The sequence below is a fragment of the Stenotrophomonas terrae genome (assembly GCF_001431465.1).
GTDB classification, from domain to species: domain Bacteria; phylum Pseudomonadota; class Gammaproteobacteria; order Xanthomonadales; family Xanthomonadaceae; genus Stenotrophomonas; species Stenotrophomonas terrae.
Map to the genome: position 1 here is coordinate 1 of NZ_LDJJ01000055.1, position 51,832 is coordinate 51,832.

A 51,832-nucleotide genomic window follows, 5' to 3' on the forward strand; every position below is an offset into this window, starting at 1 on the left:
ATGCGGGAGAGGGGCTAAAGACAAAAACTACCCCTCCCCAACCCTCCCCTTTGCTACGCAAAAGGGAGGGAGCGTAGTGCCGAGCCATGCTCGGCAGGGGCTTTCCCAATGAACCCTGCCAACCACCCGCGCATCCATCGCCGTAAAAGCCCACCACGCGACACAAGAACGGCCCAGAAACAACTGCATCCAAGCCAACCCTCGCTTCAAAACGGACCGCGCCGTCCTTCAACACAACGGTAAGCACTAAAGCGCTAGGCTGTACCCCTGTCTCCAGCCGGGCGAACCCTCGATGAAAATGATTCTGGCCGCGTCCATCCTGGCCGCGCTCACGGCCCCCGCCGCCAACGCCGCCGACACGCTGTACTCCGGCGGCCCGATCGTCACTGTCGATGACAAGCAGCCCAGCGCCGAAGCCATCGTGGTGCGCGATGGCCGCATCGCCTTTGTCGGCACCCACAAGGCGGCACGCCGCTTCAGCCCACAGGCGCAGCAAGTTGATCTTCAAGGCCGCACCCTGACGCCGGGTTTCATTGATGCGCATGGCCACGTTTCCGGCGTTGGCTTGCAGGCGCTGTCCGCCAACCTGCTGCCCGCCCCCGATGGCGAAGGCAATTCGATCCCCGCGCTGCAGAAGATCATGCGCGAGTTCCGCGCGCACCCCACTACGCCCGAGGGCTACAAGGTACTGATCGGTTTCGGCTACGACGATTCGCAGCTGGTCGAACAGCGGCACCCGACCCGCCAGGATCTGGATGCCATCGCCACCGATATTCCCGTCATTCTGATGCATCAATCCGGCCATCTCGGCGCCTACAACAGCAAGGCGCTGGAGTTGGCCGGCATCACCGCTGACACGCCCAATCCGCCGGGCGGCGTGATCCGCCGCGAACCGGGCAGCAACGTCCCCGATGGCGTGCTTGAAGAAAGCGCACACAACATGGCCCTGGCCAAGCTGATGCCGGCCATGACCCTCGAGCAGTCAATGGCCATGCTTGAGGCCGGGCAGGCCTTGTACATGAAATACGGCTACACCACCGCACAGGATGGCAAGACCGATGCCGGCACCTTGCAGCTGCTGCCCATGGCCGCCAAGGCCGGCAAGCTGAAGATCGACGTGGTGTCCTATCCCGATATCGAGGTGGCACTGCACAACCCGGCCATGCAGGGGCCGTTCTACGGCCTGAACTACACCGACCACTTCCGCATCGGTGGCGTGAAGATCAGCCTGGATGGCTCGCCGCAGGGCAAGACCGCGTGGCTGACCAAGCCCTACTACAAAGTGCCCGAGGGCGAGAAGCCGGACTATGCCGGTTATCCCGCGTTTCCAACCGCCAAGGTCGATGACCTGATCACCCAGGCCTGGGGACATGATTGGCAGGTGCTGGCGCATGCCAATGGCGATGCCGCCATCGACCAGCTGATCCATGCCGTGTCCGTCGCTGAAGCGAAGTACCCGGACAAGCATCTCGTCCCGGTGCTGATCCACGGCCAGACCCTGCGCAAGGACCAGGTGGGCGAACTGCGCCGTCTGGGCATTTTCCCGTCACTGTTCCCGATGCACACCTATTACTGGGGCGATTGGCACCGCGACTCGGTGTTGGGGCCGGAACGCGCCGAGAACATTTCGCCGACGCAGTGGGTACTGGACGCCGGCATGGTGTTCACCTCGCACCACGATGCGCCGGTGGTGTTCCCGGATTCGATGCGGGTGCTGGACGCAACGGTCAACCGCGTGACCCGCAGCGGCCGTGTGCTCGGCCCGGAGCAGCGCGTATCCCCGGAAATCGCACTGAAATCCATCACTTTGTGGGCGGCGCGGCAGTATGCCGAGGAGAGCAGCAAGGGCTCGATCGAAGTCGGCAAGCGCGCGGATCTGGCGGTATTGTCGGACAACCCGCTGAGCATCGAGCGCAGCCAGCTGCACACCATCAAGGTGCTGCAGACCATCAAGGACGGCGAAGTGGTCTACGAAGCAAAGCCGACACCTTGAGCAGCCTGGCTGGAGCGCGGGGCATGAAGCTTACCCCTCCTCAACCCTCCCCTTTGCTACGCAAAAGGGAGGGAGCGTAGTGCCGAGCCATGCTCGGCAGGGGCTTTACCCGTAACGCTTGACGTCTTGGCAGCGGCCCGAGCCGTGAGACCACGGCGATACCCGAAGTCGAAGGCGCATTGAGCTGGCCGAAGCAGCCACGGCAAGGCCTATCGGCTAACGGCTACCCTCTCCCCAACCCCTCTCCCGGCGGGAGAGGGGCTTCAAGCACCAGCCTGGGCTTTGAGCATCAGCCTAGGCAGCAAGCTTCAGCCTGCGCAGCTCGCACACAGACCATGCACTTCCAGCGTCTGCGCCTGCGGTTTGAAACCCAGTTCCTTGGCGCGGGCTTCCAACTGACGGACGATGTCGCGGTCCTCCAGCTCCACCGCGCTATGGCAGCGGTCGCAGATCAGGAACGGCACCGAGTGCTGGTTGCTGCTGGGGTGATGGCAGGCGACAAACGAGTTGACCGAGGCCAGCTTGTGCACGAAGCCATTGGCCATCAGGAAATCCAGCGCACGGTACACGGTGGGCGGGGCATCGGCACCCACGCCCTTGCCTTCGCGCACCCATTCGAGCAGCTCGTAGGCCTTGACCGGCTTGCCCGCCTCGGCGATGAGGCGCAGCACGTTGGCGCGGATCGGCGTCAGCCGCAAACCGCGCTCACGGCACACCCGCTCGACCACCGCAACAAAATCCGCCGCGTCTTCAACGTGGTGGTGCGGGGCGGTACAGGAGTGTGCGTCGGTCATGGCTACCTCGTCGGAATCAGGCCGTTGGGATCTTGATGAGTGCGGCGTCGATGCGTTTCAAGGCCTCGTCGCGGCCGGCCAGGTACACGGTATGGGAAATGTCAGGGCTCACCTGGGTGCCTGTGATGGCCACGCGCAGCGGCTGGGCAACCTTGCCCATGCCGATTTCCAGCTGCGCGGCCACGTCGTGCAGCGCCGCCGACACGCCTTCGGCAGTCCATTCAGCCGCGGCCAGCAGCTCGCGGGCCTTGCCCAGCGGAACCTCGGCGCCGGCTTTGAAGTGCTTGGCCACCGCAGCTTCGTCGTACTCGTTCAGCGGCGTGTACCAGACCACGGCCTTCTCGGCCATTTCCTTCAGGGTCTGCACGCGCTCACGCAGGGCGATGACCACGTCGACCGGTGCCGGGCCCTTGGCCAGGTCCAGGCCCAGCTTTTCCAGCTGGTAGACCAGGTGTGGCGCAATGGATTCGGGCGTCTCGGTCTTCAGGAAGTGCTGGTTGACCCAGCCCAACTTGGCCATGTCCAGGCGCGCGGCCTTGGAATTGCAGTTGGTGACGTCGAACAGGTCGATCAGTTCCTGGCGGGTGAAGATCTCCTGGTCGCCGTGCGACCAGCCCAGACGGGCCAGGTAGCTCAGCAGCGCCTCGGGCAGGTAACCGGCGTCCTTGTACTGCATGACATCGGCCGCGCCGGTGCGCTTGGACAGCTTGGCACCCTGCTCGTCCAGGATCATCGGCATATGGCCGAACTTCGGCACCGGCGCACCGATGGCCTGGTACAGGTTGATCTGGCGCGGAGTGTTGTTGATGTGGTCATCACCGCGGATGACCTCATTGATGTTCATGTCCCAATCGTCCACCACCACCGCGAAGTTGTAGGTGGGGTAGCCATCCGGACGGAAGATGACCATGTCATCCAGCTCGCTGTTGGCGATTTCGATGTTGCCCTTGATCAGGTCATCAAACAGCACCGTGCCGTCGAGCGGGTTCTTGAAGCGGATGACGCGGTTCGGGTCGTCCTTGTACGGCAGCTTGAGCTCGCGGGCGGCACCGTTGTAACGCGGCTTCTCCTGCTTGGCCATGGCGGCTTCGCGCATGGCGTCCAGCTCTTCCTTGGTTTCGTAGGCGTAGTAGGCCTTGCCGTCGGCAATCAGCTGCTCGGCCACTTCCTTGTAACGGGCAACGCGGTCGGTCTGGTAGATCGGGCCCTCGTCATAGCCCAGCCCCAGCCAATCCATCGCCTCGAGGATGGCATCGATGGCAGCCTGGGTTGAGCGCTCGCGGTCGGTATCTTCAATGCGCAACACGAACTCACCGCCACGGTGGCGCGCCTCCAGCCAGCAATACAGCGCGGTGCGGGCGCCACCAATATGCAGGTAGCCGGTGGGACTGGGGGCAAAGCGGGTACGGACGGTCATGACGGGCGCAGAAGTGGGAATCGGGGCATTTTACCTCTTCCCCCGCATTGACGTAGTTGAGGGGCTTTTAACACCGCCCTTCAAGTAGTTATGGACTTTCTTGTTGAAGACCATCAAGGGCGAACGGCGGAGAGGAAGATCAAAAGCTCCCCCTCATCCGCCCCTTTGGGGCACCTTCTCCCGCAGGCGGGAGAAGGGAGCAACAGCCTGCGATCTGAAGCTGTCAGCCCTTCTCCCGCAGGCGGGAGAAGGGAGCAAAACCCCGCGATCTGCAGCTGTAAGCCCCTCTCCCGCCTGCGGGAGAGGGGTTGGGGTGAGGGCGCCTCTTGTTTTGGCTTCGGCTTCGGCTTCGGCTTCGGCTCTGGTTTTGGTTTTGGCTTTGGCTTTGGCCCTTGCCCTTGCCCTTGCTCCAGCTTTTGACTTACCGGGTCCCCTTCCGCAGCGACGGAGCTGGCAGACAAGACCCCGCATGGGGCGACGCACAGGGACGTGCGTCGTTTTTCGACGAGACAGGGATGTCTCTTCGAAAAATCCTGCCAGCGGAGTGGACCCGCGTCGCGTAGCGGCGTGGGCGCGGAGGCAGGGTGTGTTTCTTTTGGTTACTTCTTCTTTGCACAAGCAAAGAAAAGTGACTCGCTCCCCGCAGGGGAGTGAAAGCTCTTGCTCTTGCTTGTCAACGGGACAACAAAGCGCCAGCAACAGCTAGAGCCAAAGCTCCCCTCATCCGCCCTTCGGGCACCTTCTCCCGCAGGCGGGAGAAGGGCTACATCCGGCCTTAGCTTGTTGTGCCTCCAAAAGCAGAAGGGCCGCAATGCGGCCCTTCCTTCAAGCAAACCCAGCTAACTCACTTCTCCAACAACGGCTTGCGCGGGAAACGCTCCTCGCGCATCGCAGCGTTGTAGACAAACGACGCCACAATCGCCGCCGCCTGCTTCAGATCCTCCGCCTCGGCGTGGTCCCAGGTATCCAGATGGCTGTGATGCACATTGCTGAAGTAGTCCAGACGATCCTGCACGAACTGGAAGCCCGGCAGACCCACCCGGTCATAACTGATGTGGTCCGTGCTGCCGGTGTTGCGCGACACCACCGTGGTTGCCCCCACATCGTTGAACGGCTTCAACCACGCCTCGAAGATCGGCATCGCCGCCATGTTTTCCTGCGCATAGATGCCACGGAACCGGCCCGAACCATTGTCCATGTTGAAGTAGACCTGGAACTTGTCGTAATCACGCATCTTCTGCAACGGCCCAGTCGGCTCACGCAGCGACGCCGGCAATGCCTTCTGCGCCGCATCGGTCGGCTCCGGGTAACGCGCGAAGTGCTGCGCCACATAGGCCTGCGAACCGATCAGACCCTGCTCCTCACCACTCCACAAACCTACCCGGATCGTGCGCTTGGGCTTGGCACCCACTGCCTTGAGGATACGCATCGCCTCCATCATCACCGCCACGCCCGCGGCGTTGTCGGCAGCACCGGTGCCGGTATGCCAGGAGTCCATATGCGCACCCAGCATCACGATCTCATCGGCCTTGCTGCTGCCACGGATCTCGGCCAGCGTGTTGTGGCCTGGCTGGTTGCTGTCATCGGTAAAGCGCGCATCAACATTGACCCGCAGCGTCACCGTCTGCTTGTCCTTGAGCGCCCGAACCAGCGGATTGAAGTGCTCGGCAATCATTGCCAGCTCGGGGATGCCCACCGACTCACCGGCCTTGCGCGAGCCACCACCGGCCACGCGGATGATGCCGTTGTCCCAACCGCTGATGCTGATCGCCGCCAACGCACCTTCATCGATGAAGAACGCATTGACCGCCTTGGTCAGCTCCTGGCGCTCGTTGAAATCCTTCAAGCGCTTTGCACGGTCTTCTTCGGCCGTCTTGGGAATGGTGAAGGTCTGCAGGCCTTCCAGCGAGGTCGCATCGTGACGGTGCGAATCGGACTCGGTGCCACGCTTGTATTCGCGCGCATCACCCAGCAGCAGGATCTTGCCGCGCAGCTTGCCCTTGTACTTCTCAAGGTCGGCCAGCTTCTTGATGTCGACCTGGATCAGCTCACCTTCGACCGCGCCATTGGTACCCGGCGTCCACGCCTTGGGCAGGGCATGCAGCGGCTGTACGCGCTGACCCAGCATCTCGACGCTGGCCGAGGTGAACTCCCAACCGCGACCGAAGTCCTCGAAGGCCTCGTCGTGCACGTTGGTCAGGCCCCACTCGTTGAACTTGCCGCGCGTCCAGGTATTGGCCTGGGCCATCGCCGGTGAATTGGTCAGTCGCGGACCGATGTTCTCGGTCAGATGGCTGAAGGTATCCATCACCTGCGAACGATGGAAAGCCTCCTGACGGATCTTGCCCACCATATCCAGATCCACCTGCTCGGCTGCCTGCGCCGTGGCGCTCACCGCCAAGCCCATGCACAACGCCAACAAACCCCGCTTGATCATGCTTCCCCCGGCCTTAGGCCCAATGACAACAAAGCCTCGAGTCTAGCCAGCAGACAGCCCCCGCCGAGTCGGCCAATGGTCATGGTTGGCCGCAAATGGCCTGCTCAATCCGCGAGAGTCACCACTGCATGCGCAAGCGCGGGCTGCAGCTGACTTTGCCAATCACGGTCATTGGCGACCTGCGCGCGTTTGCGGCTGGCCTCGAAGGCAGCAAAGTCCAACTCGGCGTACGCCCACAGCTGCCCGTCGCCGGTTTGCGCCAGCACGCCGTCGGCAGGAAAGCCCACGTCCATCGGCGCATAGATCGCCGCCTCGCCGGTGTTCACATCCAGTGCCGGGCTCCACTCCGCCAGCCCCGCCGTTACCGACTGCGCAACGAACATGCGGTTTTCCAGCGCGCGAGCCAGGCAGCCGATGCGCACGCGCATTGCCCCGGCAGCGGTATCGGTGCAACTGGGCACGATCAACAACCGCGCACCGGCCTCGTACTGGCGCCGCACCAGCAACGGGAACTCACTGTCGTAGCAGATCGCCACACCAACGCGGATGCCATCGACCTCGAAAACCTTCAACACCTCGCCTGGATCAATGATGCCGGTATGCTTCTCGAAACCGGTCAACTGCAGCTTGTCCTGCCACAAATGCTGGCCCTGCGGCGTCAACCAATCGCAGCGGTTGCGGTAGCGGCCATCACCGCCATCGAGCAGGAAGCTGCCGGCCACGACATGCATGTCCAGTTCCCGCGCCAAGCGCGCGAACAGCTCAAGCCAGCGCTGCCGATACTGCTGGATGGCGGCCAGCGATGCCGCCAGATCACTGAAGATCGGCCGACCAAAACTGGCCGCCAACTCCAGCGAAAGGTACTCCGGCAACACGGCGATACGCGCACCGGCCGCAGCCGCTTCCCCCAGCACCTGCGACTGGCGCGCGGCAAAATCCTCAAAACTCGCTGGCGAGCCCACGGGATAGCGGGCAACGGCGATCTTCATGCAACAGCCTCCAAACTACGTGTCCAGAAAGTCAGCGGATGGGTGACATTGCCCTGCCCCACCTCTCCCCAATTCAACTGCATAGTCAGGCCCGGCCGCCGCTGGTAACCGCGCTTATGCCAGAACGCTGCGTTGTCGCGATGCCCGCGTGGCCGACGCGGGTCGTCATCCGCACGGTCCACCGCACAGAATGCGGTCAGCGCAAAGCGCCCCAAGGCACGCGCATGTGCCTCACGCGCATCGAAGAACGCATGACCGATACCCTGCCCCCGATACTCGGGCAGCAGGACGGACTCACCAAAATAGAACACCTGCGCGGGATCAATGCCTGCCTGCACAAACGGCTTGTGGAAAGCAGCAGCGTCATCGAGCAATGGCAGCCCCGTCGAAGCCCCAACCACCGCATCACCCGCGCGTGCAATTACGCAGACCGCATCCGGCGTTACAGCGTAGGCGGCAAGGTAGTCACGTTCGTAATCAAGACTGCCCTGGTAGAGATAGGGCCAATCCTTGAACACACCGATACGCAAGCGCGCGATGTCGTCGAGATGTGGCAGCAGTTGCTGGCCAGACAGCGAGGTGATAGTGAGTGCTGAGTGCATGCACGGATTCTAGAGCTTGTGGCAGAGGGGTGCTCATCTTCAGCTTCTCCGGCACAGCCCTCCCCCCCCTGCTACACGCCCGAGCCCGCGTTTACACAAAGGCGCTCTGAGCAAAGCAAGCCAAGGGTCGCAAGCTGCTCACATTCGCCCCAGGAGGGGCTAAAGCTGCAATCGCGTTTATCGCGTTGGAGGACGTCGCCACCAGCCCACTGAATAACTGATCCGGCAGGATAAGCACTGCGACTGCAACAGCGGCAGCGGCTTCTGCTTCTGCGGCTTCTGCCTCTTCCGCTCTTGCTGTTGCTGTTGCTGTTGCTGTTGCTGTTGCTGTTGCTGTTTCTCTTGTCCTTGCCTTCAGCTTTTGACGTACCGGGTCCCCTTCCGCAGCGACGGAGCTGGCAGACAAGACCCCGCATGGGGCGACGCACAGGGATGTGCGTCGTTTTTCGACGAGACAAGGATGTCTCGTCGAAAAATCCTGCCAGCGGAGTGGACCCGCGCCGCGTAGCGGCGTGGGCGCGGAGGCAGGGTGTGCTTTCTTTTGGTTATCTTTTCTTTGCACAAGCAAAGAAAAGTAACTCGCTCCCCGCAGGGGAGTGAAAGCTGTTGCTGTTGCTGTCAACGAAAACGAAGCAAAGCCAAAACCAAAGCTAAAAGCCCCCCTCATCCGCCCTTCGGGCACCTTCTCCCGCAAGCGGGAGAAGGGAGGCGTCATGCAGTTTGGTATGCGTCTGCTGCCCGCCTTCGCGGGGCAGGCGCCTCGACACCTCAATCCTGCACGCTTCCCTCATCCCCCCTCCGGGCAACTTCCCCAAAGAAGAGGACTGCGGTCCCGCAAGCGAAGAAGGGAGCTGTCATGCATTTTGATGTGCGTCTTCTGCCCGCCTTCGCGGGGCAAGCACCACGAACACTCCAATCTGCCCGGCGAAAGAAAAATCGCTCCCCCGCAGATAGAGGAAGACCGTGCGCCGCCAGGCAAGCGACGGCCAAACGGTCACTCCCACCACCCATAAACCACCATACGCTCCACCGGCAACACCACAAACCACGACCGCCCATCTTGAGCCACGGCCGAATACCCCGCGCCATGCCCCGCCGGCAACGCATCAACCGCTACCGCCCCGCCCGCATCACCTCCAAAACCCGACGAATCAGTGGCCGCAAACGCCGAATACACCCAATTACCTGGCTCGAAGTAGCGCAAACCCTTGCGCCGGATCGCCAAGGCCGTCGACAACGACAAGCGCAGCGCCACAACCCCCTGCACCTGCTCCCCGGCAAACACACTGCCCAACAACGCCCGCTCCACCTGCCCCGGCGCCATACCGAAATGCAGCAGGCCGCAGGTCTCGATACCCGCCGGCAACAAGCGCTGCGCGCGGCGATGGATCAATGCACGATTCATCTCATTCCTCCTTACGAAAGAGGCGGGATGGCCTGCGCCACCCCGCCCCGTCATCGCAACCGACCAATCAACCCTGCTTGTTCACCGCACGACTGCTCAGCTCGTACCAGTCCACCTTGCGGGTGATCCACATGATCGCCGCCAGGATGCCGAACAACAGCAGCGAGCCCATCAGCAACGCGTTGTTCTCCGATATCAGCAAGACATACAGCACGCCGTACAGCATCGTCAGCATCGTGGCGAAGCCGACACCACGCTTCCAGCTATGCAACACACCGCTAAGATAGAATCCCTGTAAGCCGATACAGGCCGCCGCCGCGATCAGATACGCCTGCCAGAACGCAATCTGCTCGGACAAGCTCAGCAGCAACAAGAAGAAGATCGCCAACGCCAGGCCCACCAGCAGGTATTGCAGCGGATGGATCTTCAACTGCTTGATCAACTCGAACAACGCGAAACCAACGAAGGTCAGCAGCACGAACAAGATGCCGTACTTGCTGGCCCGGTCCACCTGCGTATAGGTGTCCACCGGATCCACCAGGGCCACGTTGAGGACCTCGACATTGCTACCGTCACTGCGGATCGCCAGAGCCAGCTGCGACTGCGCCGCCGACGCCAGCGATGACACCGCCCACTCCGCCTTGAAACCGCTGGCATCGATGCTGCGCTCGTTGGGCAGGAAGCTGCCGCCGAACAACGGGTGCTGCCAGGTCGAGGACAAGGAAACCCGGGTATCGTCACCCACCGGCGCAATCGCCAGCGAACGCGTGCCACCCAGCACGAACTCCAGCTCAACCTTGCTGCCCTCGCGCAGCACGCCCTGCATCGCATCCGGCAATGGCGACAGCGATGCATGCAGGCCCTTCGAAGTTCCCTCCAGTACGCCAGCGCCCGGCTTCAACTGGATCGCCCGGCCGTCGACGCGCAGGTTCGGCGTACCAACAAGGCCGCGCACGTCGGAGATGCCCATGGCCAGATACGGATTGCCATAGGTCCGCCCCGGCACTGCGGCATAGCTGGTCTCGGCAAACTCGGCCTGCAGCTTGGCCTGCCAGTTGTAGACCGGCACCTTGAACAGGCCCACGGTGCGCTCATCGGTGCGCATATTGCCCTGCACGTTCAAGCGTGTCGGCATCTGCAGGTCGTAGCCACTTTCGACACGCAGCTCGGTCCGGCGCGGCTTGTCGCCTTCGGGCGGAATGTCCACTTCACGCTGCTGCGTCCACGGCAGCACCCGCACCGGGCCGATCAGCGACTGCTCGCCGGCCCAGCTCTGCGACACCCGCTCGACCGCCTCGTCGCGGTAACGCTCACGCTCATTGATGGTGCTGCGGATCAGCACCAAGGGAATCAGCAGCAACAACACCAGCCCGCCGACAATGGCGAAGCGCAACAGCAGTTTCAGGGAAGTCATGTCCCGTCCTCGTGTGGAAACGGGACCAGCTTGGACGCGACCGGTGAGCGGGGTTTGTGCCGAGTTTGAAGTGAATGTGAAGTCAGCCCGCCGGCAACAGCAAGCTGGCCTCGGCGCCGCCTTCAGGGTGGTTGTGCAGCGCCGCTACGCCGCCATGCAGGCGTGCAACCTCGGCCACGAACGGCAGGCCCAGGCCGGAACTGCGCTGTCCGCTGCCGGGCCGCGCCAGTGAGTAGAAACGCTCGAAAACACGTTGCTGCGCGTATTCCGGCACGCCGGGGCCGTTGTCGCGCACCGCGATACGCCAGTTCGGCCCCTGCCGCTGCAACCCCACCACAATGCGGCCGCCGGGTGCGGAGAACGCGATCGCGTTGTCCAGCAGGTTGGACAGCGCCTGCCGCAGCAGGAAGGCATCGCCCTGCACCGTCGCCTGCGCCGGCAGCTCCAGATCCAGTTCGATCTGCCCTGCCTGCAGGCGTGGCGCGGCGTCCTCGGCCAGCGCGCGGCAGACCGCCACCAGATCCACCTCGCTGCGCCGTTGCAGCCAACCGTGCTGCTCCACCTCGGCGAGCCGCAGCAGCTGGTCGATGGTCTCGGTCAGGCGCCGCTCCTGCTGCACGATGTTGGCGGCGAAACGCTGCCGATCGGCTTCCGGCAGGGGCTCCTGCAGCAGCTCGGCGGCACCGCGTATCGCCGCCAGCGGGCTCTTCATTTCATGGGTCAGCGACTGCACGTACTGCTCGACGTAGGCCTTGCCTTCGAGCTTGCGGCGCATGGTTTCCAATGCCTGGCCAAGGTCGCCAATCTCATCGCGACGGCGCTTGGGCGGCGGCACCGGCTCACCGGCACTCACCGCCTTGGCATAGCGGCTGAGCCCGCCGATGCCGCGCGACAACCACCAGGTCATCAGCAGGCCGATCAATGCCGACAAGCCAATCAGCCAGCTGCCGCGGGCGATGATGGCGCGCTGGCTGGCGACGATGAAGGGATCGATGGTGTCGTTGGGCTGCGACAAGGTCAGCACGCCGATCAAAGTGCGTCCGTCGGCCGGGTCGTACATCGGCGCGGCCACGTGCATCACCGTATTGGTCTCGTCGCCGGGAATCTCCGGGCTGGAGCGCGCCCCGTATTCGCCGCGGAGCGTCTTGTAGACGTCATTCCAGCGTGAGTTGTCGCGGCCCACATCCTGACCGCGCGAGTCGTAGACCACGATGCCCTGCGCGTTGGTCACCGTCACCCGGTAATCGATGCTGCGCTTGGGGAAGCGCCACACCATCGCCTTGGGATCGCGGCGCTGGGCCGTGGCCAGGCGCGCGGCGAAATCGCCGTCGCCGATATGGCCGGCCTTCAGATCCGGCGCGGCCATCACCGCCAGCACATTGGCCGCGTCCACCAGGGTGGACTCCATGGCCTGGCGCACACCGGGTTTGACCTCGTTGACGAACACCCGCATCACGAAGAAGGCGGCGATGCCGACAATCAGGAAGAATCCCAGGAATATCTTCAGCCCCAGCCGCATCGGTCACACATCCAGGGCGTAACCGACGCCACGGTGGGTACGGATAGGCTCGCCCTGCGCACCGGCTGCACGCAGCTTTGCGCGCAGGGTTTTGACATGGGTATCGACGGTGCGGTCGGTGCTGTCGCTGGTGTGGTCCCAGCCGCGTTCCATCAGCTGCGCCCGGCTCAGGATGGCCCCGGGCCGTTGCAACAGCGCCGCCAGCAAGGCGTACTCGTAGCGGGTCAGCTCCAGCATCACCTCCTGGTAGCGGATGCGCCGGCCTTCCTGGTCAATGCCGAAGCGGCCCAGCTGCTTCCAGCCACTGCCTGCTGCCGCGGCCGGTGCGGCAGGCGCGGCCCGGCGCAGGCGCGCGCGCACCCGGGCGACCATCTCGCGCGGCGAGAACGGCTTGGTCACATAGTCGTCGGCACCCAGCTCCAGCCCCAGTACGCGGTCGAACTCATCGTTGCGGGCGGTCAGGAAGATCACCGGCACCTGGCTGAAGGTGCGCAGTTCACGGCAGACCTCGAAACCGCCCAGGTCGGGCAGGCCGACATCCAGCACCACCACATCGGCCCCGTCCTGGCGCAGCAGTGCCAGGGCCTCACGGCCCAGCGCACAATGGCTGGCGCTGTAGCCCTCGCTGCGCAGCGCATAAAGCAGGGTATCGGCGATGGCGGCCTCGTCTTCGACGACGAGTACCCGGGCAGGTTGGCTGGACATTGCATCAGCATAGCCGCCCTTGCCGCAGACACCAGCCCTGCCAGGGTGGCGGCGCCCGACAGGGGCCTGGAACCAGCGCCAGCGGGCAGCCGGTCACGCCACACTGCAATCAAAACGCGCACGCAACGCTGCAGCCCGTAAACTTCGCCGATGAATTATCGCCACGCCTTCCACGCCGGTAACCACGCCGACGTTCTCAAGCACATCGTCATGTTGGCGATGATCGACGCGCTCAAGCGCAAAGAATCGCCGTTCTTCGTGCTGGACACGCATGCCGGCCGCGGCCGCTACCTGCTGTCTGCCGAGGAAAGCCGCAAAACCGCCGAGATCGATGAAGGCGTGTTGCGGCTGATGAGCAGCCCGGCGCTGCCGGAAGTGGTGGAGCAGTACCTGCGCGCGGTGCAGGCCGACAATCCGGTGGGTGCGCTGATCTCCTACCCCGGCTCGCCGCTGCTGGCCGCCCGCGCCCTGCGCGAGCAGGACCGCATGGCCGCCTGCGAGCTGCAGAAGGACGAGGTCACCGCGCTCAAGGAGCTATTTGCCCACGACCGCCGGGTGCAGGTACACGCCGGTAACGGCTACGAAGCCATCCGCGCCTTCCTGCCCCCCAAGAGCGGCGAAACCAAGATTGGGCGGGCGCTGGTGCTGATCGACCCGCCCTATGAAGTGCAGGATGCCGAGTACCCGCAGATCATCTCAACCCTGCGTGAGATTTTGACGCGGATGCCTCAGGCACAGTGCGCGGTCTGGTACCCGATCAAGCAACGCCGTACCCTGCAGCCGTTTTTCCGCAAGGCCGCCTCGCTGCCGGCCAAGTCGGCGCTGATCGCCGAACTGATGGTGAGGTCCGATGACTCCCCCTTGCGTCTGAATGGTAGCGGGATGTTGCTGCTGAACCCGCCGTGGCAGTTCGAGCAGGTGCTGGCCCCGGCATTGCCGGTGCTGAAACAGCATTTGGGCGAGGCTGGCGCCTCGACCCGGCTGGAGTGGCTCAAGACGCCCGAATGACGGGCGCGACCGGCCGCCGACACCTGCGTTCGACCGCGTTCACAGAACTTAGCAGCTGCGGTGACAGAATCAGGCGACTTTGGAGGAAACGTAGTCATGGCCACTCGCAATCGCATGCCCCCGTGGCATGAAAATTTCAAGGCACCCAGCGGCCGTGAGCTGCTGATCCGGCCGATCCGCCCCGAAGACGGCGCACCGCTGCAAGGCGCGTTTGCCCTGTTCGGGCCGGAAGAGGTACGCGACAAGTTCCTGCAGTCGGTTGAATCACTGTCCGATGAGACGGCCCAGCGTTTGACCCACCCGAACCCGAAGACCGAAATCGCGCTGGTGGCGGCCGAGCCGCTGCCGCCCGGTGAAGCGGTAGTCGGCGCAGTGGCACGCGCCTCCATCATCCCGGGTACCCGCGATGCCGAATACGCGATCCTGGTCAGTGGCTTCCTCGCCGGCCAGGGCCTGGGCCGGCAATTGATGCGCAAACTGGTGAAGTGGGCGCGCGGCAAGTACCTGGACCGCCTGTATGGCGACATCGCCCAGGACAACGAGCCGATGCTGCAGCTGGCGGCCTCGCTGGGCTTCAAGCAGGTGCCCCACCCCGCTGCCGCCCCGGGATTGGTGCGGATGGTGCTGGAACTGGCCAACTAAGCGTCAGTTTTCCACTCAGCTCACGACAGGCGCCGACAAGGCGCCTGTTGCGTTTGCGGACCTGCGACGCCCTCGCCCGCAAGCCAGATCAAGCCCAACGAGGCGACGCGGGCGCATCTGGTAAAATTCGCGGTTCATGTCGCCTATTACCTACCCCAACCCGCCGCTGCCCCGTTCGGGCCAGCTCCGCGCCTGGTGGCGCGCCCCGGCTTCCAGCAGCGCCCTGGCCTGGCATGTCGCCTGCGCCGCGCAGGCGCATGACAAGCCGTTGCTGCTGGTTACCCGCGACAACCAGAGCGCGCATCAGCTGGTGGCTGACCTGCAGACCCTGCTGGGGGCGGACAGCCCGCTGCCGGTGGTGCCGTTCCCGGATTGGGAGACGTTGCCCTACGACCAGTTCAGCCCGCACCCGGACATCATTTCGCAGCGCCTTGCCGCCCTGCACCGCTTGCCGGCGCTGAAGCAAGGCATCGTGGTGCTGCCGGTGCAGACCCTGCTGCAGCGGCTGGCGCCGCTGAGCTACATCGTCGGCGGCAGCTTCGACCTGAAGGTAGGCCAGCGCCTGGACATGGACGCTGAAAAGCGCCGCCTGGAAAGCGCCGGCTACCGCAATGTCGCGCAGGTGATGGACCCGGGTGATTTCGCCGTGCGTGGCGGCCTGCTCGATGTCTACCCAATGGGTGCCGATGCGCCGCTGCGCATCGAGCTGCTGGACGAGGATATCGACTCGATCCGTGAGTTCGACCCGGAATCGCAGCGTTCACTTGAAAAAGTGACCGCAGTGAAGATGCTGCCCGGTCGCGAAGTACCAATGGACGAGGCCAGCCTCAACAAGGTGCTGGCTACGCTGCGCGAACGCTTCGATGTGGATACGCGGCGCAGCCCGCTTTACCAGGATCTGAAGGCCGGCCTGCTGCCTTCGGGCATCGAGTACATGCTGCCGCTGTTCTTCAACCAGACCGCGACCTTGTTCGACTACCTGCCCGCCGGTTTCATGACCGTGCTCGGCAGCGGCGTCGGCGAAGCCTCCGATGCGTTCTGGCTGCAGACCAACAGCCGCTACGAACAACGCCGCCACGATATCGAACGGCCGCTGCTGCCGCCGGAAGAGATCTACCAGTCGCCGGACAAGCTGCGCGAACAGTTCAACAAGCTGCCGCGGGTGGAAGTGTGTGCCGCCGATCATCCGCGCGCCGCGGAAGCGCAGCCGCTGGGCGACCAGCCGCTGCCGCCATTGCCGGTCGCGGCCAAGGATGCACCTGCCGCACAGGCGCTGAAGTCCTTCATCGAACACTACCCGGGCCGGGTGCTGATCGCAGCCGATTCGCCGGGACGGCGTGAAGCCTTGCTGGAGGTGCTGCAGGCGGCCGAGTTGCGGCCTGAGGTTGTGGCCAGCTTCAACGACTTCCTCCCTTCCCCCATTGGCGGAAGGTGGCCTGAAGGGTCGGATGGGAGTAAGGCTGCTGGCAAAAGCTCGAGCAAGAACGCCCTCTCCCCAGCCCCTCTCCCGAAGGGAGAGGGGCTCAGCCGGTTTGCCATTACCGTTGCGCCGCTGGATGACGGCTTTGCGCTCAGCGAGCCGGCGCTTGCCGTGCTTACCGAGCGCCAGCTGTTCCCCGAGCGGGCCGGTCAGGCGCGGCGTACGCGGCGCGCGGGGCGTGAGCCCGAGGCGATCATCCGCGACCTGGGTGAGCTGACCGAAGGTGCGCCCATCGTCCATGAAGATCATGGTGTCGGCCGCTACCGTGGTTTGATCGCGATGGATGTCGGCGGCATGCCCGGCGAATTCCTCGAGATCGAATATGCCAAGGGCGACCGCCTGTATGTGCCGGTCGCACAGCTGCACCTGATCAGCCGTTACTCCGGTGCCTCGCCGGAAACCGCGCCGCTGCACTCGCTCGGTGGCGAGCAATGGGCCAAGGCCAAGCGCAAGGCCGCCGAAAAGGTCCGCGACGTCGCCGCCGAGCTGCTGGAAATCCAGGCCCGCCGACGCGCCCGCGCCGGTTTGGCGCTGGAGATCGACCGCTCCATGTACGAACCCTTCGCCGCCGGTTTCCCGTTCGAGGAAACCGCCGACCAGCAGGCCGCGATCGAAGCCACCCTGCGCGACCTGCAGTCCAGCCAACCGATGGACCGCGTGGTCTGCGGTGACGTGGGCTTCGGCAAGACCGAGGTTGCACTGCGCGCCGCATTCGCTGCGGCCAGCGGCGGCAAGCAGGTTGCAGTGCTGGTGCCGACCACCTTGCTGGCCGAACAGCACTACCGCAACTTCCGCGACCGTTTCGCCGATTACCCGCTGCGGGTGGAAGTGCTGTCGCGCTTCAAGAGCACCAAGGAAATCAAGGCCGAGCTGGACAAGGTCGCCGAAGGCACCATCGATGTGATCATCGGCACCCACCGCCTGCTGCAGCCAGACGTGAAGTTCAAGGACCTGGGCCTGGTCATCGTCGATGAAGAGCAGCGTTTTGGCGTGCGCCAGAAGGAAGCGCTCAAGGCGATGCGCGCCAACGTGCATCTGCTCACGCTCACCGCCACGCCGATTCCGCGTACCTTGAACATGGCCATGGCCGGGCTGCGCGATCTGTCCATCATCGCCACCCCGCCGCCGAACCGGCTGGCGGTCAAGACCTTCATCACCGCCTGGGACAACGCGCAGCTGCGCGAAGCCTTCCAGCGTGAGTTGTCGCGTGGTGGCCAGCTGTACTTCCTGCACAACGATGTCGAAAGCATGGGCCGCATGCAGCGCGAGCTGTCCGAGCTGGTGCCCGAGGCCCGCATCGGCATGGCGCATGGGCAGATGCCCGAGCGCGAGCTGGAACGGGTGATGCTGGATTTCCAGAAGCAGCGTTTCAACGTGCTGCTGGCCAGTACCATCATCGAGTCGGGTATCGACATCCCCAACGCCAACACCATCATCATCAACCGTGCTGACCGCTTCGGTTTGGCGCAGCTGCATCAGCTGCGTGGCCGCGTCGGCCGCTCGCATCATCGTGCCTACGCCTACCTGCTGGTGCCGGACAAACGCTCGATCACCCCCGATGCGCAGAAACGCCTGGATGCCATCGCATCGATGGACGAGCTGGGTGCCGGCTTCACCCTGGCCACCCACGATCTGGAAATCCGCGGTGCCGGCGAACTGCTCGGCGAGGACCAGAGCGGGCAGATGGCCGAGATCGGCTTCAGCCTGTACACCGAGCTGCTGGAACGCGCGGTGCGCTCGATCAGGTCCGGCAAGCTGCCCGACCTGGATGCCGGTGAAGAACCGCGCGGTGCCGACGTCGAGCTGCATGTGCCGGCATTGATTCCGGAAGACTATCTGCCCGACGTGCACACCCGCCTGACCTTGTACAAGCGCATCAGCTCGGCGCGCGACAGCGAACGCCTGCGCGAGCTGCAGGTGGAAATGATCGATCGTTTCGGTCTGTTGCCGGATCCGGTCAAGCACCTGTTCGCCATCGCCGAGCTCAAGCTGCAAGCCAACGAGCTGGGCATCCGCAAGCTGGAGCTGGGCGAGAACGGTGGCCGCATCGTGTTCGACAGCAAGCCCAACATCGATCCGATGGTGGTGATCCAGCTGATCCAGAAGCAGCCCAAGCTCTACCAGATGGATGGCCCGGACAAACTGCGTATCAAGCATCCGTTGCCGGAAAGTGCCGACCGTTTCAACGCCGCACGCGCCTTGCTGACCACGTTGCATCCGGCAAACGCCTGAATAAATCAACTCGTAAAGATTGCGTGAAGATAAAAGGGCGTTGAAAATAACGCCCCCTCTCTTACGCTCCCAGCCGTTCCCCACACGGCTCGGCAATCATGTTGACCATCACCACGCCCGTGGGCCTGTCGCTTCCACCCGAGGACAGCTCCTGTGCCATCGACGTATTGGCAGCTGCGCTCGATCAGCGCGACAGCTACACCGACCACCATTGCGATCGCGTCTCCCAGCTTGCCCAGGCCATGGGCCAGCGCTGCGAACTGTCCGAGGAACGCATCGGCCACCTTGTGCTCGCCGCGCGCTTCCACGATGTCGGCAAGATCGGCATTCGCGACGAAGTGCTGCTCTACCCGGGCAAGCTCGACGACAACAAGATGGATGCCATGCGCTCGCATCCGGAACGCGGCGCGCGGCTGTTTGCCGCCACCGGCCGCAGCGATGCCAAAGCCGTGGCCACGCTGATCCGCCATCACCACGAAGCCTGGGATGGCAGCGGTTATCCGCATGGCCTGCAGGGCGAAGACATCCCGTTGGAATCACGCATCCTGACCATCGTCGATGGCTTCGATGCGATGACCTCGCAGCGCCCCTATCGCGATGCGATGGCCACCCAGCGCGCGGTTGAGATCCTCGCCAATGATCGCGGCCGGCTGATCGACCGCCGCTTGTTCAGCGAATTCATGGGCCTGCTGCGCGGCGATCCTGCGCCGGCGGCCTGAGCACTCGCATCACAGCACCGGCGACATCATCGCTATCGCGTTCTGCACCAGACGCGTGGTCAAGGGCCACGCCGTCACCTGGCTCAACAGTACCGGCTCGGATACCGACAAATACGCTTCCTGCCGCTGCACCAGCGCAGCAGTCACCGTGAGGTCGGCGATCAACAGATTGTTCTCGAAGTTCAGCTCAAGACTGCGACGGTCCATGTTGGCCGAGCCTATCAAGGCGATCTCGCCGTCCACGGTCAACGATTTTGCGTGCAGCAGGCCCAAGGGATATTCGTGGATCTCCGCCCCGGATTGCAGCAGATCGGCGTAAGTACTGCGGCTGCTCTGTCCCACCAGCCAGGAATCGTTGCGCTTGGGCAGGATCAGCCGCGTGCGCACGCCGCGCCGCGGTGCCGCACAGAGCGCACGTAGCAGCGCTTCGTCCGGCACGAAGTACGGTGTACTTATCACCAGCTCACTTCGCGCCGCATAGATGCAGGCCACAAACATGTCGGCCATCGCATTGGCGCGGGTAACCGGCCCGGTTTCAAATGCCATGGCCACACAGCCCCGTTCGAACTGCGGTGTTTGAACGGCATCGGCATGAACGTCCAGGCCCTGCTCGCCGGTTTCCGGAATCCAGCCACTGAGGAACAGCCGCTGGATCTGCGCCACCACCGGGCCCTCGCAGCGCAGCAGCAGATCAATCCACGGCGCGTAACGCGGCTTCACCCGGAACTCGGGATCGGCACAGTTCTGGCTGCCGCAATAGGCAATGCGGTTGTCGATGACCACGATCTTGCGGTGATCACGCAGGTCCATGCGGCTGAAAGCCATGTGCTGCAGCCGGGTCAGATCATCCAGGGTGCGCAATAGTTTGACCCCGGCCTGCTGCAGCTGCGTCCAGCGCGGGCTGCTACTGAATGCCCGCGAGCCCAGCGCATCCACCATCACCCTGCAGGCCACGCCGCGCCGTGCTGCAGCGGCAACCGCGTCGGCAACACGGCCGCCGACGCCATCATCCAACCAGATGTAGAACGCGATATGCACGCTCTCCTGCGCCTGCTCGATGTCCTGCAGCAGCTGTTCGATGGCCGCACGGCAATCCTCGGTGGGTGCATCGGCGCGCGGCTGTGCCGCGCCCAGCAACACGATCCGATTGCCCGGCTGTGGCGTGAAGCCATTGATCGACTGGGCCAGCGCAAACAAGGACACCGCCTGGCCAGCAACCTGCGTAACGCCACTGGCCTGCGCATCACCCAGCGCGGACAGGCTGCGTACGGTCTGCTGCAGCCGTCGTGCACGTGCCCGCCCAATGCTGGTTTCACCCAGCAGCAGGTACGCGAGCATGCCCAGCAAGGGCGCCAGCATGATCACCGCCACCCAGGCCGCACGTGATGCGGGGGTGCGATTGGACCGGGTCAGTGCCCGCGCAGCCACCAGCAGATGCGCGACGAACACCAACACGCTCATTGCCCATTGCAGCGGTGCCTGCGGCCAGCCCATCTCAAACAACATGCGCTCTCTCCAGTTACCCAGGTGACGATGTCTGCAGGTTCAATAGCATGCCGGCCGTCCAGCCGGGATCAGCGCGTCTGCCACGCCAACGGTGGATGAACCGTGCGCCGCGGCAAACTGGATCCGCCGCTTTTTTTCACATCTCACAAAGACGCCGCAGCGCCTGCTATGGCGGCAACGGCCGGATGCCCCGGCTGCGAGGAGAACATGATGCACACAATGCGTACAGCACGAATCCTGTTGACCACCGCACTACTGGCAGGCGGTACGTGCCTGGCGCAGGCTGCCCCGCCCGCCGACACCGCCCTGCCAAGCTATACCCAACTGGACAAGGACAAGGACGGCATCGTGACCATGGCCGAGATGGACGTCTATCCGCCTGGCGTCGCCGCGCGCCTGCATCACTGCGACACGAACAAGAACCATCAACTAAGTCAGCACGAATACGCCCAGTGCACGGCCAGCGCTCATGCACCCATGCCAGCCCACAGCATGCCCGGGCCGACACATCCGGTGCATTAAAGCCGTACCCAGGGTGTCTGCGCCAAGGCAGTCCTGAGCAGATCAAGCAAGGCCTGCGACTGCTGCAGCCGCTGTTCGCCGATAGCCGCCAACGGCCAAATGCCCGAGGCATTGAACGCCACCGCACCGCTGAACCGCGACAGCTCCGACAGCCGCACTTCAAGTGGCAACTGCGGCTGTCCCAGCACATCCAAACCCTCCATCAGCAGGCGCTCGGCACTGCCACGCAGCGCCGGGGCCTGCGGCCAATACACCTGCACTCCGTCCCACAACGCCAGGTTCCAGGTTGTGCCTTCGCTGATGCGTCCCTGCGCATCGACAAACAACGCATCGTCGAAACCCTGCTGCAAGGCCTGCCGGCGCAACTGGAACAACGGGAATGTGCCCACGTGCTTGATATGCGCCAACTCACGCTGATACGGCACCGGCAACACCGTGTGCGCCTGCGGCGGAATCTGTGCTGGCGCGCCGATGCCGATCAACACGTCTACCGGTACCGTGCGTAAAGGATTGCGGAAATCGAACTGCCGCGAGAACACCGTGATGCGTACCGAGGCGTCGCCCGCATCCAACTGCAGCAATGCCTGCCGCAACCACGTCAGTACCTGTGGCGCGTCGAGCTCAACGGCAAACAGCTCATGCGTACCCTGTTGCAGACGGGCCTGATGCAAAGCCCAGCCCTGCACCGCATGATCGCGGACCTGCAATGAAGTGAAGTGCCCGTAGTTGACCAGCGCGGCGCTCAATGCGCCGGCATCGGCGAGTTGACCGTTGCAGAACAGCACCGTCATGGCAGCGTCTGTGCCTGTGCCCACATCGCACGCAGTATCTGCGCTGCTGGCGCGCGCCTGGCCATCCATGCCGATTGCCCTGCCCAGGCCTGCATTGCTTCCAGCGTGTTGCTGGTAACGGCCTGGCGGCGCATGCCGGCAGTGAGCCCGCGCTGCACCGGATACGGCTGTGGCGGCGGCGCAGTTGCAGCTTCCGCTGCGCGTACATAGGCGGTTTCCAGCGCCCGCCCGAGCCGACCACTGAAGGCGCGGGTGGCACGCGTGGCTTCCGGTTCGGCCAAGGCCAACGCCTGCTTCCAGGCGGCGGGAATATCGGATTCATCGGCAGCCAGGAACGCGGTGCCCACCTGCACCGCGCTGGCGCCGAGCATCAACGCTGCAGCAACGCCGCGCCCGTCGGCTATGCCACCGGCGGCAATCACCGGTATCTGCAGGCGATCGACCAGACGTGGCAGCAGCGCGAACAAACCAACCGTTTGCCGTTCGGCCTGTGCCGCGTCGAATGCGCCACGGTGGCCACCGGCCTCCATACCCTGCGCAACCACCGCATCGGCGCCGGCCGCCTGCGCCTGCAGCGCCTCATCCAGGGTGGTGACACAGGCAAACCAGGCAATACCGGCCGCATGCAGGCTGTCCACCTGTGCGGGCGAGAACAGGCCCATGATGGTCGAGGCCACCGCCGGGCGCGCAGCAATCAGCGCGTCGAGCTGGGCCTGGAAATCCGCCGGGCCGGCATCGCCGGCGGCCAACGGCACCGGCGGCCCCCACTGTGCAAGAAAATCGCGGGTCGCCGCTTCGGCAGCGGGATCACGCCGTGGCGCCGGATCCGGCACCCATAGATTGACCTGTGCCGGGCCCTGCGACTGCTGGGCGAAGGCCTCCATCCATTGGCTGATCTGTTCGGGCGTGGACAGCACCGCGCCCATCGCGCCCATGCTGCCGGCATTGGCCACAGCGACCGACAATGGCAGCGGACAGGCGCCGGCCATCGGCGCCAACAGGATCGGCAGTTCAAGACCAAAGCGCTGACAGAACGCCTCGGTGCGGGCGGAGATGATCGCGTTGTGCATGGCGGTGACTGTGCCGCCGGGGCCGGCCCCAACTCAAGCAAGCGAGAGGGCGTAGCGACGCACCAGCTGGCAGTCCAACTCTTGGTTGAAAGTGGAGGTCACATACTGGCCGTCATCGGCAGTGAAATCCACCTGCAAAAGCGAGCGGCCGATGCCGACGCCCGCTTCTTCCAGCGCAGGCGCCATTGCGGCGCCCGCGCGGGTGAACTTGCCGCAGGCCGCACAAACGGCGTTCTGCGGCAAGCAGCGCTTCACCCAAGCGCGATCAACGGAACGGCAGGCCGCCCTTGCCACCCATGGCGCCGAGCATGCCCTTCATGTTGCGCATCATGCCCTTCATGCCGCCACCGGCCAGCTTGCCCATCATCTTTTCCATCTGCATGTACTGCTTCATCAGCTTGTTGACGTCGGCCGGCTGGGTGCCGGAGCCGCGCGCGATGCGGGCACGACGCGAACCATTGAGCAGGCCCGGGTTGCGCCGCTCCTTCTTGGTCATCGAGCCGATGATGGCGATCATGCGCGGCACTTCCTTGCTCTGGCTGACCTGCGCCTTGAGGTGCTCGGGGATCTGCCCCAGGCCCGGCAGTTTGTCCATCAGGCCACCGATGCCGCCCATGTTCTGCATCTGTTCCAGCTGGTCGCGCATGTCGTTCAGATCGAACTTCTTGCCCTTGGCGACCTTCTCGGCCAGCTTCTGCGCCTTGTCCTTGTCGACCTGCTGCTCGACCTGCTCCACCAGCGACAGCACGTCGCCCATGTCCAGGATGCGGCTGGCAACGCGCTCGGGGTGGAACACGTCCAGGCCGTCGACCTTTTCACCGGTACCGGTGAACTTGATCGGCTTGCCGGTGATGTAGCGCACGCTCAGCGCGGCACCGCCACGAGCGTCGCCATCGGTCTTGGTCAGCACCACGCCGGTCAGCGGCAACGCCTCACCGAAGGCCTTGGCGGTGTTGGCCGCGTCCTGGCCGGTCATGGCGTCGACCACGAACAGGGTTTCGGCCGGGTTGACCGCAGCGTGCAGGGCCTTGATCTCGGCCATCATCGCTTCGTCGATGGCCAGGCGGCCGGCGGTATCGACCAGCAGCACGTCGACGAACGACTTGCGCGCGTCATCGATGGCAGCGCGCACGATGTCGACCGGCTTCTGCTCCGGGCTGGACGGGAAGAACAGCACGTCGACCTGCTCGGCCAGGGTCTTCAACTGCTCGATGGCGGCCGGACGGTAAACGTCGGCGGAGACCACCATCACCTTCTTCTTGCGCTTTTCCTTCAGGTGCTTGGCCAGCTTGCCCACCGTGGTGGTCTTGCCCGCACCCTGCAGACCCGCCATCAGGATGATGGCCGGCGCCGGCACATTGAGGTTCAGGTCGGTGGCCTGCGAGCCCATCACCGCAGTCAGCTCGTCGCGCACGACCTTGATCAGGGCCTGGCCCGGGGTCAGCGATTTGAGGACTTCCTGGCCGACCGCGCGGACCTTGATCTTCTCGATCAGCGCCTGCACCACCGGCAGGGCGACATCGGCCTCGAGCAGGGCGATGCGCACCTCGCGGGTGGCCTCGCGGATGTTTTCCTCAGTCAGGCGGCCGCGCCCACGCAGGCGCTCGATGGTGCCGGAAAGGCGCTGGGTCAGTGACTCGAACATGCGGCGGAACCTGCGGAAATCGTGGAAACAGAGATGGCAAGTATAGCGGCCAGTCGCCATCGCCGCCGGTTCACGTCGCCAGCGGCGGGCCCGTATGCGAAACTGCATCGATGACAATCGTTCTCATCGCCGCCCTACTCTATCTGGTGTCCACCGCCCTGCTGGTCCGCGGGCTGGCTGGGGACGGCAGCCCACCGCCGCGTAACTGGCTGCCAACGGCCATCGGCGCGGTGCTGCTGCACGCCGGCTACCACCTGCTGGTGGCGCTGAAAACCGCCGGCGGGCCGGACATGCACTTCTTCGCGGCATTGTCCCTGGTCGGCCTGGGCATGGCGGCGTTGACCACCGTGGTCGGCGCACGCGGGCGGATGTCGGCGCTGGGCGTAGTGGTATTCCCGATGGCGGCGATCCTGCTGTTGGCCTACCACGGCTACGGCCATGCGCCGAGCAAGCTGCTCGGCTGGCGCCTGGCCACCCACGCCTGGCTTGCCCTGCTGGCCTACGCCACGCTGAGCGTGGCGGCCCTGCTGGCGATCATGCTGTGGCTGCAGGAGCGGGCCTTGCGCCGCCGCGACTTCCGCCCCTGGTTGCGCGCCCTGCCGCCGCTGGCCGATCTTGAGACCCTGCTGTTCCGCACCATCACGGTCGGCTTCTGCCTGCTGACCCTGACCCTGCTGACCGGCGTGCTGTTTGTCGACAACCTGCTGGCGCAGAAGCTGGTGCACAAGACCGTGCTCAGCGTGCTGTCGTGGATCGTCTTCGGCACTTTGTTGATTGGCCGCCGCCGTTACGGCTGGCGCGGCAGCAAGGCCGTGCACTGGACCCTGACCGCGATGGCATTGCTGTTGCTGGCCTTCTTCGGCAGCCAGTTCGTGATCGAGCTGGTGCTGGGCCGCGGCTGAGCCTGTAGTGCCGAGCCATGCTCGGCAGGGGGCATTACCAACAAAACCGACTGTAGGAGCGGCGTAAGCCGCGAAGCCGGTAATCGATCCGATCCGAAGATGGATGCAGTTTCATTGCTGCGGGCTTCGCGGCTTACGCCGCTCCTACAAATGCCAGCATAGAATGCCGGCGAATTGAGACATTGCTGGGAACGCCTCTGCCGAGCATGGCTCGGCACTACAGTTGAAGCCCCACCACCGCCCCTCACTCCATCGCTGCTTCCAGGGCCTGCGACAGCCGCTCCACTGCGATCACTTCCATTCCCTTCACCGCGCCGGCCTTGGGTGCATTGGCCTTGGGCACGATCGCGCGCTTGAAACCATGCGTTGCGGCCTCGCGCAGGCGGTCCTCGCCGTTCGGTACCGGCCGGATCTCGCCGGACAAACCCACTTCGCCAAAGGCTATGGTCTTCTCTGCCAAGGGCCGGTCCTGCAGCGAGGACAGCACCGCCAGCAGCACCGGCAGATCCACCGCGGTCTCCTGCACGCGGATACCGCCGACCACATTGACGAACACGTCCTGGTCGCCGACCAGAACACCGCCATGGCGGTGCAGCACCGCCAGCAGCATCGCCAAGCGGTTCTGCTCCAGGCCCACCGCCACCCGCCGTGGATTGGACAGCGGCGAGGAATCGACCAGCGCCTGCACTTCCACCAACAACGGGCGGGTGCCTTCGCGGGTCACCATCACGCAGCTGCCGGGCTGGCGGGTGCTGCCACCGGACAGGAAGATCGCGGATGGATTGGGGACTTCCTTCAAACCCTTTTCGCCCATCGCGAACACGCCCAGCTCATTGACCGCGCCGAAGCGGTTCTTGAACGCGCGCAGGATGCGGAAGCGGCTGCCGCTTTCACCTTCGAAATAAAGCACCGCATCGACCATGTGCTCCAGCACGCGCGGGCCGGCGATACCGCCCTCCTTGGTGACGTGGCCGACCAGGAACACGGCGGTGCCGGTTTCCTTGGCAAAGCGCACCAGCCGCGCCGCGCTCTCGCGCACCTGGCTGACCGAGCCCGGCGCGGCGGTCAGCGCTTCGGTCCACAGCGTCTGTACCGAGTCGGCGACGATCAACTTGGGCTTTGACTTCATCGCATGCTGCAGGATGTTTTCCACACCGGTTTCGGCCAGTGCATTGATGCCTTCCAGTGGCAGATCCAGGCGCACCGCGCGGCCGGCCACCTGCGAAAGCGACTCCTCACCGGTGACGTACAGCACCGGCAGCGTGCCGGCCATCTTGGCCACGGCCTGCAGCAGCAAGGTTGATTTGCCGATGCCCGGATCACCACCGACCAGCACCACCGCACCCTCCACCAGACCGCCGCCCAGCACCCGGTCGAACTCGCCGATGCCGGTGGACACGCGCAGATGTTCGGTCTGCTGCACGTCCTTAAGTGCGGTGATCTGGGGCGCTTCCACCTTGCCGGCCCAACCGCTGCGGCGCGACGCCGGCGCCTTTGCGGCGGCCGCGGTTTCCAGCACGATCTCACTGAGCACGTTCCAAACGCCGCACTCGGTACACTGCCCCTGCCACTTGCTGTACTCGGCGCCGCATTCACTGCAGACGTAGGCGCTGCGGGTCTTGGCCATGGAAATTCCTATCTGCGTTAGCGACGCAGGATAGCCCACCGATGTCGCAAAGGCTGCGACAACTAAAGTCCCTGCCACCGCTGCCGCTATGCAAGCGGGGCTTTGCCCCGTCTCGACGTTCCAGGAATTCGCATGATTGGCAGTTACAACCAGAGCCTCGTTGTCGTCTCGTTGCTGGTGGCGATACTTGCCGCCTACACCGCTCTGGACATGTCCGCGCGCGTGGCCAACAGCCAGAGTCGGCGTGCGGCGCGCATCTGGCTGGTGGGCGGCGCAGCCGCCATGGGACTGGGCATCTGGTCGATGCACTTCATCGGCATGCTCGCCTTCAAGCTGCCAATCCCGGTGGGCTACGACCTGCTGCTCACCGGCTGCTCGCTGGCGGCCTCCGTCGCGGCGTCCATGTATGCGCTGTGGCTGGTGTCACGGCAGCGCCTGTCGGCCGGGCGCCTGCTGGCCGGCGCGGTGCTGATGGGCCTGGGCATCGCCGCCATGCACTACATCGGCATGGCGGCAATGCGGATGCAGCCGGGGATCGACTACGACCCATGGTGGTTCAGCGCCTCGCTGCTGATCGCCATCGGTGCTTCGGCTGCCGCATTGTGGATAGCGCAGCGCCTACGCCATCAGCAGAAACGGCTGATGCCAATGCGTCTGCTGGCTTCGCTGGTGATGGGCGTGGCCATTGTCGGCATGCATTACACCGGCATGGCCGCCGCGCGTTTTCCTGCCGGTGCCATGTGCGGCGCCATCAGCGATGGCGGGCTGGATACCCACCTGCTTGCCGGCCTGGTCATCGTCACCACCATCGCCACCCTGACAGTCGCGCTGCTGGCCTCGGTTTTCGACGGACAGATGCGCCTGCGCACCGGCCTGTTGGCCCATTCACTGGCCAACGCCAACGAAAAACTGGTGCAGGCCGCCCTGCATGATCCGTTGACCCAACTGCCCAATCGCGTCCTGCTGCAGGACCGTATCGAGCGTGCCATCGAAAAGGCTGCGCGCCGTGAATTCGGGCTGGCGCTGATGTTCTGCGACCTGGACGGCTTCAAGAACGTCAACGATGCCTACGGCCACCAGCTCGGCGACCGCCTGCTGGTGCAGTTCAGCAGGCGGGTCAATGCGCTGCTGCGCAGCCAGGACACCTTTGCCCGGCTCGGCGGCGACGAATTCGTGATCGTGATGGCCATCGATTCACCCGATGACGCTGCCTTGATGGCCGAGCAGATCAGTACCGCCATCAACGAGCCATTCCTGATCGACAACGCCGAGCTGCTGGTCAGCACCAGCATCGGCATCGCCCTGTACCCCGAGGATGCCAGCAGCGAACGCGAGCTGATGGCGCATGCCGATGCGGCGATGTACCACGTCAAGCAGAGTGGGCGGAACGGCCATGCGTTCTTCACCTCGACCATGCAGGCCGGCACCCGCCAGCGCCTGCGCCTGCTGCAGGACCTGCGCCGCGCCATCGTCCGCAACGAACTGCTGCTGCACTACCAGCCCAAGTTCCCGGCCGGTGGAAGCCGTGCCAACGGTGCGGAAGCGCTGCTGCGCTGGAACCACCCGGAGTTGGGCATGCTGTCACCGGATGTGTTCATTCCCATCGCCGAGCGCAGTGGCCTGATCATCCCCATCGGCGAATGGGTGCTGGATGCTGCCTGCGCTCAGCTGCGCGCCTGGCACGATGCCGGCAATGCGGACTGGTCGATGGCGGTCAATCTGTCGCCGCTGCAGTTCGCCTCGCCAACCCTGGTGGAGAGCGTACGCGGTGCACTGCAGCGGCACGCCCTGGACCCTCGCCAGCTGACCCTGGAAGTAACCGAAAGCACCGCGATGAAGGATGTGGACGCCAGCCTGCAGATGCTCGAAGCCCTGACCGCGATGGGCGTGCGCATTGCCATCGATGACTTCGGCACCGGCTATTCCAGCCTGCTCTACCTCAAGCGCATGCCGGCCACCGAGCTGAAGATAGACCGCGCCTTTGTACGCGATCTTGAACACAACGCCGAAGACGCGGCGATTGTGTCTTCGATCATCGCGCTGGGGCGTTCGCTGCAGTTGCAGGTGGTAGCCGAAGGCGTGGAAACCGAGGCCCAACGCGAGTTCCTCGGCGCGCTGGGTTGCGATGTACTGCAGGGCTACCACCTCGGCCGGCCAATGGCAGCAGCCGAGTTCGTCAGCTGCAACAGCTGAAGCGCACGCCTTTTTTTGTAGGAGCGGCGTAAGCCGCGAAGCTGGTGGATCACCAGATCCCGGGGCAATGATCTCGGAATGGTCATCGGCTTCGCGGCTTACGCCGCTCCTACGAATGTCATCGGCCGATGCAGTGCCGGGAAGGCTTCTGCCGAGCATGGCTCGGCACTACACAAAAGAATCGGCAAGGGCTTTCCCAAAATTTCGTCAGCGGGTTGTAGGAGCGGCGTCAGCCGCGAAGCTGGTGGATCAACAGATCCCTGGGAAACGATCACGGAACGGACGTCAGCTTCGCGGCTTACGCCGCTCCTACAAATGTCGTCGGCCTATGCATTGCGGGGAAAGCTTCTGCCGAGCATGGCTCGGCACTACATAAAAGAAAAACAAAGGCCGCCTTGCGGCGGCCTTTGCTGTACATCAAGCGATCAAACCGCTCAGTGCATCATGTGGTGATTCATGTTCCACATGACCCACAGTGTGCCCAGCACGATGATGCCGATCACCACCAGGGTGAACATGCCGGCATTGACGTTCCAGCGGGCAGCCGAGGAGCGGTCCAGGTGCAGGAAGAACACCAGGTGCACCAGCAACTGCAGGATGCCTGCAACCACCACCACCGCACCGGTGGCGAAGGTCGACATGCCACCGCTCATCACCACCCAGAACGGGATGATGGTGAGCACCGCGGCCAGCACGAAGCCGATCAGGTAAGACTTGACGCTGCCGTGGCTTTCGCCAGCGGCACCGTGTGCATGATTGTCATGTGCGGACATTACATCGCTCCCGACAGATAAACGACAGAGAACACGCCAATCCAGACCAGATCCAGGAAGTGCCAGAACAGGCTCAGGCACGCCATGCGGGTCTTGTTGCGCGGGGTCAGGCCATCCTGCTTGAGCTGGATGAACATCACCGCCAACCACAGCAGACCGGCGGTCACGTGCAGACCGTGGGTACCGACCAGGGCGAAGAACGCCGACAGGAAGGCACTCTTGTCCGGGCCGTGGCCGTTATGGATCAGGTGGTTGAACTCCCAGATTTCCATGCCCATGAAGCCGGCACCCAGCAGCCAGGTGATGGCCAGCCAGAAGAACATCAGGCCCTTCTTGGACTGGTGCATGGCGATCATGCCCAGCCCGAAGGTCAGCGAGGACACCAGCAGCAGCGCGGTTTCCCATGCCACGAACGGCAGTTCGAACAGGTCCTTCGGACCCGGGCCACCATTGGTGCCACCGGACAACACAACGTAGGTCACGAACAGGGTGGCGAAGATGAGCAGATCGCTCATCAGGTACACCCAGAAACCGAAGACGGTGTTCTCGCTGGTGTCGTGATGCTCGTGATGATCATCGCCATGGCCCGCCGCGTGAGCGGCGGTACCGTGGGTCATCGTGTGGGCGTTCGTGCTCATGCCTTCACCTCGGTCTTCACCAAGCCCTGAGCTTCCAGGTGCTTACGGTGCTCGTTCTCGATACGTTCCACTTCAGCAGCCGGCACCCAGTAATCCACGTCCTTGTCGAAGGTACGGTAGATGAAGGTGGCGATCATGCCGACCAGGCCGATGATGGCCAGCAACCAGATGTGCCAGACCATCGCAAAACCCAGCACCAGGCTGAACGCGCCGATGACAACGCCGGTGCCGGTGTTCTTCGGCATGTGGATGTCGCTGTACTTGGCCGGCTTCTGCCAGGCTTCGCCGCGCTGCTTGCGGTGCCAGAATTCGTCCAGCTCCTCACCCTTGGGCAGGGTGGCGAAGTTGTAGAACTGCACCGGGGAAGCGGTTTCCCACTCCAAGGTACGGGCATCCCACGGATCGCCGGTGAGGTCGACATTCTTCTTGCGGTCGCGGATGGACACGGCGATCTGGATCACCTGGCACAGGATGCCCACGGCGATGATCGCAGCACCGATGGCGGCAACGATGAAGAACGGCTGGTAGTCCATGTTCGGGTAGCTCTGCATACGACGCGTAGCACCCATGAAGCCCAGTGCGTACAGCGGCATGAAGGCCACGTAGAAGCCGATGAACCAGCCCCAGAACGCGCGCTTGCCCCAGGTTTCATTCAAGGTGAAGCCGAACATCTTCGGCCACCAGTAAGTGATACCAGCAAACATGCCGAACACCACGCCGCCGATGATGACGTTGTGGAAGTGGGCAATCAGGAACAGCGAGTTGTGCAGCACGAAGTCGATGGCCGGGATCGCCAGCATCACGCCGGTCATGCCGCCGATGGTGAAGGTGACCATGAAGCCGATGGTCCACAACACCGGCGAGGTGAAGTGCACGCGGCCGCGGTACATCGTGAACAGCCAGTTGAAGATCTTCACGCCGGTCGGGATCGAGATGATCATCGTCGTGATGCCGAAGAAGGCATTGACGTTGGCACCCGAGCCCATGGTGAAGAAGTGGTGCAACCACACCAGGAACGACAGCACACCGATCGCACAGGTGGCGTAGACCATGCCCTTGTAGCCGAACAGGGTCTTGCGCGAGAACGTGGCGATCACTTCAGAGAACACACCAAATGCCGGCAGCACCAGGATGTAGACCTCCGGGTGACCCCAGATCCAGATCAGGTTGATGTACAGCATGGCGTTGCCGCCACCATCGTTGGTGAAGAAGTGCGTACCCAGGTAACGATCCAGGGTCAGCAGCACCAGGGTGATGGTCAGCACCGGGAACGCAGCGATGATCAGCAGGTTGGTGACCAGGGCGGTCCAGCTGAACACCGGCATGTGCATCAGCTTCATGCCCGGGCTACGCATCTTGAGGATGGTGATGAAGAAGTTGATACCGCTCAGCGTGGTACCCAGGCCGGAGACCTGCAGCGCCCAGATGTAGTAATCCATACCTACGCTTGGACTGTATTCCAACCCTGACAAGGGCGGGAACGCCAGCCAACCGGTCGCGGCGAACTCACCGATCCACAGCGAGATCATCATCAGGCCACAGCCTGCGACGAACAGCCAGAAGCTCAGCGAGTTCAGGAACGGGAAGGCAACGTCGCGCGCACCAATCTGCAGCGGCACCACCAGGTTCATCAAACCGGTGATCAGCGGCATGGCCACGAAGAAGATCATGATCACGCCGTGGGCGGTGAAGATCTGATCGTAGTGGTGGGGCGGCAGATAGCCTTCGGCGCCACCGGCGGCAACCGCCTGCTGGGCACGCATCATGATCGCGTCGGAGAAGCCGCGCAGCAGCATCACGAACGCCACGATCAGGTACATCGCGCCGATCTTCTTGTGGTCCACCGAGGTGAACCACTCCTTCCACAGGTAGCCCCACAGCTTGAACTTGGTGACCGCGGCTACAACAGCCAGGCCGCCCAGCATCGCGCCGATGAGGGTGGAGAGCACGATGGGATCGTGCGGCAGTGAATCAAGAGAGAGTTTTCCAAGCATCGTCATTCTCCCGAGGTGCCGTGGCCGGCATGTGCGGCTTCGGCGGGCTCGTTGGCATTGTGACCGGCGTGGCCGTCAGCCTCGGCGGCAGCAGCAGGAGCAGCGTGGCTCATCGCCGCGTGGTCCATTGCGTCATGGCCCATGGCAGCATGGTCCATGGCTTCAGCCTGCATCGCCCCGTGGCCTGCGCCCTCGTGCGACATCTTCTTGCCATCGTGCTTCATGCCGAAGTGGTGGTTCTCACCGGCGTGCTTGGCAATGATGGCGTCGAACAGGCCTTTTTCGGTGCTGCCGTAATAGGTCACCGGGTACCAGTCGTGGTTCTTCTCGGCGCCCAGTTCGGCGAAGGACTTCTGGTCCAGCACCTTGGCGTCGCCGCGAACCTTGGCCAACCAGGCCTGGTATTCCTCGTTGCTCACCGCATGCGCGGTGAAATGCATCTTGCTGAAGCCGGCGCCGCTGTAATGCGAGGACAGGCCTTCATAGCTGCCAGCTTCGTTGGCAACCAGATGCAGCTTGGTCTCCATGCCGGCCATCGAGTAGATCATGCTGCCCAGATGCGGAATGAAGAACGCGTTCATCACCGTATCGGCGGTGATCTTGAAGTTCAGCGGAGCGTCGACCGGGAAGGTCAGCTCGTTGACCACGGCGATGTTCTCTTCCGGGTAGACGAACAGCCACTTCCAGTCCAGCGAGATCGCTTCGATCACCACCGGCTTGGTATCGGACTCCAGCGGCTTGTACGGATCCAGCGCATGCGAAGAACGCCAGGTCAGCACAGCCAGGACCAGGATGATCATGCACGGGATCGACCAGACCACCACTTCGATGGCGGTGGAGTGAGACCAGTTGGGCTCGTAACGGGCCTTGGTGTTGGATGCGCGGTACTTCCACGCGAACACCAGCGTCAGCACGATCACCGGAATGACCACCAGCAGCATCAGCACCGTACAGGTGATCAGCAGCGTGAGTTCGTCCCGGGCGATCTGGCCCTTGGGGTCAAACAAGGCCCAGTCGCAGCCCGTCATCATGACGGCCATAGCGACAATAAGGCCCGGACGCAAAAAGCGTCCAAGAGTTTTCAACGGAATCATCGGTCGATCCAATTGCGAGGGAGAGCCGTACCTGGCAAGCCGCTACATGCGAACGCAAACAAGCGCCCGGGGATTGCCCACCGGGGAGACATGTAGGGGGTTGTCAGATTTCAGCGCAGTAATTTTAGGCCTTCACGCACTACTTAAGAAAGGTATTGACAATGATTTCGCGCAGTAAAAGCCGTCATCGGCATGCGACACGTTGTCGCACCTGCGCGCACCTGCAGCGCGCGGCGGCATCTTCGATGCGACTTTGCTGAATACCACTATTTGACAACAGCAACGCGTTCAGCCCCGGTAGCCCGGGTAAGCGCAGCGCACCCGGGAACTCCATCAGCCGATGAGCGAACAACTAACACTGTTGCGGCCATCGTCGGCTCGCAAGCCAGCGGCAGCACCCGGGTGCGCTGCGCTTACCCGGGCTACGAATCACCGGTCTGCTGGGTTTACGGTGCTGCCAGGCCTCGGCGCAGGCAACCTGCGCCGAACCCCTTCACCCCTTCATCCACTGGCTGACACGTTCAGCCAGCATGATCACGGTTGGATTGGTCGCCACCGAGGGCACATCCGGGAAGCTGGACGCATCGGCAACCCGCAGATTGGCGACCCCGCACACCCGCCCCTGGTAGTCGGTAACCGCGTGCGGGTCATCATCGCCGCCCATCGGCGCGGTCGAGGTGGGGTGATGGTAGATGTCCAATGACGTCGGCAATGCCGCTTCCAGCGCCGCTGCCGTCTTCACGGCCGGCCCCGGCACCAGCTCCTGGGCGATGATTTCCGCCAACGGCCCCTGCCCGGCGATGCGCCGGATCATCTGGATACCCTCGACCATCAGCTCCCGGTCTTCCGCTGCGCCAAGTATGTTCAGGTTGATGAGCGGCGCCGTCGCCGGATTGCGATCACGCAGCTTCAGCTGGCCGATCGAGCGCGGCCGGGTGAGCGCCAAGGCCAGCATGAAGATGGCGCCGGTCGGCGAACTGGCCGGATCACCGTAGTGCACCGCGCTGACATGGAAGTCGCCATCGCCCGGGCCACCCTGCGACGAGCGCGCCCACAGGATCGCCCCCACCGGCGGCACTGGCAGCCCCAGCCGATCCGCATGCGCCGCCCACACCGTATAAAAGAACGGATGCTCCTGCAGCCGCTGCCCCACCGGCAGATCGGCCACCACCGCAATCCCCTGCGCGCGCAGATCAGCGGCAGGACCGATACCCGAGCGCAGCAGGATGGCCGGCGTGCCATAGGCGCCTGCCGATAGCACGATCTCGGCGCCGGCAATGCGTTCACCATTGGCCAGGACTACCGCCCTCGCCCGCCCAGCGCTCACCTCGACCCGATCAACCAGGGTGTCGGCAAGAATGTGCAGGTTCGGCCGTGCCCGCACCGCGTCCGACAGATAGGTCATGCCGGTATTGAGCCGCTGGCCCATCCGGTTGTTCATCGGATACGGACCCGCACCGAACGGGCGGTCGCTGTTGAAGTCCTCCACCCGGCCAAACCCCGCTTCCTGCGCCGACGCGACAAAGGCGCGCTGCATGTCGGATATCTCGTCCTCCTGCAGCTGGTGGATCGGCCACGGCCCTGCACGCCCATGGAAGCGCTCGGCACCATGCACGGTGCGCTCACTCTTCTGGAAGAACGGCAAGGTCTCGGCCGGGGTCCAATGCGGCAGACCGGCGGCGGTCCAGCGTTCGAAGTCGGCTGCCGGTGCACGCATCGCCACACCCGCATTCACCGCCGACGAGCCACCGAGCACCTTGCCGCGCGGCGTCGGGATCACCTTGCCAGCCCAACCTAGCTCGGCGCTATAGCCCCAATCATGGGCCGGGTCACCGCCGATGATGCTCTGCAGGCGAATCGCGTCCGGGTACTTGTCCGGCCTATAGGCCGAACCGGCCTCGATCAGCAACACCCGCCGCCACGCATCCTCGCTCAGCCGCCGCGCCAGCACCGCACCGGCCGAACCACCACCGACGATGACGACATCAAAGCCCCGCTCCCCCGCCAGGGAGCGCGCAACCGCGCCAGCGGGCAGCGCCACCGCGGCACCCGCCAGCCCGGCCGCCGCCAGGAACTGACGCCGATCCATGCCGGTCGGCGTTTCATTGAATGTGTTGCCCATGGAGAAAGCTCCCGTTGACGCGCAACAGCGCGGCGGCCTCATCAACGGCGCATGCCAATGCCGCGCTGCTTATGAGAGACGCTCATGATCGGCAGCGCGTTTGGCGGGTAGAAGATGGGGACCGGTCCCGTCACCACGAACACTATGTCCGGAATGTTTTCCTTCGAATCACTCAGCGGCCTGGTCGCGTTCTCGGTCACCGTGAACAGCGGCAGCTTCGCCGCAGCGGGCCGCAAACTGGGCCTGTCGGCCTCGGCAGTAGGCAAGGCCGTGGACCGGCTGGAACTGAAACTGGGCGCCCGCCTGTTCAACCGCAGTACCCGTGCACTCGCCCTTACCAACGAAGGTGAGGTGGTCTTCCGCTACGCGGCGAAGATCCTGAATGATCTGCAGGATGCCCAGAACGAGCTTGCGCAGATCCAGGCCAGCCCGCGCGGCCGGCTCAAGATAAGTGTACCCAGCATCATCGGGCGCCGGATCGTTCTGCCGGCACTGCCTGAATTCCACGCGCAGTTCCCGGACGTGGTGATCGACCTCAGCCTCAACGACCTCAAGGTTGATGTGATTGAAGAACGCTACGACCTGGTGCTACGCCTGGGCGAGCTGGAGGACTCCAGCCTGCAGGCGCGCCGCATCGGCGCCCACAGCTTCACAACCTGCGCCTCGCCGGACTACCTCGCCCGCCACGGCACACCACAAACCGTGCTGGAGCTGCAGCAGCACCACTGTATCCACTACCGTTTTCCGACCACCGGCCGCCAGGAGACCTGGGCTTTCCTGGGCGCAGCCTCCACCCCACCGATCAAGCCCAGCATCGTCCTCGACGACGGCGAAGCCCTGGCCAGCGCGGCACTGGCCGGCCTGGGTATCATCCAGGCGCCCGCCTATCTGGTGAAGGACGATATCGCCAACGGCCGCCTGCAAGCCCTGCTCGGCGGCCACCCCCAGCAACGCGGCAGCATCTGGCTGCTATGGCCGGCAAGGAATGCCCAGGCCCCACGACTGAGAGCGTTCATAGAATTCATCGCTGAACGGGTAGCTGCGCAGCTTGCATGATGCGCCAGCACAGCCATGGCATTGCGGGGGCAGCCGAACGCCGCGCAAAGAAAAGGCCCGCACAAGGCGGGCCTGATCTTGGTGCCGGAAATAGGAATCGAACCTACGACCTACGCATTGATCGGGGCGGGAAAGGTGCCAGCCAGGAATCATTTCTAGAACGTTGGGTCCGTGACCGGAAGCAAGCCCAAGTCGTTCATGTCCATTTCGACTTCATTGGCTCTTTGGATGTGATCCTTGTTTGCCAGGTCAAATGCGTCGTCAACAGAAACCACGATGGAACCATCTGCTGCGGGCAGCACAGATGCGGCCAAAGGCAGCTGTTCTGCGCTCACCTTTTTGGGCACATATGCCATCCACCCCACGCACTTTCGATGCGGGAAAGTGGCGTATTTGGTTTTGTAGTATTGAAATTCCCCCTCTACCTTGTCGTATACATCGGCAAATGCAAACGAGGTCTCCCGTTCTCCTTCCAACACCGCAAGCATGATGTCGGCAACCATTTGAGTGGGATTGGCTTCAACCATGTCTGGGCGATAGACCGAAATGGTCATGTACCCCATTCCAGGCATGAAATCTATCTCGATCAAGCCTGGTTTGCGCTTTGTTCCGTTGTCATTGACCACCGCAGCAGTAAGTGATTCCGACCCCATAAGTTTGGCTCGCTCCTGCAGTCTGGGCAGGACGGCGGCCTCATCTCCAAACGGAATCAGACTCTGTTTGGGAGTGTTTTCACCGCAATACCATTCGTTGTTGCCGGGAATGCGCCGAAGTATTGATAACAGGTGGTGATAGGAGCTGCGAAAGTCGGTCGCTTTTCGCATGCCGATGTCGAAGCGGAGGATCGTAAAAATCATGCTTGAACAACCTGCAGGATGTATGGGGTGTGGAAGCAAGCGAAGGCAACGTCCGGCTGCGGGCCATCCGCTTCTGGCCACCTTCGCATTCCGCCAATGCAAGTTCCCGGAGCGCGTTGGGCTGGAAGCGCTTGCCCCCAAGGCGCACCGGCAGGCATCGCCAGATGCCACAAACAAAAAGGCCGACTATTACTAGTCGGCCTTTTTGCAGAACTGGTGCCGGAAATAGGAATCGAACCTACGACCTACGCATTACGAATGCGCCGCTCTACCAACTGAGCTATTCCGGCGAAGGCGCGAATTGTAGGCAAAGCAGGCACCTCCGGTCAATGCGCCCTCCACATTTGACCGCCTCAAGCCTTCATAAGCTGCCTTTGGCGTTGCTGGCAGATGCGACTTGAACCAACAACCCAAGCCACGGGAGCGCGAGCGCGCCGGCTTGCGATCCCGCCACCTAGGCCCTACCGCCCCACCCGCCGCGCCGCCGCCAGCCGATAGGCCTGCAACCGCGTATGCAGCATGGGGTCGCCGGCGAAGCCCATGCCTGCTGGCAGCAGCGCCGGGTCGAAGGCCAGCTTGCGCTGGCTTGCCTGGTGCGGGTGCAGCCGTTCCAGCCAGATATGGCCGAGCGCGAAGGATGGCGCGGCCGGGTCCCAGGCGCGGGTGATGTCGGCCGGGTCTTCGCCCTCAGGCACCGGGGTGAACAGCAGCACAAATACCACCTTGCGCTTGGAGAGCTCGCCGCGCATGCGCCTGTCCAGGTAGTCCGTCCCTTCCGGCGGGGTACGCGCCACATAAGGCCGGGTCGCACGCACGCTGAGCCGGCCGATGCGCGCATGCCCGTCCGGGGCGATCAGTCGATAGGCGTGCAGCATGTGGTAATCCAAGGCGCTGAAACTGCTGCTGACAGCACCCGCACGCAATGCCTCGAAATGCGCCACGGCCGGACTGCTCGCCATCTGCGCGGCCAACAGCGCTGGCGAACGTTCGCGCTGGTTCACTGCATTCAAGAATGCAAGAAACGCTTCCGGGTTGCTTGCCGGGAAGCCTTCCAGCGAATGCCCTACCAACACCATCGCCGCCTTGTTGCCGATCCGCAGCGCCAAGCCACGCGGCTCCGCTGCGGGGCTGCGCTGATCGATATGCGGGTTGCCGCCGGAGCTTGAGAAACGCGCCAGTACACGCAGGTCCTCGCCACCGAATACCGCTGCCATGCAGAACCGCGATGCGGTGGAAGTCGCACGGAAGTGCCCTTCCACCAGCAGACCACGCGAATGGTTGACCCTGCCTCCACCGGCTATCTTTGCGCCGGTTTGCAGAGCGCCGACCAACGCCTGCGACAAGCCTGTCGCCATTGCCGTGTCCTCCTGCCATAACGCCGTGGCAGCAAACAGCAGCGCGCGGACGTGGGGTGCATATCAGTGCTCGCCCAATCCCGGTCGCAGCGCAATGTGTTTGTATTCCAGGAAATCTTCAAGCGCGGCCAAGCCATTGAGTCGTCCCAAGCCGGACTGCTTGAAGCCGCCCTCCTCGGTGCCGTCGAATACCCGCGCCCAGTCATTGATCCAGACCGAACCGGCATCGAGCGCCTCGGCCACACGCAAGGCGCGATCAACGTCCCGCGTCCACACGCTGGCGGCCAGGCCGTACTCGTTGTCGTTGGCTAGGCGGACCACCTGCGCCTCATCAGTGAAGCGCTGCAGGGTCAGCACCGGGCCGAAGGTTTCCTGCTGGATGATGTCCAGCGCATTGTCGAAGACCTCCAGCAAGGCCGGGCGGAAGAACGCGCCCTTGCGCAGCGGCCCGCTGGTGATGGGGCCACCGCGCTCCACCACCACCGCGCCAGCACTGATCGCAGCCTCCACCACCGCATCCACCCGCGCCACGTTTGCACGATCAATCAAAGGACCCATATCACTGCTCGGGTCCGCTGCCGGCCCCACCTTGACCGCGTGCAGCCGCGCGCCCATGCCGTCGCGTACTGCGTCGTAGATGGAGTCATGCACCAGCAGGCGCGAGCCGGTCATGCAGAACTGCCCACTGAATACAGTCAACGCTTTCTCGATCACCGGCAGTGCCTGCTGCAGGTCTGCGTCCTCAAACAGGATCATCGGCGTCTTGCCGCCCAGTTCCATGCCAAAGCGTTTGAGGTGTTTTGCACCGGTACTGCTGATGGCGCGCCCGGTGCGCGTGGAGCCGGTGAAGCTCACCACCGGCACATCCGGCGTATCCACCAGATAGCTGGAACCCTCCGGTCCGCTCTCGAAGAACAGATTTATCACCCCGCGCGGCAAGGAAGGGGCTTCGCCCATGATCCGGGCCATCATGCTGGCGGTCTGCGCCACCTGCGCAGGCAGTTTGATCACCGTGGTACAGCCGGCAGCCAATGCCGGCGCCAGCGAACGGATGGTAAGCACCACCGGCGAGTTCCATGGCGCAATCACCGCCGCCACGCCCATCGGTTGGCGCAATATCATCGACATACGGCCTGGTTTTGGCCGCAATGCACGGCCCGCTTCCAGCAACGCCGTTGCCGCCGAATAGCGCAGCTTGCTGGGCACCATGTCCAGCTCGAACGCGGCCTCTGCTGCCACCTTGCCGTTCTCCAACGACAGGATTTCCAGCAGGCTATCGCGGTTGCGCTCAAATGCCTGCGCCATCTGCTCCAACACCCGCGCGCGCAGTTCGTGATCGTGCGCCCACAGGGTCTGCTGGAAGGCCTGCGAGGCAGCCGATACGGCGGCCATCGCTGCGGCGCGGCCATTGTCCGGATAGCTGCCAATCACCTCGTAGGTAGCCGGATTTATCGAATCCTTGAGTACGCCATCAAAGCGCGGAATGCCGTTGATCCAGTTGGCGGCACGACGCGCTTGAATAGGTGACTTTGTTGCACCACTCATGGAACCTCCTTGATCATTGCTTACTGATGCGGCAAGCGCGAGCGGCGGTAGTGCAGCCAATGACGCATTATTTTGGCCACCAGGGCCTCAACCAGCGGCGCGCTGATATTGACCACGATCGGCACCACGATCAGGGTTGTTCCCAATGCGCGCAGCGGCAGCGGCCAGTGCCTGAAATCGATGGCAGAAGCGCGCAACAGCATCAGCACCAGCAGCACCGTCGGGTACACCGCCAGCCACACCATCGCCGTACGCCGCAGGCGGGCATACAGCAGCTCATGCTTCTTCACCTGTCCGCATCCCGCATCCACTGACTGATGCGCTCGGCCAACATGATCACGGTGGGATTGGTTGCCACGCAGGGCACGTCCGGGAACAGCGACGCATCAGCCACACGCAGGTGATCAATGCCGCGCACGCGCCCCTGGTAGTCGGCAACGGCGTGCACATCATCGGCGCCACCCATCGGTGCCGTCGAGGTCGGGTGGTGGTAGATATCCAGCGCCGATGGCAGTGCCGCTTCCAGTGCGTCATAGCCGGTGGACAAGGCACCCGGCACCATCTCTTCGGCGATCAGCCCAGCCAACGGTCCGGTGCGGGCAATACGGCGGATCAACTCGATGCCCTCCACCATCAACTGCCGGTCCTGCGCTTCGCTCAATAGATTGAGTTCGATCAGCGGCGCGGCGTCTGGCTCGCGTGAGCGCAGCTTCACCGTTCCCAGCGAGCGCGGCCGTGTCAGCGCCAAGGCCAGCATGAAGATGGCACCGGTAGGCGAAGTTTCCGGGTCACCGTAGTGCACAGCCGACACATGGAAGTCGCCCACGTTTGCGGCCGCCTTCGACGATTGCGTCCACAGGATCGCGCCGACCGGCGGCACCGGCAGGCCGAGCCGGTCCGGGCGTGCGGCCCAGGTGGTGTAGAAGAATGGATGCTCCTGCAGGCGCGTGCCAACCGGCAGGTCGGCCACGACATTTATTCCAAGCGCCTGCACTTCTGCTGCCGGGCCTATGCCCGAGCGCAGCAGGATGGCGGGCGTGCCATAGGCACCGGCGCACAGCACGATGTTGTTGCCCTCGATGCGCTGTCCGTCAGCCAGTACCACCGCCACCGCAGTGCCGGCCTCGAATGCAACCCGGTCAACCAAGGTCTCGCTGCGTATCGTCAGATTGGGGCGCTGCCGCACATCCAGGGACAGATAGGTCATGCCGGTATTCAGGCGCTGCCCCATTCGATTGTTCATCGGGTATGGGCCCACCCCGAACGGCTTGTCGCTGTTGAAATCGCTGACGTTTGCGAAGCCAGCCTGCATCGCTGAAGCAACGAAGGCACGCTGCATGTCGGACACTTCATCGTCCTGCAGGTAGTGGATCGGCCACGGTCCGCTACGCCCATGGAAAGCATCGTCACCGTGTACGGTGCGCTCGCTGCGCTGGAAAAACGGCAATACATCTTGTGCCGTCCAGTGTTCCAGGCCGGCTGCGGTCCAGCGCTCGAAGTCGCCCGCCGGTGCGCGCATCGCTACGCCGGCATTGACCGCGGAACAGCCACCCAATACCTTGCCGCGCGGCACCGGAATCGTCGTGCCGTAACGGGTGGGTTCGGAGATATAGCCCCAGTCGTGTGCCGCATCACCGCCGATGATGTGCTGCAGGCGTACCGCATCCGGGTAGGCATCCGGCAAGTAAGTCTGCCCCGCCTCGATCAACAGCACGCGCCGGAATGGCTCCTCGCTGAGCCGGCTCGCCATCACCGCGCCAGCCGAACCACCACCGACGATCACCACGTCGTACGCCGGCACTTCGACTCCCGGCTGTACACGCGCACTGTCACTCTGCACGCGCGTGCCTGTACCCGCGTATTTTTGCTGGGTAGCCATGTCGAGCCGCTCCTGTAGCAGAACTTCCAAACACCTTGCCGCCGCCACCAATCACGTCAGCACAACGGCGCCATGACAGTCATCGTCGGCTTCTGCTGGCGGCGATGGAATCCACGCAAGCTTCATGACAGTCAGGAAAAAATGTCGTCAGTCCTCTCGTCACTCGAATCTTTGAACGGCCTGATCGCTTTTGCGGCCGCCGTACAGGCTGGCAGCTTCTCTGCTGCTGGTCGGCAACTGGGGCTGTCCGCATCGGCGGTAGGCAAAGCGGTTGAACGCCTGGAGTTGCGCCTGAGTACACGGCTGCTCAATCGCACAACCCGCTCCTTGGCACTCACCAGCGAAGGCGAAGTGCTTTACCACTATGCCGACAAGGTGCTGAAGGATCTGCACGAAGCAGAGCGCGAACTGAGCATGCGCCAGCACAACCCCCGTGGGAGACTGAGGGTCAGTGCAGCACCGACACTTGCACGCAGGGCGCTGCTGCCATTGCTGCACGATTTCCATGCACGCTATCCCGAAGTGATCGTCAACATCAGCCTCGATGCGGCACACCTTGATATCGTCGAAGAAGGGTTCGATCTGGCCTTATGGACAGGTGAACTGGAAGACTCCAGCCTGCAGGCCAGGCTGCTGGGGTCGTATGCCTTGATCACCTGCGCCGCACCGACTTACTTCGCTGAGCACGGCATACCCGCCTCGCCTGACGAACTGGCTGACCACCACTGCCTGCACTATCGCCACCCGGACAACGAACGATTGGAACCGTGGCGCTACAAGGACAAGCTGATCCACAAACCAGCCTGCGCCAACAAAGCCCTGAATGATGCCGAAGCGCTCGTCAGTGCGGCGTTGGCCGGACTGGGCATCGTCCAGGTACCGGACTATATGGTACGCAACGAGCTTGCCGATGGCCGCCTTCTGGAGATATTGAAAGAGCATGCAACGGCCACCCGCGACGTCTTTCTGGTGTGGCCGCCACAGTCCGCGCAGATACCAAGGGTGCGCGTCTTCATTGATTTCCTCGTTGCCCAGCTGGGGCCCCAACTGAGCCAGGGGACTCCGTCATGAATCAATAAAGCCGGCCTTGTGGGCCGGCTTCAGAAGTTTGTCATTGCGCGCTGAGGCTCAGTCGACAAGGCGCAGACGCAGTTCCTTGGGCAGCGCGAACACCATCGACTCCGGCTCACCGCCGGTTTCGTGCACATCACCGGCGCCCAGTTCACGCAGACGCGCAATAACGCCATCCACCAGCACCTGCGGCGCCGAGGCACCCGCGGTCAGGCCGATGTGCTTCTTGCCGACCACCCACTGCGGGTCGATCTCGTGCGCGCCATCAATCAGATACGACTCCACGCCCTCACGCCGCGCAAGCTCGCTGAGCCGGTTGGAGTTGGAGCTGTTTGGCGAGCCCACCACCAGCACCAGATCGCACTGCGTGGCCAGGTCACGCACCGCATCCTGGCGGTTCTGCGTGGCGTAGCAGATGTCGTCGTTCTTCGGCCCCTGGATCTTGGGGAAGTGCAGGCGCAGCGCTTCGATCACCGCGCGCGTGTCATCCACCGACAAGGTGGTCTGGGTGGTGTAGGCGAAGTTTTCCGGCTGCGATACCTGCAGCGCCGCCACGTCTTCCACGCTCTCCACCAGGTAGATATGGCCTTTGCCCTTCTCCCGGTTCCACTGGCCCATGGTGCCTTCCACTTCCGGGTGACCTTCGTGGCCGATCAACACCACATCGCGGCCAGCACGGCAGTGGCGTGCCACTTCCAGATGGACCTTGGTCACCAGCGGGCAGGTGGCATCGAATACCTTCAGACCACGGCGATCCGCTTCCAGGCGCACGGCCTGCGAAACGCCATGTGCGCTGAAGATGACGGTATTCCCGTCCGGCACTTCGTCGAGTTCTTCAACGAAGATCGCGCCGCGTGCCTTCAGGTCGTCAACCACGAAGCGGTTGTGCACCACTTCATGGCGCACGTAGATCGGCGCGCCCAGGGTTTCGATGGCGCGTTTGACGATCTCGATGGCACGGTCGACACCGGCACAGAAACCACGGGGATTGGCGAGCAGTACATCCATCTTCAACGACTCCGACCGCTGACGGTCGCAAATGCGGGAACAGGTGCCGGCATCATCCGGCTTTCTTCTCGGCCTTGCCATCGAGCAGGCCCATCAGGGCGATACCGATGGCGCCGACCACGATCGCCGAATCGGCGATGTTGAACGACGGCCAGTAGTGATCACCGACATACCACTGGATGAAGTCGACAACATGACCGTGGATCTGGCGATCAATGACGTTGCCGATGGCACCGCCAATCACCAGTGCGTACGGCAGCGCACTGCGCCAGTTGGCACGCGGCGTGCGCGACAGCCAGAACGCCATCAGGCCACTGATTGCCAGCGCCAGCAAGGTGAAGAACCACAGCTGCCAGCCGCCGGCATCGCTGAGGAAGCTGAATGCCGCACCCGTGTTATAGGTGCGGTACCAGTTCCAGAAACCCTCGATCACGGGCACCGGGGTGAATTCAGGCAGGCTGGACAGCACCCAGGCCTTGCTCCACTGGTCCAAGCCGATCACGGCCACGGATACCAGCAGGTAGATCAACGCATTGGGTTTAACTGTTTTGGACTGCATGCAAACACCCGTAAAGATTGATCATCGAAGGAGCAGGAACGAAGCGGTTGCCCCACTCGTTCCTGATGTCTCCCCACTTGTTGCTGGCCCTTAGAACCAGCGACGGTCTTCGCCAGCACCGTCGATATTGCTGACGCAGCGGCCGCACAGCTCCGGATGCGCCGCCACCGAGCCGACATCGGCGCGGTAATGCCAGCAACGCACGCACTTGGCCTTGTCGGTTGGCTGCGCGCTGACAAACACCTCGTCAGTGGTTGCCGGGCGCACGCTGACGTCGCCACTGATGAACAGGAAGCGCAGTTCCTCGGCCAGCGGCTGCCAGCGCGCGGCCTGCTCTTCATTGGCGGCAACGGTGATCTCCGCTTCCAGCGCGGCACCGATGGCGCCATTGGCACGCATCGGCTCCAGCACCTTGGAGACCTGCTCGCGCAGTGCCAGCAACTGGTCGAAATCAGCGGCGTTGAGCTGCGCGTCGGCCGGCAACGGCGCCAGGCCGTCGTACCAGGTGGTGAACAGCACGTTCTCGGCACGCTTGCCCGGCAGGTAACCCCACAGCTCTTCGGCGGTGAAGGTCAGGATCGGTGCCACCCAGCGCACGAACGCCTCGGCGATATGGAACATCGCCGTCTGCGCCGAACGACGGCCGCGCGAATCTTCCTGCATCGTGTACAGGCGGTCCTTGGTCACGTCCAGGTACAACGAGCCCAGGTCGACGCTGCAGAAATTCAGCAGCAGCTGCACGATCTCGGCCATGTTGTAGTTGGCGTAGGCAGCCTTGATCTTCTCCTGCAGCTCGAACGCGCGATGCACGATCCAGCGGTCCAGGGCCACCATGTCCTGCAGCGGAACAAGGTGCTGGACCGGATCGAAACCGTCCAGGTTGCCGAGCAGGAAGCGCGCGGTATTGCGCAGGCGGCGGTAAGCGTCAGCATTGCGCTTGAGGATTTCCTGCGACAGCGACATCTCGTTGCTGTAGTCGGCCGAGGCGATCCACAGGCGCAGGATGTCGGCGCCCAGAGTGCGCATGATTTCCTGCGGCTCGATGCCGTTGCCCAGCGACTTGGACATCTTGCGGCCGTGCTCGTCCACAGTGAAGCCGTGGGTCAGGCACTGCTTGTACGGCGCATGCTTGTCGATGGCCACGCCGGTCAGCAGCGAGGACTGGAACCAGCCGCGGTGCTGGTCCGAACCTTCCAGGTACAGATCGGCCGGCTTGCCGAAGCCACGCGCCAGCAGCACGCCTTCGTGGGTGACGCCGGAGTCGAACCAGACATCGAGGATGTCGGTGACCTTCTCGTACTGCGCGGCTTCATCGCCGAGCAGCTCGGTGGCGTCCAGCGAATACCACACGTCGATGCCGCCCTGCTCCACGCGGTCGGCCACCTGTCGCATCAGCTCGACGCTGCGCGGGTGCGGCTCACCGGTTTCGCGATGGGTGAACAATGCAATCGGCACGCCCCAGGTGCGCTGGCGGCTGATGCACCAGTCCGGGCGACCGTCGACCATGCTGTTGATGCGCGCCTTGCCCCAGCTCGGGAACCAGCCCACGTTGTCGATGGCAGCCATCGCGTCGTTGCGCAGATTGGCCTTGTCCATCGAGATGAACCACTGCGGGGTAGCGCGGAACACCACCGGCGTCTTGTGCCGCCAGCAATGCGGGTAGCTGTGCTGGATTTCAAAGAAGGCCAGCAGCGCACCGCTTTCACGCAGCACCTCGACGATCAGCGGCTGTGCTTTCCACAGGTGCTGACCGGCCAGCTCGACCGTGCCCGCCGGCGGCGTCGACGGCAGGTAGACGCCACGGCCATCGATCGGGTTGATCTGGCCGGCGTTGTAGTTGTCCATCAGCCCGTACTGCTGGCTGACCGCGAAATCTTCCTGGCCGTGGCCAGGCGCGGTGTGCACCGCACCGGTACCGTCGGTATCGGAAACATGCTCGCCATTGAGCAGCGGCAGGTCGCGGTTGGCATAGAACGGGTGCGCCAGCAGCTGGTTTTCCAGCGCCGAGCCCTTGGCATGGCCATGCACGACCAGCTCGGCCACGCCATAGCGGCCCAGCGAGCGTTCGGCCAGCGCCGAGGCCAGCACCAGCCAGCGCGGCTGGCCGTTGTGGGCCGGGCCTTCGACCAGCGCGTATTCGATATCCGCACCCAGCGACACCGCCAGCGAGGCCGGCAGCGTCCACGGCGTGGTGGTCCAGATCGGCACCGCCACTTCCACACCGGCCGGCAGGTCCACGCCGAAGCTGGCCGCCAGTGCCTTGGAGTCACGCGCGGCATAGGCCACGTCGATGGCCGGCGAGGTCTTGTCCTGGTATTCGATTTCAGCCTCGGCCAGCGCCGAGCCGCAGTCGAAGCACCAATGCACCGGCTTGGCGCCGCGCACCAGGTGGCCGTTGGCGACGATCTTGGCCAGCGCACGGATTTCATTGGCCTCGAAGTCGAAGCTCAGCGTCTTGTACGGGTTTTCCCAATCGCCGATCACACCCAAGCGCTTGAAATCAGCGCGCTGCAGATTGATCTGCTCTTCGGCGTACTCGCGGCACTTCTGCCGGAACTGCTCGGCATCGAGCTTGACACCAACCTTGCCCCACTTCTTTTCGACCGCGATTTCGATCGGCAGGCCATGGCAATCCCAGCCCGGCACGTAGGGCGCATCGAAGCCGTCGATGTAACGCGACTTGACGATGATGTCCTTGAGGATCTTGTTGACCGCGTGACCCAGGTGGATCTGGCCGTTGGCATACGGCGGGCCGTCGTGCAGCACGAACAGCGGGCGGCCCTTCGCGTTTTCACGAAGCTGCGCGTAAATGCCCTGCTCTTCCCAACGTGCCAGGATGCCCGGCTCACGCTTGGGCAGGTCGCCGCGCATCGGGAATTCCGTTGCGGGCAGATGGAGGGTGGCTTTGTAATCCTGGCTCACGCGGTAGCTCGCAATCTGTGTTCGTTGAGGATGCGACGCGCCTGTTCTGCGTCGCGGTGCATCTGCACGGTCAACGCCGGCAGATCGTTGAACTTCTCTTCATCCCGCAGCTTGGCAACAAATTCAACTTCGATATGACGACCGTACAGGTCGCCGTTGAAGTCGAACAGGTGCGCCTCCAGCAGCGGCTCCACACCTTCAACCGTGGGGCGCGTGCCGAAGCTCGACACCGACGGCCACGGCTGCTCGAACACACCGTGTACCCAGGTAGCGTAGATACCAGAAAGTGCGGGTGTTTTCGGGAAACGCAAGTTGGCGGTGGGGAAGCCCAGGGTGCGGCCGAGCTGGCGCCCGCGCACGACGCGGCCGCCAATCGAATACGGGCGGCCCAGCAACTCGCCGGCATGGGCGAACTCGCCAGCCACGATCAGCTCGCGGATACGGGTGCTGGAAATCCGCTCACCGTTCAGGTGAACCGGCTCGATCTCACCGGCAACAAAGCCCAGTTCGGCACCCATGGCCTGCAGCAAGGCGATATCGCCGCCGCGGCGGTTGCCAAAATGGAACTTGGGGCCGATCCAGACTTCGCGCGCACCGAGCCGGCGCACCAGCATGTCGCGCACGAAATCCTCGGCGGTGATCGCCGCCATCTTGGCGTCAAAGCGCAGCAGGCCGACGCTGTCGACACCGAGCTCGCGCAGCGTGGCAACCTTGTCCCTGGCCAGCATCAGCCGTGGCGGCGGGTTGTCCTTGGCGAAGAACTCGCGCGGCAAGGGCTCAAAGCCCAAGGCCACGGCCGGCACACCCAAGGCGCGGGCACGGGCGACCGCGTGGCGCACCAGCGCCCGATGGCCCAGGTGCAGGCCATCGAAGGCACCAATGCAGACCACGCTTCCCTGCGGGAACAACACCCCGCCTTCGACGTCTCTAAAAAGCCTGCTCATTCCATCCGGATCCGGCCCATACGGGCCGGTTCTGTCGTGTGTAGCCCTGAAGTATAACGGGGCCGACCACGCTGTCGGCTTACTGGCCGCGCAGTTCGCGCGGCCGGTAGCCCATCAGCAGCAAACCGGCGGCATAGACGGCGCCACCGGTGCCGACCAGCACCGCCAGACGCCAGCCACGCTCCCACCAGGCCCAGGCGGTCCAATCCGCCCACAACAAGCGCAGCGCGACCACCGCCACCAGCATCAATACGCTGGCCACCAGCAGCTGCAGCAGGAACCGCCCCCAGCCAGGCTGAAGCTGGTACACCCGCGCCCGGCGCAGGTACCACCACAGCTGCAGGGCATTGGCCCAGCCAGCCACCGCAATGGCCAGCGCAAGCAGCGCATGCGCGCCTTCCACCTTCTTCAGTGCCTCCAGCCATTGCCCATCGGCGGCGACAAGTGCGGCCTGGCCCATGGGGCTGAAGGAGAACATGGCGACGAACAGCAGCACCGTACAGACGATGTTGATGAGGATTGAGGCGACCGCCGCCTTCACCGGGGTGCGGGTGTCCTGCCGCGAGTAGAAGGCCGGCGCCAGCACCTTGACCAGCAGGAACGCAGGCACGGCCAGCGACTGCGCCATCAGACTCAGGCTGCTCATGCGCATGTCCTGTTCCGAGAACCGGCCATATTGGAACAGGGTTGCCAGCAGCGGCTGCGCGCACAGCACCAGGCCGATACACGCCGGAATGCCTATCAACAGGCAGAGCCGGAAGCCCCAATCCAGCCCCTTGGAATAGCCTTCAGGGTCCGAACTGGCGTGGCGACTGGACAGGTGCGGCAGGATCACGGTGCCGATGGCCACCCCGAACATGCCCAGCGGGAACTCCAGCAGGCGGTCGCTGTAGTACAGCCAGGTCACGCTGCCACCCATCAGCATCGAGGCTGCCAGCGTGTTGAACAGCAGGTTGACCTGGGCCACCGAGGAACCGAACAGGGTCGGCACCATCAACTTCATGATCTTGCGCACGCCAGCGTGGGCCAGGTCCAACCGGGGCCGGGGCAACAGCCCCAGCTTCGCCAGCGACGGCAACTGGAACGCGAGCTGCAGGATGCCCGCCACAAAAACGCCCCAGGCCAGCGCCAGCACCGGCTCATAGCCCCAGGCCTGCATATGCGGCACCAGGCACAGCGCCGCGGCGATCATCGAAATATTGAGCAGGATCGGCGACAGCGCGGGAACGGCGAACTTCTGGTAGCTGTTGAGCACCCCGCCCACCAGTGACGCCAACGAGATGAACAGGGCGTACGGGAAGGTGATCTGCAGCATCAAGGTAGCCAGCTCGGCCTGCTCGCTACCCGGCGCAAAGCCCGGCGCGAACACCCGCATTAGCCAGGGCGCCAGCACGATGGCCAGACCCGTCATCACCAGCAAGGAGGCGGTCAGCACGCCGGCAACCCGGTCCACCAGCGCCTTCACTGCCGCGTGGTCGCCTTTGGCCTTGTACTCGGCCAATACCGGCACGAATGCCATCGAGAACGAGCCCTCGGCGGAAAGGCGGCGCATGAAGTTGGGAATCCTGAACGCGACCACGAAGGCGTCCATGGCCGCACTGGCACCGAACACATGCGCGTAAACTTGGTCGCGGACCAGTCCGCTGATGCGCGACAGGAACGTCATGGAACTGAATACAGCAGTGGATTTGAGCAAACGGCCGCTCATGCAACTCCCTCTTGACAACTTGACTTGACGTTCTTTCAGCCAGCCATCATACTTGCATGCTTGCTGTTCCCACCACATCGATTTTCAGGAAACCACCACTGTGGCCAATATCAAGTCCGCCAAGAAGCGCGCCAAGCAGACCGTTGTGCGCAACGCGCGCAACACGGCTCAGCGTTCGATGCTGCGCACCGCCGTCAAGAAGGTGATCAAGGCTCTGGATGCCAACGACGCCGCTGGCGCCGAGGCAGCCTTTGCCGTCGCCCAGCCCATCCTCGACCGTTTCAGCGCCCGTGGCCTGATTCACAAGAACAAGGCTGCGCGTCACAAGAGCCGTTTGACTGCACGCATCAAAGCCATCAAGGCTGCCTGATCCGCGCAACAACCTGGAGTCGCAAGACTCCCGGCATGAAAAACCCGGCCTTGTGTCGGGTTTTTTGTTGGGCGGAAATCGGGGGGGTACGAGCGCCCTCCTCCGCTCGCGGGCTGATGGTTCGCAATAGGAGCGCCGACTGAACGCTGCAGTCCGGCCGAGTGCGCGACGAGGGCCTGGGCGGTGCCTGATACGCACCCACCCCACAGATACCAGAAGCCCAGACTTGGACTTTGACTGTGTAGCGTTGACTCTGCGACTTTGAGCCTCAGCCTGGGGCATCCAGTTCAGACTTCCGACTTCGCGCCTTGGGCCTTGGGCCTTG

At 63.7% G+C, this 51,832-nt stretch carries 42 protein-coding genes and 1 tRNA gene; 11 read left to right on the forward strand and 32 right to left on the reverse strand.

All coding sequences use genetic code 11. From position 1 onward, the window contains the following. Positions 1 to 292 precede the first annotated feature (292 nt). Positions 293 to 1,993, forward strand: coding sequence for an amidohydrolase (locus ABB27_RS15395; RefSeq protein WP_057629671.1), 1,701 nt, complete (start codon positions 293 to 295; stop codon positions 1,991 to 1,993). A 308-nt stretch (positions 1,994 to 2,301) separates the two neighbouring features. Here ABB27_RS15395 and ABB27_RS15400 read toward each other — a convergent pair whose 3' ends face one another. From ABB27_RS15400 to creB, 10 genes are all read right to left on the reverse strand, one after another. Further along, complete coding sequence (locus tag ABB27_RS15400) at positions 2,302 to 2,787, reverse strand: Fur family transcriptional regulator (protein WP_057629672.1); 486 nt, start codon at positions 2,785 to 2,787, stop codon at positions 2,302 to 2,304. Positions 2,788 to 2,803: 16 nt separating this feature from the next. Continuing rightward, positions 2,804 to 4,204 carry a glutamate--tRNA ligase gene (gltX, locus tag ABB27_RS15405; RefSeq protein ID WP_057629673.1) on the reverse strand — a complete coding sequence of 467 codons (1,401 nt, stop codon included), beginning with the start codon at positions 4,202 to 4,204 and terminating at the stop codon, positions 2,804 to 2,806. 844 nt (positions 4,205 to 5,048) lie between these two features. After that, on the reverse strand, positions 5,049 to 6,641 hold the full coding sequence (locus ABB27_RS15410) for a M20/M25/M40 family metallo-hydrolase (protein ID WP_057629674.1): 1,593 nt from the start codon (positions 6,639 to 6,641) through the stop codon (positions 5,049 to 5,051). A gap of 104 nt (positions 6,642 to 6,745) precedes the next feature. Continuing rightward, on the reverse strand, positions 6,746 to 7,630 hold the full coding sequence (locus tag ABB27_RS15415) for a carbon-nitrogen hydrolase family protein (protein WP_057629675.1): 885 nt from the start codon (positions 7,628 to 7,630) through the stop codon (positions 6,746 to 6,748). Next, on the reverse strand, positions 7,627 to 8,232 hold the full coding sequence (locus ABB27_RS15420; RefSeq protein ID WP_057629676.1) for a GNAT family N-acetyltransferase: 606 nt from the start codon (positions 8,230 to 8,232) through the stop codon (positions 7,627 to 7,629). Before ABB27_RS15420 ends, ABB27_RS15415 begins: the two co-directional genes overlap by 4 nt. A gap of 91 nt (positions 8,233 to 8,323) precedes the next feature. Next, the gene (locus ABB27_RS19780; RefSeq protein WP_152984620.1) at positions 8,324 to 8,947 is read right to left on the reverse strand and encodes a hypothetical protein; all 624 of its coding nucleotides are present in this window, start codon (positions 8,945 to 8,947) and stop codon (positions 8,324 to 8,326) included. A 279-nt stretch (positions 8,948 to 9,226) separates the two neighbouring features. Beyond that, positions 9,227 to 9,637 (reverse strand): hypothetical protein, encoded by a 411-nt coding sequence (locus ABB27_RS15425; RefSeq protein ID WP_057629677.1) that lies wholly within the window; start codon positions 9,635 to 9,637, stop codon positions 9,227 to 9,229. A gap of 67 nt (positions 9,638 to 9,704) precedes the next feature. Further along, complete coding sequence (creD, locus tag ABB27_RS15430) at positions 9,705 to 11,051, reverse strand: cell envelope integrity protein CreD (protein WP_057629678.1); 1,347 nt, start codon at positions 11,049 to 11,051, stop codon at positions 9,705 to 9,707. An 82-nt stretch (positions 11,052 to 11,133) separates the two neighbouring features. Continuing rightward, the gene (gene creC / locus ABB27_RS15435) at positions 11,134 to 12,570 is read right to left on the reverse strand and encodes a two-component system sensor histidine kinase CreC (protein ID WP_057629679.1); all 1,437 of its coding nucleotides are present in this window, start codon (positions 12,568 to 12,570) and stop codon (positions 11,134 to 11,136) included. A gap of 3 nt (positions 12,571 to 12,573) precedes the next feature. Then, a complete protein-coding gene (gene creB / locus ABB27_RS15440) occupies positions 12,574 to 13,275 on the reverse strand; it encodes a two-component system response regulator CreB (RefSeq protein ID WP_057629680.1) in 702 nt (233 codons plus the stop codon). Between the two features lie 150 nt (positions 13,276 to 13,425). Here creB and ABB27_RS15445 point away from each other — a divergent pair, with 150 nt between their 5' ends. The 4 genes from ABB27_RS15445 to ABB27_RS15460 all read left to right on the forward strand — a co-directional run bounded on the left by ABB27_RS15445 (position 13,426) and on the right by ABB27_RS15460 (position 19,356). Then, positions 13,426 to 14,283 (forward strand): 23S rRNA (adenine(2030)-N(6))-methyltransferase RlmJ, encoded by an 858-nt coding sequence (locus ABB27_RS15445; RefSeq protein ID WP_057629681.1) that lies wholly within the window; start codon positions 13,426 to 13,428, stop codon positions 14,281 to 14,283. 96 nt (positions 14,284 to 14,379) lie between these two features. Next, positions 14,380 to 14,925, forward strand: coding sequence for a GNAT family N-acetyltransferase (locus ABB27_RS15450; RefSeq protein ID WP_057629682.1), 546 nt, complete (start codon positions 14,380 to 14,382; stop codon positions 14,923 to 14,925). Between the two features lie 136 nt (positions 14,926 to 15,061). After that, positions 15,062 to 18,637 carry a transcription-repair coupling factor gene (mfd, locus tag ABB27_RS15455; protein ID WP_057629683.1) on the forward strand — a complete coding sequence of 1,192 codons (3,576 nt, stop codon included), beginning with the start codon at positions 15,062 to 15,064 and terminating at the stop codon, positions 18,635 to 18,637. A gap of 98 nt (positions 18,638 to 18,735) precedes the next feature. Further along, complete coding sequence (locus tag ABB27_RS15460; RefSeq protein WP_057629684.1) at positions 18,736 to 19,356, forward strand: HD-GYP domain-containing protein; 621 nt, start codon at positions 18,736 to 18,738, stop codon at positions 19,354 to 19,356. 9 nt (positions 19,357 to 19,365) lie between these two features. Here the strand turns inward: ABB27_RS15460 and cls are convergent, their stop codons facing one another. Continuing rightward, on the reverse strand, positions 19,366 to 20,862 hold the full coding sequence (cls, locus tag ABB27_RS15465) for a cardiolipin synthase (RefSeq protein ID WP_057629685.1): 1,497 nt from the start codon (positions 20,860 to 20,862) through the stop codon (positions 19,366 to 19,368). A gap of 219 nt (positions 20,863 to 21,081) precedes the next feature. Between cls and ABB27_RS15470 the strand changes: the two genes are divergently transcribed. Further along, the gene (locus ABB27_RS15470; RefSeq protein WP_152984621.1) at positions 21,082 to 21,384 is read left to right on the forward strand and encodes a hypothetical protein; all 303 of its coding nucleotides are present in this window, start codon (positions 21,082 to 21,084) and stop codon (positions 21,382 to 21,384) included. Here ABB27_RS15470 and ABB27_RS15475 read toward each other — a convergent pair. From ABB27_RS15475 to ffh, 4 genes are read right to left on the reverse strand one after another with little or no spacing between them, the layout of a single operon-like run. Then, a complete protein-coding gene (locus ABB27_RS15475) occupies positions 21,381 to 22,175 on the reverse strand; it encodes an aminotransferase class IV (protein ID WP_057629687.1) in 795 nt (264 codons plus the stop codon). The genes ABB27_RS15470 and ABB27_RS15475 overlap by 4 nt on opposite strands. Next, positions 22,172 to 23,245, reverse strand: coding sequence for an NAD(P)H-dependent flavin oxidoreductase (locus tag ABB27_RS15480; protein WP_057629688.1), 1,074 nt, complete (start codon positions 23,243 to 23,245; stop codon positions 22,172 to 22,174). The genes ABB27_RS15475 and ABB27_RS15480 overlap by 4 nt, the downstream gene beginning before the upstream one ends. 33 nt (positions 23,246 to 23,278) lie before the next feature. Further along, the gene (locus ABB27_RS15485) at positions 23,279 to 23,488 is read right to left on the reverse strand and encodes a hypothetical protein (protein ID WP_152984622.1); all 210 of its coding nucleotides are present in this window, start codon (positions 23,486 to 23,488) and stop codon (positions 23,279 to 23,281) included. Positions 23,489 to 23,510: 22 nt separating this feature from the next. Next, positions 23,511 to 24,890: a signal recognition particle protein gene (ffh, locus tag ABB27_RS15490; protein WP_057629690.1), complete on the reverse strand. Its 1,380-nt coding sequence runs from the start codon at positions 24,888 to 24,890 to the stop codon at positions 23,511 to 23,513. A 110-nt stretch (positions 24,891 to 25,000) separates the two neighbouring features. On the opposite strand from ffh, the gene ABB27_RS15495 reads away from it, so the two are divergent. Next, positions 25,001 to 25,792 carry a cytochrome C assembly family protein gene (locus ABB27_RS15495; protein ID WP_057629691.1) on the forward strand — a complete coding sequence of 264 codons (792 nt, stop codon included), beginning with the start codon at positions 25,001 to 25,003 and terminating at the stop codon, positions 25,790 to 25,792. 244 nt (positions 25,793 to 26,036) lie between these two features. On the opposite strand, the gene radA is transcribed toward ABB27_RS15495, so the two are convergent. After that, a complete protein-coding gene (radA, locus tag ABB27_RS15500; protein WP_057629692.1) occupies positions 26,037 to 27,419 on the reverse strand; it encodes a DNA repair protein RadA in 1,383 nt (460 codons plus the stop codon). 132 nt (positions 27,420 to 27,551) lie between these two features. On the opposite strand from radA, the gene ABB27_RS15505 reads away from it, so the two are divergent. Next, on the forward strand, positions 27,552 to 29,612 hold the full coding sequence (locus ABB27_RS15505) for a putative bifunctional diguanylate cyclase/phosphodiesterase (RefSeq protein WP_057629693.1): 2,061 nt from the start codon (positions 27,552 to 27,554) through the stop codon (positions 29,610 to 29,612). Between the two features lie 434 nt (positions 29,613 to 30,046). On the opposite strand, the gene cyoD is transcribed toward ABB27_RS15505, so the two are convergent. From cyoD to ABB27_RS15530, 5 genes are all read right to left on the reverse strand, one after another. Further along, positions 30,047 to 30,385: a cytochrome o ubiquinol oxidase subunit IV gene (gene cyoD, locus ABB27_RS15510; RefSeq protein WP_057629694.1), complete on the reverse strand. Its 339-nt coding sequence runs from the start codon at positions 30,383 to 30,385 to the stop codon at positions 30,047 to 30,049. After that, positions 30,385 to 31,023, reverse strand: a complete 639-nt coding sequence (gene cyoC, locus ABB27_RS15515; protein WP_057629695.1) for a cytochrome o ubiquinol oxidase subunit III — start codon at positions 31,021 to 31,023, stop codon at positions 30,385 to 30,387. The genes cyoD and cyoC overlap by 1 nt, the downstream gene beginning before the upstream one ends. Continuing rightward, complete coding sequence (gene cyoB, locus ABB27_RS15520; RefSeq protein ID WP_057629696.1) at positions 31,020 to 33,017, reverse strand: cytochrome o ubiquinol oxidase subunit I; 1,998 nt, start codon at positions 33,015 to 33,017, stop codon at positions 31,020 to 31,022. The genes cyoC and cyoB overlap by 4 nt, the downstream gene beginning before the upstream one ends. A 2-nt stretch (positions 33,018 to 33,019) precedes the next feature. After that, positions 33,020 to 34,111 (reverse strand): ubiquinol oxidase subunit II, encoded by a 1,092-nt coding sequence (gene cyoA, locus ABB27_RS15525; protein ID WP_057629697.1) that lies wholly within the window; start codon positions 34,109 to 34,111, stop codon positions 33,020 to 33,022. A 493-nt stretch (positions 34,112 to 34,604) separates the two neighbouring features. Further along, positions 34,605 to 36,233: a GMC family oxidoreductase gene (locus ABB27_RS15530; protein WP_083491344.1), complete on the reverse strand. Its 1,629-nt coding sequence runs from the start codon at positions 36,231 to 36,233 to the stop codon at positions 34,605 to 34,607. Between the two features lie 153 nt (positions 36,234 to 36,386). On the opposite strand from ABB27_RS15530, the gene ABB27_RS15535 reads away from it, so the two are divergent. Beyond that, positions 36,387 to 37,289, forward strand: a complete 903-nt coding sequence (locus ABB27_RS15535) for a LysR family transcriptional regulator (protein WP_211263719.1) — start codon at positions 36,387 to 36,389, stop codon at positions 37,287 to 37,289. Between the two features lie 155 nt (positions 37,290 to 37,444). On the opposite strand, the gene ABB27_RS15540 is transcribed toward ABB27_RS15535, so the two are convergent. From ABB27_RS15540 to ABB27_RS15565, 6 genes are all read right to left on the reverse strand, one after another. Beyond that, positions 37,445 to 38,146 carry an Imm52 family immunity protein gene (locus tag ABB27_RS15540; protein WP_057629698.1) on the reverse strand — a complete coding sequence of 234 codons (702 nt, stop codon included), beginning with the start codon at positions 38,144 to 38,146 and terminating at the stop codon, positions 37,445 to 37,447. Between the two features lie 214 nt (positions 38,147 to 38,360). Beyond that, positions 38,361 to 38,436 (reverse strand) — tRNA-Thr (locus ABB27_RS15545). Positions 38,437 to 38,607: 171 nt separating this feature from the next. Next, entirely contained in the window at positions 38,608 to 39,501 is an 894-nt protein-coding gene (locus tag ABB27_RS15550; RefSeq protein ID WP_057629699.1) for a catalase, read from the reverse strand. 63 nt (positions 39,502 to 39,564) lie between these two features. Further along, a complete protein-coding gene (locus tag ABB27_RS15555; RefSeq protein WP_057629700.1) occupies positions 39,565 to 41,046 on the reverse strand; it encodes an aldehyde dehydrogenase family protein in 1,482 nt (493 codons plus the stop codon). A gap of 20 nt (positions 41,047 to 41,066) precedes the next feature. Next, positions 41,067 to 41,336, reverse strand: a complete 270-nt coding sequence (locus ABB27_RS15560; protein ID WP_057629701.1) for a putative antibiotic biosynthesis monooxygenase — start codon at positions 41,334 to 41,336, stop codon at positions 41,067 to 41,069. Next, positions 41,333 to 42,925: a GMC family oxidoreductase gene (locus ABB27_RS15565; protein ID WP_083491345.1), complete on the reverse strand. Its 1,593-nt coding sequence runs from the start codon at positions 42,923 to 42,925 to the stop codon at positions 41,333 to 41,335. The genes ABB27_RS15560 and ABB27_RS15565 overlap by 4 nt, the downstream gene beginning before the upstream one ends. Positions 42,926 to 42,997: 72 nt before the next feature. Here ABB27_RS15565 and ABB27_RS15570 point away from each other — a divergent pair, with 72 nt between their 5' ends. Then, positions 42,998 to 43,996, forward strand: a complete 999-nt coding sequence (locus ABB27_RS15570) for a LysR family transcriptional regulator (protein ID WP_211263720.1) — start codon at positions 42,998 to 43,000, stop codon at positions 43,994 to 43,996. 57 nt (positions 43,997 to 44,053) lie between these two features. Here ABB27_RS15570 and ispH read toward each other — a convergent pair whose 3' ends face one another. The 5 genes from ispH to murJ all read right to left on the reverse strand — a co-directional run bounded on the left by ispH (position 44,054) and on the right by murJ (position 51,137). After that, positions 44,054 to 45,004, reverse strand: a complete 951-nt coding sequence (gene ispH, locus ABB27_RS15575) for a 4-hydroxy-3-methylbut-2-enyl diphosphate reductase (RefSeq protein WP_057629703.1) — start codon at positions 45,002 to 45,004, stop codon at positions 44,054 to 44,056. A gap of 52 nt (positions 45,005 to 45,056) precedes the next feature. Next, entirely contained in the window at positions 45,057 to 45,563 is a 507-nt protein-coding gene (lspA, locus tag ABB27_RS15580; protein WP_057629704.1) for a signal peptidase II, read from the reverse strand. Positions 45,564 to 45,653: 90 nt separating this feature from the next. Next, positions 45,654 to 48,485 carry an isoleucine--tRNA ligase gene (gene ileS / locus ABB27_RS15585; RefSeq protein WP_057629705.1) on the reverse strand — a complete coding sequence of 944 codons (2,832 nt, stop codon included), beginning with the start codon at positions 48,483 to 48,485 and terminating at the stop codon, positions 45,654 to 45,656. Continuing rightward, positions 48,482 to 49,429, reverse strand: a complete 948-nt coding sequence (locus tag ABB27_RS15590; protein WP_057629706.1) for a bifunctional riboflavin kinase/FAD synthetase — start codon at positions 49,427 to 49,429, stop codon at positions 48,482 to 48,484. Before ABB27_RS15590 ends, ileS begins: the two co-directional genes overlap by 4 nt. A 79-nt stretch (positions 49,430 to 49,508) precedes the next feature. Next, on the reverse strand, positions 49,509 to 51,137 hold the full coding sequence (gene murJ / locus ABB27_RS15595) for a murein biosynthesis integral membrane protein MurJ (protein WP_057629707.1): 1,629 nt from the start codon (positions 51,135 to 51,137) through the stop codon (positions 49,509 to 49,511). Between the two features lie 100 nt (positions 51,138 to 51,237). Between murJ and rpsT the strand changes: the two genes are divergently transcribed. Beyond that, positions 51,238 to 51,507, forward strand: a complete 270-nt coding sequence (gene rpsT / locus ABB27_RS15600) for a 30S ribosomal protein S20 (protein WP_057629708.1) — start codon at positions 51,238 to 51,240, stop codon at positions 51,505 to 51,507. Positions 51,508 to 51,832: the final 325 nt, after the last annotated feature.

Coding starts and splice junctions, on each gene's coding strand:
- ABB27_RS15395 (WP_057629671.1), top strand. CDS start 293: ATGAAAATGATTCTGGCCGCGTCCATCCTGGCCGCGCTCACGGCCCCC.
- ABB27_RS15400 (WP_057629672.1), bottom strand. CDS start 2,787: ATGACCGACGCACACTCCTGTACCGCCCCGCACCACCACGTTGAAGAC.
- gltX (WP_057629673.1), bottom strand. CDS start 4,204: ATGACCGTCCGTACCCGCTTTGCCCCCAGTCCCACCGGCTACCTGCAT.
- ABB27_RS15410 (WP_057629674.1), bottom strand. CDS start 6,641: ATGATCAAGCGGGGTTTGTTGGCGTTGTGCATGGGCTTGGCGGTGAGC.
- ABB27_RS15415 (WP_057629675.1), bottom strand. CDS start 7,630: ATGAAGATCGCCGTTGCCCGCTATCCCGTGGGCTCGCCAGCGAGTTTT.
- ABB27_RS15420 (WP_057629676.1), bottom strand. CDS start 8,232: ATGCACTCAGCACTCACTATCACCTCGCTGTCTGGCCAGCAACTGCTG.
- ABB27_RS19780 (WP_152984620.1), bottom strand. CDS start 8,947: ATGACGCCTCCCTTCTCCCGCTTGCGGGAGAAGGTGCCCGAAGGGCGG.
- ABB27_RS15425 (WP_057629677.1), bottom strand. CDS start 9,637: ATGAATCGTGCATTGATCCATCGCCGCGCGCAGCGCTTGTTGCCGGCG.
- creD (WP_057629678.1), bottom strand. CDS start 11,051: ATGACTTCCCTGAAACTGCTGTTGCGCTTCGCCATTGTCGGCGGGCTG.
- creC (WP_057629679.1), bottom strand. CDS start 12,570: ATGCGGCTGGGGCTGAAGATATTCCTGGGATTCTTCCTGATTGTCGGC.
- creB (WP_057629680.1), bottom strand. CDS start 13,275: ATGTCCAGCCAACCTGCCCGGGTACTCGTCGTCGAAGACGAGGCCGCC.
- ABB27_RS15445 (WP_057629681.1), top strand. CDS start 13,426: ATGAATTATCGCCACGCCTTCCACGCCGGTAACCACGCCGACGTTCTC.
- ABB27_RS15450 (WP_057629682.1), top strand. CDS start 14,380: ATGGCCACTCGCAATCGCATGCCCCCGTGGCATGAAAATTTCAAGGCA.
- mfd (WP_057629683.1), top strand. CDS start 15,062: ATGTCGCCTATTACCTACCCCAACCCGCCGCTGCCCCGTTCGGGCCAG.
- ABB27_RS15460 (WP_057629684.1), top strand. CDS start 18,736: ATGTTGACCATCACCACGCCCGTGGGCCTGTCGCTTCCACCCGAGGAC.
- cls (WP_057629685.1), bottom strand. CDS start 20,862: ATGTTGTTTGAGATGGGCTGGCCGCAGGCACCGCTGCAATGGGCAATG.
- ABB27_RS15470 (WP_152984621.1), top strand. CDS start 21,082: ATGCGTACAGCACGAATCCTGTTGACCACCGCACTACTGGCAGGCGGT.
- ABB27_RS15475 (WP_057629687.1), bottom strand. CDS start 22,175: ATGACGGTGCTGTTCTGCAACGGTCAACTCGCCGATGCCGGCGCATTG.
- ABB27_RS15480 (WP_057629688.1), bottom strand. CDS start 23,245: ATGCACAACGCGATCATCTCCGCCCGCACCGAGGCGTTCTGTCAGCGC.
- ffh (WP_057629690.1), bottom strand. CDS start 24,890: ATGTTCGAGTCACTGACCCAGCGCCTTTCCGGCACCATCGAGCGCCTG.
- ABB27_RS15495 (WP_057629691.1), top strand. CDS start 25,001: ATGACAATCGTTCTCATCGCCGCCCTACTCTATCTGGTGTCCACCGCC.
- radA (WP_057629692.1), bottom strand. CDS start 27,419: ATGGCCAAGACCCGCAGCGCCTACGTCTGCAGTGAATGCGGCGCCGAG.
- ABB27_RS15505 (WP_057629693.1), top strand. CDS start 27,552: ATGATTGGCAGTTACAACCAGAGCCTCGTTGTCGTCTCGTTGCTGGTG.
- cyoD (WP_057629694.1), bottom strand. CDS start 30,385: ATGTCCGCACATGACAATCATGCACACGGTGCCGCTGGCGAAAGCCAC.
- cyoC (WP_057629695.1), bottom strand. CDS start 31,023: ATGAGCACGAACGCCCACACGATGACCCACGGTACCGCCGCTCACGCG.
- cyoB (WP_057629696.1), bottom strand. CDS start 33,017: ATGCTTGGAAAACTCTCTCTTGATTCACTGCCGCACGATCCCATCGTG.
- cyoA (WP_057629697.1), bottom strand. CDS start 34,111: ATGATTCCGTTGAAAACTCTTGGACGCTTTTTGCGTCCGGGCCTTATT.
- ABB27_RS15530 (WP_083491344.1), bottom strand. CDS start 36,233: ATGGGCAACACATTCAATGAAACGCCGACCGGCATGGATCGGCGTCAG.
- ABB27_RS15535 (WP_211263719.1), top strand. CDS start 36,387: ATGTTTTCCTTCGAATCACTCAGCGGCCTGGTCGCGTTCTCGGTCACC.
- ABB27_RS15540 (WP_057629698.1), bottom strand. CDS start 38,146: ATGATTTTTACGATCCTCCGCTTCGACATCGGCATGCGAAAAGCGACC.
- ABB27_RS15550 (WP_057629699.1), bottom strand. CDS start 39,501: ATGGCGACAGGCTTGTCGCAGGCGTTGGTCGGCGCTCTGCAAACCGGC.
- ABB27_RS15555 (WP_057629700.1), bottom strand. CDS start 41,046: ATGAGTGGTGCAACAAAGTCACCTATTCAAGCGCGTCGTGCCGCCAAC.
- ABB27_RS15565 (WP_083491345.1), bottom strand. CDS start 42,925: ATGGCTACCCAGCAAAAATACGCGGGTACAGGCACGCGCGTGCAGAGT.
- ABB27_RS15570 (WP_211263720.1), top strand. CDS start 42,998: ATGACAGTCATCGTCGGCTTCTGCTGGCGGCGATGGAATCCACGCAAG.
- ispH (WP_057629703.1), bottom strand. CDS start 45,004: ATGGATGTACTGCTCGCCAATCCCCGTGGTTTCTGTGCCGGTGTCGAC.
- lspA (WP_057629704.1), bottom strand. CDS start 45,563: ATGCAGTCCAAAACAGTTAAACCCAATGCGTTGATCTACCTGCTGGTA.
- ABB27_RS15590 (WP_057629706.1), bottom strand. CDS start 49,429: ATGAGCAGGCTTTTTAGAGACGTCGAAGGCGGGGTGTTGTTCCCGCAG.
- murJ (WP_057629707.1), bottom strand. CDS start 51,137: ATGAGCGGCCGTTTGCTCAAATCCACTGCTGTATTCAGTTCCATGACG.